General features: G+C 72.2%; 49 protein-coding genes and 1 pseudogene (2 of these 50 running past the window's edge). 32 read left to right on the plus strand and 18 right to left on the minus strand.

Translation table 11 applies throughout. The features are described from left to right. The 3 genes from AB0K00_RS14820 to AB0K00_RS14830 all read left to right on the plus strand — a co-directional run. Nucleotides 1-535, plus strand: the 3' portion of a protein-coding gene (locus AB0K00_RS14820) for a phytase (RefSeq protein WP_363520525.1). Its footprint begins 743 nt before the window's first position; only the last 535 of its 1278 coding nucleotides appear in the window; its start codon lies off the left edge, out of view; its stop codon occupies nt 533-535. Nucleotides 536-636: 101 nt separating this feature from the next. Beyond that, nucleotides 637-3300: a hypothetical protein gene (locus AB0K00_RS14825; protein WP_363520528.1), complete on the plus strand. Its 2664-nt coding sequence runs from the start codon at nt 637-639 to the stop codon at nt 3298-3300. A 30-nt stretch (nt 3301-3330) separates the two neighbouring features. Then, nucleotides 3331-3597 carry a CDGSH iron-sulfur domain-containing protein gene (locus AB0K00_RS14830; RefSeq protein WP_363520530.1) on the plus strand — a complete coding sequence of 89 codons (267 nt, stop codon included), beginning with the start codon at nt 3331-3333 and terminating at the stop codon, nt 3595-3597. On the opposite strand, the gene AB0K00_RS14835 is transcribed toward AB0K00_RS14830, so the two are convergent. Beyond that, entirely contained in the window at nt 3522-4565 is a 1044-nt protein-coding gene (locus tag AB0K00_RS14835; protein ID WP_363520532.1) for an iron-containing redox enzyme family protein, read from the minus strand. The two genes, AB0K00_RS14830 and AB0K00_RS14835, sit on opposite strands and share 76 nt — an antisense overlap. A gap of 61 nt (nt 4566-4626) precedes the next feature. Here AB0K00_RS14835 and AB0K00_RS14840 point away from each other — a divergent pair, with 61 nt between their 5' ends. Genes AB0K00_RS14840 through pth2 form a run of 3 tightly spaced genes read left to right on the plus strand, consistent with a single transcriptional unit; the run spans nt 4627 to nt 7087 of the window. Further along, nucleotides 4627-5583: a class I SAM-dependent methyltransferase gene (locus AB0K00_RS14840; protein WP_363520535.1), complete on the plus strand. Its 957-nt coding sequence runs from the start codon at nt 4627-4629 to the stop codon at nt 5581-5583. Between the two features lie 11 nt (nt 5584-5594). Continuing rightward, nucleotides 5595-6722: a glutamate--cysteine ligase gene (locus tag AB0K00_RS14845; RefSeq protein WP_363520537.1), complete on the plus strand. Its 1128-nt coding sequence runs from the start codon at nt 5595-5597 to the stop codon at nt 6720-6722. Nucleotides 6723-6733: 11 nt separating this feature from the next. Next, complete coding sequence (gene pth2, locus AB0K00_RS14850) at nt 6734-7087, plus strand: peptidyl-tRNA hydrolase Pth2 (protein ID WP_363520540.1); 354 nt, start codon at nt 6734-6736, stop codon at nt 7085-7087. 6 nt (nt 7088-7093) lie between these two features. Here pth2 and AB0K00_RS14855 read toward each other — a convergent pair whose 3' ends face one another. From AB0K00_RS14855 to AB0K00_RS14870, 4 genes are all read right to left on the minus strand, one after another. Beyond that, the gene (locus AB0K00_RS14855) at nt 7094-7924 is read right to left on the minus strand and encodes a carbohydrate ABC transporter permease (RefSeq protein ID WP_363520543.1); all 831 of its coding nucleotides are present in this window, start codon (nt 7922-7924) and stop codon (nt 7094-7096) included. Nucleotide 7925: 1 nt separating this feature from the next. Further along, entirely contained in the window at nt 7926-8933 is a 1008-nt protein-coding gene (locus AB0K00_RS14860; protein ID WP_363520545.1) for a sugar ABC transporter permease, read from the minus strand. A gap of 63 nt (nt 8934-8996) precedes the next feature. Then, nucleotides 8997-10220 carry an extracellular solute-binding protein gene (locus AB0K00_RS14865; RefSeq protein WP_363520547.1) on the minus strand — a complete coding sequence of 408 codons (1224 nt, stop codon included), beginning with the start codon at nt 10218-10220 and terminating at the stop codon, nt 8997-8999. 29 nt (nt 10221-10249) lie between these two features. Then, a complete protein-coding gene (locus AB0K00_RS14870; protein ID WP_363520550.1) occupies nt 10250-11242 on the minus strand; it encodes a LacI family DNA-binding transcriptional regulator in 993 nt (330 codons plus the stop codon). A gap of 120 nt (nt 11243-11362) precedes the next feature. On the opposite strand from AB0K00_RS14870, the gene AB0K00_RS14875 reads away from it, so the two are divergent. Further along, nucleotides 11363-13312 carry a glycogen debranching N-terminal domain-containing protein gene (locus AB0K00_RS14875; protein WP_363520553.1) on the plus strand — a complete coding sequence of 650 codons (1950 nt, stop codon included), beginning with the start codon at nt 11363-11365 and terminating at the stop codon, nt 13310-13312. A gap of 1 nt (nt 13313) precedes the next feature. Here the strand turns inward: AB0K00_RS14875 and AB0K00_RS14880 are convergent, their stop codons facing one another. Then, a complete protein-coding gene (locus AB0K00_RS14880) occupies nt 13314-13637 on the minus strand; it encodes a hypothetical protein (RefSeq protein WP_363520555.1) in 324 nt (107 codons plus the stop codon). A 137-nt stretch (nt 13638-13774) separates the two neighbouring features. On the opposite strand from AB0K00_RS14880, the gene AB0K00_RS14885 reads away from it, so the two are divergent. Together AB0K00_RS14885 and AB0K00_RS14890 are read left to right on the plus strand one after the other, a co-directional pair. Next, complete coding sequence (locus AB0K00_RS14885) at nt 13775-14101, plus strand: metalloregulator ArsR/SmtB family transcription factor (RefSeq protein WP_363520558.1); 327 nt, start codon at nt 13775-13777, stop codon at nt 14099-14101. A gap of 14 nt (nt 14102-14115) precedes the next feature. After that, complete coding sequence (locus tag AB0K00_RS14890) at nt 14116-14751, plus strand: SRPBCC family protein (protein ID WP_363520560.1); 636 nt, start codon at nt 14116-14118, stop codon at nt 14749-14751. Between the two features lie 58 nt (nt 14752-14809). On the opposite strand, the gene AB0K00_RS14895 is transcribed toward AB0K00_RS14890, so the two are convergent. After that, nucleotides 14810-16195 (minus strand): discoidin domain-containing protein, encoded by a 1386-nt coding sequence (locus tag AB0K00_RS14895; protein ID WP_363520562.1) that lies wholly within the window; start codon nt 16193-16195, stop codon nt 14810-14812. Between the two features lie 264 nt (nt 16196-16459). Between AB0K00_RS14895 and AB0K00_RS14900 the strand changes: the two genes are divergently transcribed. After that, nucleotides 16460-16993, plus strand: a complete 534-nt coding sequence (locus AB0K00_RS14900) for a hypothetical protein (protein WP_363520564.1) — start codon at nt 16460-16462, stop codon at nt 16991-16993. Nucleotides 16994-17004: 11 nt separating this feature from the next. On the opposite strand, the gene AB0K00_RS14905 is transcribed toward AB0K00_RS14900, so the two are convergent. Then, nucleotides 17005-17541 carry a hypothetical protein gene (locus AB0K00_RS14905; RefSeq protein WP_363520566.1) on the minus strand — a complete coding sequence of 179 codons (537 nt, stop codon included), beginning with the start codon at nt 17539-17541 and terminating at the stop codon, nt 17005-17007. A gap of 62 nt (nt 17542-17603) precedes the next feature. After that, complete coding sequence (locus tag AB0K00_RS14910; RefSeq protein ID WP_363520569.1) at nt 17604-19055, minus strand: MFS transporter; 1452 nt, start codon at nt 19053-19055, stop codon at nt 17604-17606. A 61-nt stretch (nt 19056-19116) separates the two neighbouring features. Here AB0K00_RS14910 and AB0K00_RS14915 point away from each other — a divergent pair, with 61 nt between their 5' ends. After that, nucleotides 19117-19740 (plus strand): helix-turn-helix domain-containing protein, encoded by a 624-nt coding sequence (locus tag AB0K00_RS14915; RefSeq protein ID WP_363520572.1) that lies wholly within the window; start codon nt 19117-19119, stop codon nt 19738-19740. Nucleotides 19741-19826: 86 nt separating this feature from the next. Further along, nucleotides 19827-20885 (plus strand): annotated as a pseudogene (locus AB0K00_RS14920) (Hsp70 family protein); the annotation flags it as partial. A gap of 599 nt (nt 20886-21484) precedes the next feature. On the opposite strand, the gene AB0K00_RS14925 reads toward AB0K00_RS14920, so the two are convergent. Then, nucleotides 21485-21946: a pentapeptide repeat-containing protein gene (locus AB0K00_RS14925; protein WP_363521031.1), complete on the minus strand. Its 462-nt coding sequence runs from the start codon at nt 21944-21946 to the stop codon at nt 21485-21487. Nucleotides 21947-23306: 1360 nt separating this feature from the next. Continuing rightward, complete coding sequence (locus AB0K00_RS14930; RefSeq protein WP_363520574.1) at nt 23307-27029, minus strand: IPT/TIG domain-containing protein; 3723 nt, start codon at nt 27027-27029, stop codon at nt 23307-23309. Between the two features lie 225 nt (nt 27030-27254). Between AB0K00_RS14930 and AB0K00_RS14935 the strand changes: the two genes are divergently transcribed. From AB0K00_RS14935 to AB0K00_RS14955, 5 genes are all read left to right on the plus strand, one after another. Then, a complete protein-coding gene (locus AB0K00_RS14935) occupies nt 27255-28451 on the plus strand; it encodes a hypothetical protein (RefSeq protein WP_363520576.1) in 1197 nt (398 codons plus the stop codon). 49 nt (nt 28452-28500) lie between these two features. Then, nucleotides 28501-29751: an acyl-CoA thioesterase/bile acid-CoA:amino acid N-acyltransferase family protein gene (locus tag AB0K00_RS14940; RefSeq protein ID WP_363520578.1), complete on the plus strand. Its 1251-nt coding sequence runs from the start codon at nt 28501-28503 to the stop codon at nt 29749-29751. A gap of 126 nt (nt 29752-29877) precedes the next feature. Continuing rightward, complete coding sequence (locus AB0K00_RS14945; RefSeq protein ID WP_363520581.1) at nt 29878-31170, plus strand: sugar ABC transporter substrate-binding protein; 1293 nt, start codon at nt 29878-29880, stop codon at nt 31168-31170. Between the two features lie 2 nt (nt 31171-31172). Beyond that, nucleotides 31173-32033, plus strand: coding sequence for a sugar ABC transporter permease (locus AB0K00_RS14950; RefSeq protein ID WP_363520583.1), 861 nt, complete (start codon nt 31173-31175; stop codon nt 32031-32033). Then, on the plus strand, nt 32030-32842 hold the full coding sequence (locus AB0K00_RS14955) for a carbohydrate ABC transporter permease (protein ID WP_363520586.1): 813 nt from the start codon (nt 32030-32032) through the stop codon (nt 32840-32842). Before AB0K00_RS14950 ends, AB0K00_RS14955 begins: the two co-directional genes overlap by 4 nt. A gap of 16 nt (nt 32843-32858) precedes the next feature. On the opposite strand, the gene AB0K00_RS14960 is transcribed toward AB0K00_RS14955, so the two are convergent. Together AB0K00_RS14960 and AB0K00_RS14965 are read right to left on the minus strand one after the other, a co-directional pair. After that, nucleotides 32859-34088 carry an acyltransferase gene (locus tag AB0K00_RS14960; RefSeq protein ID WP_363520589.1) on the minus strand — a complete coding sequence of 410 codons (1230 nt, stop codon included), beginning with the start codon at nt 34086-34088 and terminating at the stop codon, nt 32859-32861. A gap of 107 nt (nt 34089-34195) precedes the next feature. Further along, complete coding sequence (locus AB0K00_RS14965; RefSeq protein WP_363520592.1) at nt 34196-34753, minus strand: NAD(P)H-dependent oxidoreductase; 558 nt, start codon at nt 34751-34753, stop codon at nt 34196-34198. Between the two features lie 148 nt (nt 34754-34901). Here AB0K00_RS14965 and AB0K00_RS14970 point away from each other — a divergent pair, with 148 nt between their 5' ends. Together AB0K00_RS14970 and AB0K00_RS14975 are read left to right on the plus strand one after the other, a co-directional pair. Next, nucleotides 34902-35285 carry a helix-turn-helix domain-containing protein gene (locus tag AB0K00_RS14970; protein ID WP_363520594.1) on the plus strand — a complete coding sequence of 128 codons (384 nt, stop codon included), beginning with the start codon at nt 34902-34904 and terminating at the stop codon, nt 35283-35285. A gap of 47 nt (nt 35286-35332) precedes the next feature. Further along, nucleotides 35333-35704, plus strand: a complete 372-nt coding sequence (locus tag AB0K00_RS14975; RefSeq protein WP_363520596.1) for a GntR family transcriptional regulator — start codon at nt 35333-35335, stop codon at nt 35702-35704. Here the strand turns inward: AB0K00_RS14975 and AB0K00_RS14980 are convergent. Further along, a complete protein-coding gene (locus AB0K00_RS14980) occupies nt 35675-36700 on the minus strand; it encodes a LacI family DNA-binding transcriptional regulator (protein WP_363520598.1) in 1026 nt (341 codons plus the stop codon). The genes AB0K00_RS14975 and AB0K00_RS14980 overlap by 30 nt on opposite strands. A 215-nt stretch (nt 36701-36915) precedes the next feature. On the opposite strand from AB0K00_RS14980, the gene AB0K00_RS14985 reads away from it, so the two are divergent. The 8 genes from AB0K00_RS14985 to AB0K00_RS15020 all read left to right on the plus strand — a co-directional run bounded on the left by AB0K00_RS14985 (nt 36916) and on the right by AB0K00_RS15020 (nt 50173). Next, on the plus strand, nt 36916-38673 hold the full coding sequence (locus tag AB0K00_RS14985; RefSeq protein ID WP_363520600.1) for a beta-L-arabinofuranosidase domain-containing protein: 1758 nt from the start codon (nt 36916-36918) through the stop codon (nt 38671-38673). Between the two features lie 26 nt (nt 38674-38699). Beyond that, on the plus strand, nt 38700-42008 hold the full coding sequence (locus tag AB0K00_RS14990; protein ID WP_363520602.1) for a discoidin domain-containing protein: 3309 nt from the start codon (nt 38700-38702) through the stop codon (nt 42006-42008). Between the two features lie 30 nt (nt 42009-42038). Next, nucleotides 42039-43043, plus strand: a complete 1005-nt coding sequence (locus AB0K00_RS14995; RefSeq protein ID WP_363520604.1) for a LacI family DNA-binding transcriptional regulator — start codon at nt 42039-42041, stop codon at nt 43041-43043. 34 nt (nt 43044-43077) lie between these two features. Further along, entirely contained in the window at nt 43078-44349 is a 1272-nt protein-coding gene (locus AB0K00_RS15000) for a sugar ABC transporter substrate-binding protein (protein ID WP_363520607.1), read from the plus strand. A gap of 50 nt (nt 44350-44399) precedes the next feature. After that, on the plus strand, nt 44400-45314 hold the full coding sequence (locus AB0K00_RS15005; RefSeq protein WP_363520610.1) for a sugar ABC transporter permease: 915 nt from the start codon (nt 44400-44402) through the stop codon (nt 45312-45314). Nucleotides 45315-45324: 10 nt separating this feature from the next. Further along, nucleotides 45325-46122 (plus strand): carbohydrate ABC transporter permease, encoded by a 798-nt coding sequence (locus AB0K00_RS15010; protein WP_363520613.1) that lies wholly within the window; start codon nt 45325-45327, stop codon nt 46120-46122. A 73-nt stretch (nt 46123-46195) separates the two neighbouring features. Next, on the plus strand, nt 46196-48649 hold the full coding sequence (locus AB0K00_RS15015) for a beta-L-arabinofuranosidase domain-containing protein (RefSeq protein WP_363520616.1): 2454 nt from the start codon (nt 46196-46198) through the stop codon (nt 48647-48649). Between the two features lie 30 nt (nt 48650-48679). Continuing rightward, the gene (locus AB0K00_RS15020) at nt 48680-50173 is read left to right on the plus strand and encodes a family 43 glycosylhydrolase (RefSeq protein WP_363520619.1); all 1494 of its coding nucleotides are present in this window, start codon (nt 48680-48682) and stop codon (nt 50171-50173) included. Nucleotides 50174-50239: 66 nt separating this feature from the next. On the opposite strand, the gene AB0K00_RS15025 is transcribed toward AB0K00_RS15020, so the two are convergent. Then, on the minus strand, nt 50240-50638 hold the full coding sequence (locus tag AB0K00_RS15025; protein WP_363520620.1) for a hypothetical protein: 399 nt from the start codon (nt 50636-50638) through the stop codon (nt 50240-50242). A gap of 161 nt (nt 50639-50799) precedes the next feature. Continuing rightward, the gene (locus AB0K00_RS15030) at nt 50800-51357 is read right to left on the minus strand and encodes a hypothetical protein (protein ID WP_363520622.1); all 558 of its coding nucleotides are present in this window, start codon (nt 51355-51357) and stop codon (nt 50800-50802) included. A gap of 121 nt (nt 51358-51478) precedes the next feature. On the opposite strand from AB0K00_RS15030, the gene AB0K00_RS15035 reads away from it, so the two are divergent. The 4 genes from AB0K00_RS15035 (at nt 51479) to AB0K00_RS15050 (ending at nt 54799) form a co-directional block, all read left to right on the plus strand. Continuing rightward, on the plus strand, nt 51479-51661 hold the full coding sequence (locus AB0K00_RS15035) for a hypothetical protein (RefSeq protein WP_363520624.1): 183 nt from the start codon (nt 51479-51481) through the stop codon (nt 51659-51661). 52 nt (nt 51662-51713) lie between these two features. Continuing rightward, nucleotides 51714-52268: a SigE family RNA polymerase sigma factor gene (locus AB0K00_RS15040; RefSeq protein ID WP_363520625.1), complete on the plus strand. Its 555-nt coding sequence runs from the start codon at nt 51714-51716 to the stop codon at nt 52266-52268. Next, entirely contained in the window at nt 52265-53101 is an 837-nt protein-coding gene (locus AB0K00_RS15045; RefSeq protein WP_363520627.1) for a hypothetical protein, read from the plus strand. Before AB0K00_RS15040 ends, AB0K00_RS15045 begins: the two co-directional genes overlap by 4 nt. 81 nt (nt 53102-53182) lie before the next feature. After that, nucleotides 53183-54799 carry a hypothetical protein gene (locus AB0K00_RS15050; RefSeq protein ID WP_363520630.1) on the plus strand — a complete coding sequence of 539 codons (1617 nt, stop codon included), beginning with the start codon at nt 53183-53185 and terminating at the stop codon, nt 54797-54799. A gap of 52 nt (nt 54800-54851) precedes the next feature. Here AB0K00_RS15050 and AB0K00_RS15055 read toward each other — a convergent pair whose 3' ends face one another. Continuing rightward, a complete protein-coding gene (locus AB0K00_RS15055) occupies nt 54852-55751 on the minus strand; it encodes a nitroreductase (RefSeq protein ID WP_363520632.1) in 900 nt (299 codons plus the stop codon). A gap of 300 nt (nt 55752-56051) precedes the next feature. Here AB0K00_RS15055 and AB0K00_RS15060 point away from each other — a divergent pair, with 300 nt between their 5' ends. Beyond that, a complete protein-coding gene (locus AB0K00_RS15060; protein ID WP_363520633.1) occupies nt 56052-56177 on the plus strand; it encodes a hypothetical protein in 126 nt (41 codons plus the stop codon). A gap of 23 nt (nt 56178-56200) precedes the next feature. Here the strand turns inward: AB0K00_RS15060 and AB0K00_RS15065 are convergent, their stop codons facing one another. Further along, a protein-coding gene (locus AB0K00_RS15065) for a hypothetical protein (protein WP_363520636.1) crosses the window boundary here: on the minus strand, nt 56201-57671 show its end. Its footprint extends 2375 nt past the window's final position; the window shows 1471 of its 3846 coding nt (coding positions 2376-3846); the start codon falls outside the window, past its right edge; its stop codon occupies nt 56201-56203.

Below are 57671 nucleotides of genomic sequence, written 5' to 3' on the forward strand. Positions count from 1 at the left end.
CAGCGTCGTGGACCCGGTGACCCGGGTCGCGTACCTGGCGCAGGAGACCGTCGGCCTGTGGCGGATCCCGGTGTGGGGCGGCCGCTTCCGTGGCGCGCCGCAGTCGGTGGAACGCACCCGCGAGTTCGGCATCCCGGCCCGCTTCGACGAGGCCGAGGACGACTGCGTCGTGGACTACGCCGCCGACCCCGGCTACGGCGGCCGCATCGCCGCGGACGTCGAGGGCCTCACCATCCTGCGCACCGGCACCCTCACCGGCACCCTGCTCGTCTCCAGCCAGGGCGACGACACGTTCTACACCTACGACCGGCCGACGCTGCGCCCGACCGGCCGGTTCGCGGTCGTCGACGGTGCCCGCGCCGACGGCTCCCAGGCGTGCGACGGCGCGGCCGTGACCGCCACCGCGCTGCCCGGCTTCCCGGGTGGGCTGCTCGTCGTGCACGACGGCGAGAACACCCCGGCCAGCGGCGACCGGGAGAACACCAACTTCAAGTTCCTCGACGCCGGCTTCCTGCACCCGGGTCACCGGCAGTAACGGCCCATCGCTGCCCCTCACCGGTCCCGCCGGTGAGGGGCGGTGCGTCCCGCCGCCGCGTGGCAGGATCGTCCACGGAAACCGGGGGAGGGACGAGCGTTTTGACCGACACGGCGACCGCCATCGACACCGAGGTCCTCTTCGAACTGATCGACGGCGGCGACCTCGACGCGCTCGCCGCCGCGCTCGCCGGGCTGGGCGCGAAGGACCGCGCGGCGCTGCTGCCGGCGCTGGACGCGCACCGGCCGGCGTGGGCGGTGCCGGAGCCGGTCGTGGTGCCCGAGCCGGAGATCGACAACGGCGTCATGGTCCTGCGCGCCCACGCGGGTGCCGCACCGATCGGCGGGGCACCGCCGCGGCGCGCCGACGACCTGGACGAGGAGACCGTCCGGCGGCAGGAGCAGATCCGCCGCAACGGCGCCGGCTGGCAGCTGCGGCAGGAGGCCGCCGAGGCCGCCCGCCGGTGCAACGCGCGGCGGCACGCCGCCTACTCCCTGGCCGTCATCGCATGCGTCGGCACCACCGCCGACGTCGTCAAGCGGCTGCACGTGCCGTGGACCTACCCACAGCCGCGGCCGGTGCCCGAATCGGTGCCCGGCCTGCTGCGCATCCGCGGCGCCGGTTGGTGCGCGACCCTGGGCCGGGGCATGCTGCGGCGGGTCAGGTCCCGCACCGCCGCCGACCATTGGCCGTTCACGGAGGCGCTGCTGCGGGCCGTCGGCGCGCCGCCGCCCGGGGAACCCGCGGCCGTCGCCTGCTACGTGGTGACGCCGCGCACCCCGTCGCTCCAGGCCTTCCTCGCCGCGGACCCGTGGTTCGACCGGATGCTGCCGCACATCTTCGACGACGACCAGGTCGCCGCCGCGTTCGCCGGCCGCGGCCTGGTGCTCGACTGGCCCCTCGCCCTGCTGCGACTCACCGAGGCCGGGCGGGTCGAGCGGGACACGCTCATCGCCGGATGCCTGCGCCGGCTGCGGACCGGCGGGCGACCTGGGCTGCTGCGGGCCTATCTCGGCATGCTCAAGCATCTCGCCGCGGGGCCGGCCGAGCTCGCCGCGCACCGGCAGGAGCTGACGGGCCTGCTCGCCGTGCCGCTGCCGACGATCGCCGAGCACGCGCACACGTCGTTGCAGGATCTGCACCGGGCGGCACCCCTCGACCCGGCGACGCTCACCGAGGTCACCGCGGCCATGCTCGGCCGGCCGGAGAAGAAGCTCGTCCGCGCCCACCTCGGCTGGCTGCGGCGGCTGCCGCTCGAGGACCTCATGGACGGGCTCGTTGTCGGGCTGCACCACCCGGCCGCGGACCTCGCGGAGGCCACCCTCGACCTGATCGAGCCGCGGCTGCCGGACCTGCCGGTCCCGGCCCTGGACCGCCTGCGCGACGAGCTGCCGGCCCTGGAAGGCGCGGTCGCGCACCGCCTCGCCGCGCTGCTGGGCGCGGCGGCACCCGCGCCCGCACCCGTCGCGGCGCTGGTTGCCGCGCTGCCGGCGGCGTTCCCGCCGCCGCTGGACCTGGGCGCCCTCGCCGAAGACCTCGCGACCGCGCTGCGCGAGGGCGACGGTGACCCGGTCCGGCACGAGCTCATGCTCGACGGGCTGTTGCGCGCCGCCCGCGACGACCGCACCGCCGCCGCCCGGGTCCTCGCGCCGCTGATGCCGCAGTGGCCCGGCATGTGGCCCGACCTGATCGCCGCGGTCACCGGGTCGACGGCGCCGGCACCGTACGACGACCGGCACGCCCGCCGCTACGACACCACGCTCGGCGTGTTCATCCGGCGCCGGTCCACCGAACTCGCCGCGCGGCTCGCCAAGGACCCGCCGCCGGCGCTGCTGGCGACCCCGGCCACCGTCGCCGGGCACGTCGATCCCGACCGGGTCCTCGGCCTGTTGCGGCTGGCCGAACGCGACGGCTGGCAGCCGGGCCCCGCCGACCTGACCCAGGCGCTGCTGCGGCTGCCCCGCACGGTCGACGCCGCCGTCTACGCGGCCGCCGCGCGGCTCACGTCCCCGGCCGGGCGCCGGTTCGCGGACTGGCTCGCCGGTCCCGCCGAGCCGCGGACCTGGATCGAGGAGGTGCCCCACCTGGCGTACTTCCCGGCCCGGCGGATCGCGATGCTGGACCCGGGCGGGCTGCCGGCCGAGCTCGCCGATCCGGACACCGCCACCGACCGCGTCCGCAACACCTACCACCAGCCGGAACTGGGGCTGTGGCCGATGGTCGCGCCGTCGCACCGGGAGGCGACCGCCGCGCACATCCAGCCGTTCGTCGTCGCCCCGACCGGCCGCCCCGGCACCACGTTCCTCGACGGGCTCGCGACCGCCGACGGCCCGACCGGCCCGGCGATGTCGCTGATCCTCGCGTACACCCTCGCCGCGGACCGGCAGCGCATGCGGCTCGCCGCGACCGATGCGCTCATCGCGCTCGCCGCCCGCCCCGGCTGGGACAGCACCGGCGTCGGCGCGGAGATCGGCGCGCTCGCCGGCACCGACCGGATCGTGCTGCGGCGCACGGTCCAGCCGCTCGCCGACGCCCTCAACGCCGGCGCCCACGACGCCGTCTGGCAGGTGACGACGGCCGCGCTGCCGGGACTGCTCGCCGTCAACCCGCGCTCCGGCCTCGCCGACATCATCGACCTCGCCACGGCCGCCGCCGGTGGGCGCCCGCTCGACCTGCCCGCCCTGGCGGCCCTCGCGACCCGGCCCGGGCGTGCCCTCCTGGTCGAGGCGGCCCGCCGTCTCATGGCCGCCACCGATCGCCGCTGACTGTTTGCCGGGTGGGCCGGAGGGCAACCCATGAGCATGGAAGATCCCTCCGCGTCCGTCACCGTGTGCGAGGACGGACCGCTGCTGCTGCGCGGCCCGTTCACGCTGCTCACGCAGGACGGTGAGGAGATCGACCCGGGCCGCGCCACCGTCGCGCTGTGCCGCTGCGGCCGGTCCGCGATCAAACCGTTCTGCGACGGCACCCACAAGGTGGTCGGCTTTCAGGCGCCCAGCGCGCCGACCGGCGAGCGGCCCCTGTCGGAGGAGTCCGCGGCGCCGGCCCGCAGCGACGACTGACCGGCGTCCCAGCGGTCCAGGACGTGCCCGGCGAAGCGCCCGTCGAGGGCGAGCGCGGACGCCGCCCCGAACAGCACCTGCGCACCCTGCCGCGGCTCCTGCGCGCAGAACCCGCCGCACAGGTCGTGCGCGGCGATCTGCTCGTGCACCGCGTCGGCCTCGACGTGCTCGTCGTAGAAGCGGGTCGCGTCCGGGCTCCCACCGAGGCGGCGCAGGCCGTTGCCGTAGCGGCGGTTCGGCAGCGACGACGTCATCTCGAACACGGCCAGGTGGCCGAGGATCGCGCCGCGCAGCCGGCGGTGCAGCCCGAACAGCGACATGAGGTTGTTCGTGGCCAGGGTGATCGCCGGGACCACGTCGAGGTAGGCGCCGTAGGTGTCGTCCAGGTCCAGCTCCCGCATCGTGGTCCGGAACAGCTCCGCGTGCATGCGTTCGAGGCGGCCGCCACCGTACTCGTCGGCCTGGATCTCCACGAGCGCCGCCTTCGGCCCGCCCGACAGCCGTGGGATCGCCCAGGTGTGCGGGTCGGCCTCCCGCTGGTGGTAGATCGAGCGGTGGATGACGAACTCGCGGAACTGCTCGATGCTCGCCCGGCCGGTCAGGAACCTCGACAGCGACGGGCTGTCGTCCGCCTCGACCAGCGCCGCGAGCGCGTGCGGCACCTCGTGCGGCGCCGGCTGCCCGGGTACGGGTGCCAGCCCGCGCAGCCCGTCCTCGAACCGTTCCTCGGCGGCCTGCCGCAGCGCCAGCAGTGACGGCTGCCACTCCCACCGCTCGTCGACGCCCTCGAACCCTCGGTAGTGCAGCTCGTAGCAGATGTGCAGGCTGAGCTGCAGGTCCTCGTCGGTGCACGGGTCGACGCCGGTGGCCAGCTCCTGCCACGCCTCGGCGGGCAGGTCCCGCGGCGGTCCGGCCAGCGTCGCGGTCAACAGGTCGGAGACGGGTCCTCGCGGATGGGGCATGCGCATGGCCGTTGTGTTCCCCCGCCGGAGCCGGTTAAGCAGGAACTTTGACGGGAACCGGGAGGTCATGACCACAGTCGCCGGCGCACCGGCCTATGCTGACGCAGCTCTGCGGCGTCTCGGCGACGCGCTCAAGGACACCGGGTACCGGTTCACCGCCGTCACACCCGCCACACACGAGCGGGTCAACCACCGCCCGGGCAACGCTCGCGCCCGGTCGCTGCGTGATGTGCTGGGCTGGGGCCGTCCCTTCGGTCCCGGCGTGCTGCCCGACGGGATCATGGCGCTGCTGAACGAGGCGGGTGTCCTGCACCGCGACGGCGACACGTGGCGCAGCCTCGTGCGCTGCTCCACCTATGGCGGGGAGCTGTTCTTCCACTCGGCGTTCCCGACGACCGCGCCGGACGCCGTCTTCTTCGGCCCGGACACGTACCGGACCTGCGACGCCGTGGTCGCGCACCTGCGCACCCGCAGGGGTGCGCGGGTGCGACGGGCGGTGGACGTCGGGTGCGGCAGCGGGGCGGTGTCGGTCACGGTGGCCAGGCACGCCCCGGCCGCCGAGGTCATCGCCGTGGACGTCAATCCCGCCGCGCTGCGGCTCACCGCCGTCAACGCCGGGCTTGCCGGCTGCGGCGAGCGGGTCCGGCCCGTCCGCAGCGACCTGCTGACCGGCGTGGACGGGTCGTTCGACCTGATCGTCTCCAACCCGCCGTTCATGATCGACCCGGACCGGCGGGCGTACCGCGACGGCGGCGAGCACGGCCACGACCTGCCGCTCGCCGTGCTGGACGCGGCCGTGCACCGCCTCGCGCCCGGCGGCTCGCTGGTCCTGTTCAGCGGCACCGGCATCGTCGACGGGCACGACCCGCTGCTCGCCGCGGCCGCCGACCGGCTCGCCGGCACCGACCTGGACTGGACCTACCGGGAGGTCGACCCCGACGTGTACAGCGAGAACCTCGACGACGCGTCCTACGCGCACGCCGAGCGGATCGCCGTCGCCGTCCTGATCGCCATCCGCCGCTGAAGGGCACCCGGATGTCGCTGACCGCGTCCAGCGCCGCTGAGATCGCCGGCCCCATCGCCGGGCAGATCCTGACCGTCGGGGTCGAAGAGGAGTTCCTGCTGCTGGACCCCGCCACCTGGCACAACGCGCCGGTCGCCGGCGCGGCCCGCGCCGCCCTCGCGCCACAGGTGCGGGGACTGACCCGGGTCGAGTTCCGCCACAGCATGATGGAGATGGTCACGCCGGTGTGCGCGTCGCTGCCGCAGTTGCGCCGGCACCTGATCGCGAACCGGTCCGCGGCGGCCGGGGCTGCGCGCACCGCCGGCGCCCGGCTCGTCGCGGTCGCCGCGACCCCTGTCGCCGAGCCGGACCGCACCGTCGAGGACACGCCACGCTTCCACGCGATCTCCCGCCACTACGGCCCGGTCGCCCATGACCCGGCAGTGTGCGGCTGCCACATCCACGTCGGCGTGCCCGACCCGGAGGTTGCCGTGCAGGTCTGCACCCACCTGCGGCCCTGGCTGCCGGTCGTGCAGGCGATGAGCGCCAACTCGGTGTTCCACGCCGGCGCGGACACCCACCATGCCAGCTGGCGCGGCGTCCAGCTGGAGCGTTGGCCGAGCCTCGGACCGTCGCCGTTCCTGACGTCGGTCGCGGACTACGAGCGCACCGTGGCGGAGCTGGTCGCCAGCGGCGTCATGCTCGACGACACGATGGTCCTGTGGTGGGCCCGGCCGTCGCGGCGGTACCCGACCGTCGAGGTGCGCGTCGCCGACGTGGGCCCGACCGCCGGCGACACGGTCCTCGTCGCCGGGCTGGTGCGGGCCCTCGTCGCGACCGTCGTGGCCGACATCGCCGCCGGCCGCCCGGCGGTCCGGCCGCCGGAGCACCTGCTGCGGGCGGCCCACTGGAACGCCGCGCACCAAGGCCTCGGCGGCACCCTGATGGACCTGCACGCGCGGCGCCCGGTGCCGGCCTGGGAGATGGTCGACCTGCTCGCGGAGACCGCCGGAGCCGCCCTGCGCCGGCACGGCGACGACGCCGTCGTCGCACGGGAACTGGCCCGGCTGCGCACGGAGGGCACCGGCGCCGACCGGCAACGCCGGGCCGGTGCGCTGCCCGCTGCGCTGCGCATGCTCGCCGGTCTCACCACCGGTTAGCATCGCTGCTCGTGAACACCGAACCGAAGATGGTCCTCGTCGTGCGCACTGACCTTGGCATGGGCAGGGGCAAGATCGCGGCGCAGGTCGCGCACGCGGCCGTTGCCGCGGTCCTGGAAGGGCCGCACGGCGTGGTGTTCGGCGACTGGCTGCGGGCCGGGCAGCCGAAGGTCGTGCTGAAGGTCGCGGGGGAGGCCGACCTCGCCGACCTGTGCGCCCGGGCCGGCGAGGCGGGCCTGCCGGTGCAGGTGATCCGCGACGCCGGCCGGACGCAGGTCGCCGCGGGCACGGCGACCTGCTGCGCGATCGGCCCCGCCGTCCCAGCGGACGTCGACCCCGTGACCGCCGCGCTGAGCCTGCTGTAGCGGCCGTCAGCCCTTCACGCCGCTGCTGGCGACGCCGCGGACGAAGTACCGCTGGAAAATGACGAACACGATCGCCACCGGGATGATGGTCAGGATGGAACCGGCCATCATCACCGGATAGTCGAAGCTCTGCCCGCCCGCGCCGCCCCGGCCCAGGGTCGACAGGCCGAATGGCAGCGTCCAGTGCGAGGGGCTGGCCCGCACCACGATGAGCGGCATCAGGAACTCGTTCCACACGCCCTGGAACGACAGGATCGTCAGGGTCAGCAGCGCGGGGCGGGCCAGTGGCAGCACGACGTGCCAGTAGGCCTGGAAGATGGAGGCGCCGTCGATGCGGGCGGCCTCCTCCAGCTCGCGGGGCAGCTCCACGAAGAACTGCCGCATCAGGAAGATGCCCATGGCGTCGACCGCGAGCGGCAGGATCATTCCCGTGTAGGAGTTGAGCAGGCTCATCTCCTTGAGCACCAGGAACCGTGGCACGGTCAGTACGATCGGTGGCACGGCCAGGACGGAGATGATCCCGGCGAACACGATGCCCCGGCCGCGGAATTGCAGGCGCGCCAGGGCGTAGCCGGCGAGGGAGTCGATGAAGACCCGGCCGAGCGTCGCGGTGACGGTGACGAGGATCGAGTTGAACGTCCACAGTGGAAAGTCGCTGTGCAGCAGGACGTCGGTCCAGGCCCGCAGGTCGAAGTCGCGCGGCCACGGGGACGTGGAGTGCGCGGCGACCTCGGGGCGGGACTTGAACGACGTCCCCAGCGAAAGGATGAACGGGTAGATGAACACGACGGCGAACACGATGAGCAGCCCGTAGCGCAGGGCCCTTCTGAACGTCACGTCAGCGCTCCTTCCGCAGCACGAAGCGCTGCACGCCGGTGAAGATCAGGATGATGACGAGCACGATGAAGGCGATGGCGGCGGCGCGGCCCATCGCACTGTTCTGGAAGCCTTCGCGGTAGATCAGGTACGCCGGGGTGAGGGTGGACTTCTGCGGGCCGCCCGACGTCATGGCGTAGACCTGGTCGAAGACCTGCCAGGTGCCGATGATGCCGAGGGTCAGCACCAGGAACAGCGTCGGCTTGAGCAGCGGCAGCGTGATGCGGAAGAAGCGCTGCCGGGCCGAGGCGCCGTCGATGGAGGCGGCCTCGTCGAGCTCCTCCGGGACGTTCTGCAGCCCGGCGAGGAACATGAGCATGAAGGTGCCGGTGGTGGTCCAGGTGGCGAGGATCATCACGGAGCTGAGCGCGACGCTGGGGCCGGACAGCCAGTCCCACCACGACAGGTCCATGAACTCGCCGCGCAGCGCGCCCGGCGGGGCGTCGACGCCGACGGCGCGCAGCAGCAGGTGCAGCAGCCCGTCGGAGTCGTCGAGCCAGACCAGGTCGACCTTGCCGGGCAGCACCGCCGACAGCACGGTGTTGACCACGCCGGACGGGCTGAACAGGAAGATGAAGATGAACGCCACCGCGATCGAGCTCGTCACGGACGGGAAGTAGAACGCGGTGCGGAAGAACGTGCGGCCCTTGAGCAGCCGGGCGTTGACGACGAGCGCGAGCAGGAACGCCAGGAACGTCTGCGCCGGGACCACGCCGAGCACGTAGTACAGGTTGTTGCGCAGGCTCTTGGCGAAGTCGCCGCGCACGACGCCGGGGTCGGTCAGCAGGTCCGCGTAGTTGGCGGTGCCGGCCGGTTCGGAGACGCCGAGCGGGGTGAGCCCGCTCCAGTCGCGGAAGCTGACCCAGAGGGCGAGGAGGATCGGCGCGACCATGAACACGCCGAGGCCGATGAGCGCGGGGGACACGAAGAGCCAGCCGGCCAGGCCCTGCCGGCCGTGAATGCGTGACATGCGGGACTCCCAGGGGGAGGGGCCGCCACCGCGGGGGGACGGCGGCGGCCCCGGTCGAGAGGATCAGCCGAGGATGTCGGTCCCGGCTTTCTGCGTGCTGGTGATGACGTCGCCGACCTGCTTGTTGCCCTTGGCGAGGCCCTGGATCCCGTCGTTGAACGTGTCGATCGCGGTGCTGAAACCGGGCACGAACACGGACTTCTTCGCGTAGTCACCGCCGGCGACGAACGCCTTGAGCTCCGGCTTGTCGGCGAGCCACTTGTCCGCGAGGGACTTGCGCGACGGCATGACCGGGAACTCCTTGGTCACGGCGAACTGCTCGTCGGGTGAGGTGAGGAACTTGACGAAGTCGAGCGCGGCGGCCTTGTTCTTCGCCGCCTTGGCCACGCCGTAGCAGACGGAGAACGACATCGTGCCCTTGCCCTTGGGTCCGGCGGGCAGTTCGGCGACGGCGTACTTCGTGTTCGGGAAGTCGTTCTTCATCGCCCCGACGATCCAGTTGCCCTCGATCGTCATGGACGTGGAGGCCTTGCCGAACGCCTCGCCACCCCAGCCGGCGCCGACGGACGCCGGGGTGCCGAACCAGCCGGCCTTGTGGTTGTCGGTCACGTACTGCAGGGCGGTGCGCATCTCGGCGGTGTCCATCGTCATCTTGGTGACGTCGTCGTTCGTCGGCCAGGCGCCGGCCTGCGCCATGAACGCGCCCCACCGGTAGAACTCCGGCGCGATGACCAGCCCGGGGTGGCCGGGCTTGGTCAGTGCCTTGGCCGCCGCGGTCAGCTCGTCCCAGGTCTTCGGCGGCTGCAGGCCGGCGGCGGTGAAGTCGGCGGTGTTGTAGACCAGCTGCAGCGTCGAGAAGTCCTTCGGCGCGCAGTAGTAGGTGCCCTTGTAGGTGAAGGACTGCTTGAGCGTCTCGTAGAAGTCGCCGGGGTTGTCGACCTTGTCGCCGATCGGCTCCAGGACGCCGTTCTTGCCGAAGTCGGGCAGCTTGTTGTCGTTGACGTAGAAGACGTCCGGCGGTTCGCCACCGGCGAGCGCGGTGGTGAGGGCCGTGTCGTATTCGGGCAGCACCTTCAGGTCGACGGTGTTGCGGCCCTGTTTGTTGTAGTCCTCGACGGCCTTGCGCAGCACGGCGTCCTCGGCGGGGGAGGAGGAGAACGCGAACATGGTCAGCTTGGCGCCGGTGGCGTTGCCTTCGGTGCTCGAGCCGCCGCCGTCGTCGCCGCAGGCGGCGGTGAGCAGCAGGGCCGAGAACAGGACAGTGAGCAGGCGGGGTGTTCGTATCATGGCGGTCGCTCCCAGGGGGTCGGAGTAACTCAATGCGGTGCGCTGGACGCCCGGACGATCAGCTCGGGTGCCAGCAATTGCCCGGTCGGCTCGCCCGTGACCGGGCCCAGCAGGGCACGGATCATCGCGTGCCCGACGGCCTCGATCGGCTGCCGGACACTGGACAGGTCGAGCGCGCCCGCGGTCGGGGTGTCGTCGAAGCCGACGACGGCGAGCTGCGCGTGTCGCTGCCGCACGGTGCGCAGCACGCCCGCGGCGAGCGTGTCGGTGGCGGCGACGACGGCGGTGGGTGGGATGGGATGATCGAGCAGGGCCTCCGCGAGCCGCGACCCGGTGGCGAGGGAGTCCTCGCCGCGCAGGTCGAGGTCGCGGGAGCCGTCGAGCAGGCCGTGCTTGTCGAGGGTGGTGTGCCACCCTTCGGCGCGCCGGTCGCCGACCGCCGCGCCTTCGGGGTAGCCGACGAACGCGATGCGCCGGTGACCGTTGGCCACCAGGTGCTCCACCGCCGCGGAGGTGCCGGCGGCGTTGTCGATGTCGACCCACGGGTGCCCCGCGTCGGCGCCGGTCCGTCCGAACGCGGCGAACGGGATGCGGGCCTCCCGCAGGCCGGGGGGTCGCGGGTCGTCGAACTGGATGCCGTAGAGCACCACGCCGTCGATGGCGCCGGCCCGGTGCAGGGCGATGACGTTGGCGACCTCGTCGCTCGCACCGTCGGCGGTGAACAGGAGCAGGTGATGGTCGGCGGCCCGCCCGGCCTCGGCGAGGGCGTGCAGGAACCGGTCGTGGATGCTGCCGAGCGCGTGCGGGTGCATCGGCTCGATCCGGTAGCCGATCATGCGGGAGGTGGCGGCCCGCAGGGACTGCGCGACCCGGTTGGGCCGGTAGCCGAGCTGCGCGATCGCCGCCTCCACCCGGGCCCGCGTCTCCGGCCGCACCCGCTGGGGTGCGTTGAGCACGTTGGACACGGTCTGCCGGGACACGCCGGCGGCCAGTGCCACGTCCTCGACGGTCGGCGGATGCATGCGGTCCTCCCGGATAAAAGTGTTGAACGTTCAAATCAGGTGTTGCGGATTGTCGGTTTGAACGTTCAACATGGATGTCCGGACAGTCTCACTCCACCAACGGCTTGTCAAGAGGACCACATGGCGCAGCCCTATCTGCACGAGCACGTGACGTGTGTCGCCGCACCGGCCACCTGGCTCTCCGGCCCGTCGGGCCAGCTCCGCGGCGGCGCGGACGGCCTCTACGTCGATGATCGCCGGGTGCTGTCCCGGCTGGTCGTCACCGTCGACGGCGCCGAACCGGTCCCGGTCCAGGTCCTGCGGACCGGCGCCGCGTCGGCGCGGTTCACCGCGGTGCTGCCCGGCCTCGGCGACGACGGCCCCGACCCGACGGTCACGCTCGAACGCCACCGGGTCACCGGCCCGCGCGGCGGGACCGAGACGCTCACCCTGGCCAACGTGTCCCACGTGACACTCACCGTCGACGTCGCGGTGGCCGCCGGCACCGACTTCGCCACCATGGGCGCGGTCAAGGACGGCATCCTCGAAGAGTCCACAGTGGACCTGACTGGCGTCCTTGAGGAGGCCGGGATGCGCGTCGCCGTCGAGGCAACCCCGGCGCCGGATGCCGGGCCGCTGCGGTGGCGGGTCACCGTCGAGCCCCGATCGAGCTGGACACTGGAGTTGCGCTTCACCCGTACCGACGCCGCGCCGATCACGCAGGTCCTGGAGGGCAGCCGGCTGCGGGTCACCGCCGACGACCGGCGCCTCGACGGCCTCGTGCGCACCGGCGTGGAGGACCTCGACGCGCTGCGCCACAGCGACGGCGAGGACGTCTACTACGCGGCCGGCAGCCCCTGGTATCTCACCCTGTTCGGCCGCGACTCGCTGTGGGCGGCGCGGCTGGCCCTGCCGCTCGGCACCGACGTCGCCGCCGGGACCCTACGCGCCCTCGCCCGCCGCCAGGGCGTCAACCACGACCCCGACACCGACGAGGAGCCCGGCAAGATCCTGCACGAGGTGCGCCCCGCCGACGCCGCGCACTGGCTCCCGCCGGTCTACTACGGCACCGTCGACGCCACGGCGCTGTTCGTCAGCACCGCCGCCGACGCGTACCGCTGGGGCATGCCGGCCGCGCAGCTCGAAGCGCTGCTGCCCAACGTCGAGCGCGCCCTCGGGTGGCTCGCCCGCCACGACGGCTTCATCGCCTACCAGTCCAACACGAAGGGCCTCGCCAACCACGGCTGGAAGGACTCGGGCGACGGCGTGCAGCACGCCGACGGACGCATCGCGAAGGGTCCGTTGGCGTTGTGTGAGGTCCAGGCGTACGCCTACCGCGCCGCCGTGGACGGCGCCTGGCTGCTCTCGTCCTTCGGCCGTGCGGCCGCCGTTGATTGGCGCGGCTGGGCGGACGGGCTCGCGGCGCGGTTCCGCTCCGCGTTCTGGTGCCCCGGCGGCTACCCTGCGGTCGCGCTCGACGGCGACGGCGAGCAGGTCGACAGCATCACCTCGAACATCGGCCACCTGCTCGGCACGGGCCTGCTCTCGCCGGCGGAGAGCGCGCAGGTCGCCGGGCACGTGGCCGGGCTGCGGTCACCGTTCGGCATCCGGACCATCGCGCCGTCGTCGGCCGGATACAACGTCCTGTCCTACCACCTCGGCTCCGTCTGGCCGCACGACACCGCGATCGCGCTGCTCGGCCTGGTCCGCGACGGGCACCGGCAGGAGGCGTCCGCGGTGATCCGGGCGCTGCTGGACGCGGCCGCACGGTTCGACTTCCGGCTGCCGGAGCTGTTCGCCGGCGACGACGGCCCGACGCCCTATCCCGCCTCCTGCCGGCCGCAGGCCTGGGCCGCGGCGGTCGGCCCGGCGCTGCTGACCGCGCTGCTCGGCCTCGACGTCGACGTGCCGGCCGGCCGGATCACCTTCGAGCCGCTCATGCCGTCACCGGTGGGCGCCTTCCGCGTGAGCGGTTTGAGGGTCGCCGGCGGCGACCTCGACGTGAGCGTCTCCACCGACGGGCGCGTCACTGTCCACAGTGGACCTGACGGTCTCGCCTACCTGATGGCCGACGGCAGCCGCGCCGGGTAGGTCAGGTGCTGGCGGGAGACGCCTCGGGGCTCGCGCTCGCGGAGGATATCGGGCTCGGCACGGGCGCGGCGCCGACGAATGCCGCGTAGGAGAACGTCACCGCGCCGGACGAGAACGCGTCGCCCGTCGGCGTGCCCACCCGGACCCGGAACGTGCCGGCCGTGAACTGGTCGGTGTCGATCTGCGAGGCGATCCTCGGGCCGCTGTTGGGGGAGCTCACGGTGGCGAGCACCGCGGCCGGCGTGCGGCCGAGTCCGTGCGGCACCGTGCAGTAGCCGAGGCTGTCCGTCGTGCAGGACGCCAGGCGCCTGACCGTGCGGACCACATCGACGCACTTCGGTCGGGGTGGTGTGCCCGTGCCAGCGCCGGGAGGGTCGGGTCGGACGAACCCGCGTGGGTGACGCGGACCGATACGCTATTTCAGTCTTGACTTATATAAGACCCGGGTGACATTGTCGGGTCGTGCATGCGTTCGACGTGCTTGGCGACCCGGTGCGGCGCCGGATTCTGGAGCTGCTCGCCGACGGGGAACAGCCCGCCGGCGCGGTCAGCGACGCCGTGCGGGCGGAGTTCGGGATCTCGCAGCCGGCGGTGTCGCAACACCTGAAGGTGCTGCGGGAGTCGGGGTTCGCGACCGTGCGGGCCGACGGCACCCGGCGCCTGTATGCCGTCGACGCCGCGCCGCTGCAAGAGGTCGACGCCTGGCTGGAGCGCTTCCGCGGGTTCTGGGTGCAGCGCCTGGACGCGCTCGGCACCGAGCTCGCCCGTGGCAAGCGCAAACGACTCTGAGGAAGGACTTCGTCGTGATCGACATCGTGAACCAGATCAACGCCATCCACCGGGAGGTCGGCAACCACCCGGTCAGCACCGGCGAGGGCCGTTCGCTGCTGCTGCGCCGCACGTACGACGCTGCCGTCGAGGACGTGTGGGACGCCTGCACGGACCCCGAGCGGCTCGGCCGGTGGCTCGGTCAGGTCGATGGCGACCTGCGCTTGGGCGGCACGTACCAGATCAAGGACAACGCCGGCGGCCGGATCGTGCGCTGCGAGGCGCCGCACCTGCTCGCGGTGACCTGGTCCTTCGGTGGGGGCATGGACACCGAGGTCGAGCTGCGGCTCGCGCCCGGGCCCGACGGCGACACGGTGCTGGAGCTGGAGCACTCCTCGCCCGCCGAGGTCGTCGACGAGCTCCTGCGCACCTACGGGGCCGGCGGCACGATCGGCATCGGCGGCGGCTGGGACCTCAGCCTGCTCGGCCTGGACCGGCACCTGCACGGCGCCGAGCTGGACCCCGCCACCTGGGAGGACGCGCCCGAGGTGAAGGACTTCGCCACCCGCAGCTGCCACGCCTGGGGCGCGGTGGTCCAGCAGGCCTGGGGGATCGGCGACGACGACATCGCGGCGGCGATCGCGTTCGGCGTGCAGCACTACGCCCCTTGATGCTGGGTGGGTGCGCCGGAAGGGCGCCGGGCCGGTCGGCCCGGCGCCCCTGTCCTGCTCAGCTGCCGAACGCCTGGAACTCCCAGAGCGAGTACCCGTACTGGGTGGCCCGCTGGGTGCCGTTCACCCGGATGTACCGGCCGGATCCGGAGACCGTCAGGTTCTGCACGCCTCCGGTGCCGGTGGTGGTGCTGTAGATGTTGGTCCAGTTCGTGCCGTCATTGGAGGTCTGGATCTGGAAGGCCCTGGCGTAGGCGGCCTCCCAGTTCAGCGTGACCCGGTTGATGGTGCGGGTCGCGCCGAGGTCGACGCGCAGCCACTGCGGGTCACTGAAGGCGCTGGACCAGCGGGTGCCGGTGTTGCCGTCGGTGGCGTTCGCGGCCGCGGTGCCCCCGTTCTCCGTGGACGACGCGGTGGTCGGCTTGCCCTGGGTGAGGTTCGTGCCGGTGGGCGGGGTCGTGGTGGTGCCGCCGCCCTTCTTGTTGTAGACGGCCACCCAGTCGATGTTCATCTGGCCGCCGGAGATGGTGCTGGCGTTGGGGCCGCCGCCGAACGCGTCGGGGAAGCCGCCGCCGATCGCCAGGTCGTAGATGATGAAGAACGGGTGGTGTACGGCGTTGTTCCACGTCGTCGCGTCCACCCGGGTCGCGGGCAGCGTGAAGTAGTTCGCGCCGTCCAGGTACCAGCGGATCTCCTCCGGCGACTTGGACCGGTCGATCTCCACCGCATAGGTGTGGTAGCCGGTCTGGCAGCCGGGGCACGGCCGTTCGCCGCTGCCGAGGCCGGTCGACTCGTTGCACGGGCCGCCGGGGTTCGTGCCGCAGTGCAGCGTCCCGAACGTGGAGCTGCGCCCGTTGATGTCTTCGAGGATGTCGACCTCGCCGCTGGTCGGCCACGGGGTCCCGGTGCGCAGCGTCGAGCCGAGCATCCAGAACGCCGGCCAGTATCCGGCCCCGTTGGCGGTCGTGACGTTCGGCTGCTGGATCGAGGACTCCATGCGCACCACTTCGCCGGCGTTCGCGCCGAACGTGGCGGCCTGGGTCTCGATCCGTCCGGACGTCCAACCGGTCCGCGGGGCGGTGCCGGAGTGCAGCGCCCGCAGGACGAGGTGCCCGTTGCCGTCGTGGAAGACGTTGGCGGTGCTGTTCGTCATCGTCTCGATCTCGCCGGTGCCGAAGCTGCTGCCCGGCCCGGTGTCGTACTTCCACACGCCGGTGTTCACGCCGGTGTTGGCGGCCCCGTTGAACTCGTCGCTCCAGGTCAGGGTGAAGCCGGGCGGCGGTGCGGGCGCCGCTGCGGCCGCGGCGAGCGTGCTGCCGGACGAGCCGGCGTACGCCACCGCGGTGATGCCCACCAGGGCCACCGTGGCAGCGGCGGCGATGGCGGCGGACCGGAACCTGATCCGGCTCGGGGGCTGTGGATCTTGCTGATCGGGGGTGTGCATGGTTCTCCTCAGTCGCGAGCGACTGTCCGGCCGCATCGGAGTTGGCGGGGTCCGGCGGGACAGGCGCTGATGAGCATCGACGGGCGGCATGCACGCGAGTCGATGTAGCGGGGCGGAGAGCGCTCTCTCACTCAAGCTACCAAGGCCCGCCCTGGTGCCGTCAAGTGCTGGAGAGGGCGAGGAGAGCGTTTTCCCGGACGGTGGCCGTGCGGCGCGCGGGCCGGGCGGGTACCCGGCGGGGCCGCGCGGCGGCATACTGGCTGCGTGGAGGCGGACCTGGAGTGGTGGGCCAACGGGTCGTTCGCGCTCGGCCCGTTCCCCGTCGTCGTCGAGGACGTGCGGGCCGGTCGGCTGCGCGACGTGACCCACCTCGAGGACCTACGGCAGACGCACGACCTCGATCCGGCGTTCACGCTGCGATTCGACGACGACGCCACGATCGAAGTCATCGTCGGCCGGCCCGACGACGACGGGCGCTTCAGCCTCACCGCGCTGGAGGAGAACGGCACCGGCGAATTCACGGAGACCGGCGACGTCGCACGCACCGCCGCCTGGCTCACGGAGCATGGCTTCGGCAACGCCCAGTCCACGTCGAGCACCGGCGGCAACGGCAGCCGGCTGTTCGTCCGGGACGACGGCTGGGAGGTCCGCTACCAGCGGGTGCTCGGCGTCTGGACGCTGGAGCTGAAGCCGCCGCACGGCGCCTACGTCAGCTTCTCCCGGGTGCGTGCCAGCACGGGCGAACCGTGCTGGCACCAGGAGCTCCCGGAGCTGATCACCACGCTGACGGCGCCGTGACCGGCGGGCGCTCAGACTGACGGGCCCGGCTCCGGGTTGCTCACCTGCGCCGCGAGCCGCGGGCCGGCGTACGTGGCCAGGGCCTGGGTCACCTCGGCGTAGGACTCACGGAGGTCGTCCAGCGCCACCAGGATGATCGACGGCCGGCCGTCGGCCTTGTTCTGGTAGTTCGCCGCGGTGCCCAGGTCGACGCCGGGCGCCGGCACGATGACGAGGCGGTGGGTGCGCGTGTCGTTGCCGGGGTTGACGTGCGGCTCGAGGAAGACCGCGGCGATCGCAGCCCAAGGAACCACCCGGTTGATGCCGGCCACCCGCAGCACGAGCCCGGTCTGGTCGATGGTCACGGGGTCCGGCCGGAGCGCCTGCCGCACGCCCCACAGCGCGCCCAGGATGGGCAGCAGCCCGAAGATCAGCAGAGCGGTCGAGCCCAAGGGGATGAACAGCACGGTCAGTTCGTAGCCGGTCTGCGAGGTGTAGATGACGAACGCGCCGGCAAGGAAGTACAGCCCGAGCATGATGAAGTTGGGCGGGCGGTAGTGCAGGGTCATCGTGTCTCCGTGCATGCGATGTGGATCTCTGAAAACCGCGACAGTTTCGCATACAAGACCCCTCAGGCGGGGACCCGTTCGAGCGCCTGTCCGGCGGTCCGGGCGGCCGGCACGCGCAGCAGCAGCGCGAGGACGAACGCGACGGCCATGACGCCCGCGCCGCACAGAAACACCGTGCCGATGGCGCTGACGAACGCGTCCGGCGCCGTTGGCGCGCCGCTGCCCATGCTCGTGCCGGCCGGCGCCTTCGCCAGGTAGACCCGCAGCAGGACCGTGCCGAAGACCGCGGAGCCCAGAGCGCTGCCGAGGCTCTGCCCGAAGCGGATCGCGGTGGTGGTGACGCCCAGCTGGTGCGCCGGGACCGCCTGCTGCGAGAGCAGGATGAGCTGACCGAGCAGCTGGCCCAGGCCGGCGCCGAACAGGAACAGGGCGACCAGGAGGTACCAGGTCGGCGTCGCGACGTGCACGAAGCTGAGCAGCCCGAGGCCGAGCGCCGCCGTAGCGGTGCCGACGAGGACGGTGCCCTTCACCGGCCAGCCGCGCCCCTGCATGGCGTTCGCCAGCAGGCCCGACAGGCCGATGCCGGCCGCCACCGGGATCAGGTACCGCCCGGCACCGCTCGGCGTGACCCCGCGGACGACCTGCAGGTACACCATCACGTAGACGATCGCAGCCATCATCGCCACGCCCAGCAACGCCTGGATGGGCAGCGCCACGCGCAGGGTCGGGTTGCGGAACAGCGACAGCGGCAGGACCGGTTCGGCGGCCACGGCCTGCCGCCACAGGAACAGGCCGACGAGCGCCGTGCCGCCGATGGCGAGGCCGACGACGGGTGCGGACGCCCAGGCGAACCGGTGCCCGCCCCACTCGGCCACCAGCAGCAGCGCCGACGCCGCCGCGGCGACCAGCGCGGCGCCGAGGTAGTCGATGCGGTGCCGGCGCCCGGGCTGCGGCAGCCGCATCACGGTGCCGGCGACGGCGAGCGCGAAGAGGCCGAGCGGCAGGTTGACGTAGAAGATCCAGCGCCACTGCCCCGAGTCGACCAGCACCCCGCCGATCAGCGGACCGGCGACCATGCCGAGCCCGGCGATGAGGCCGGCCATGCCGCCGCGGCCGGCGCGCTCGCCCGGCTCGCTCAGCTGCGCGATGACGACCATCGTGACGCTCATCAGCCCGCCGCCGCCCAGTCCCTGCAGGCCGCGGAACGCGATGAGCTGGCCCATTGTCTGCGCCGTGCCGCACAGCGCCGAGCCGAGCAGGAAGACGCCGACGGCGGCGATGAAGACCCGTCTGGCGCCGTGGATGTCGCACAGTTTCCCGTACAGCGGCAGCGCTGCCGTGGCGGCGAGGGCGTAGCTGGTGATCAGCCAGGGCAGCAGCTCCAGGCCGTGCTCAGGGTCGAGGTCGCGCACGATCGGCACCGTCGCCGCCGAGACGATGTTCTGGTCCAGGATCGCCAGCACGATCGTCACCAGGCAGGCAAGGACGCTCAGCCGCTTCTGCACAGCAGTCATGGGGCTTATGCTGAATCAAAAGTTATGACGAGTCAATATTTATATCTGGTACGGTTAGCGCATGGTCGACGGTCCGGGCCTCCGGGAGCGCAAGAAGCTGGAGACGCGTCGCGTCCTGTGGCAGGCGGCGGTGCGCCTGTTCGACGAACGCGGCTACGACCAGGTCTCGATCGCCGAGATCGCCGCGGCCGCCAACGTGTCGAAGATGACCGTCTTCAACTACTACGCGACCAAGGAAGACCTCGTGTTCGGCCCGATGGAGGAGCACATCGAGGACTTCGCGCGGGTGATCCTGACCCGGCCGCCCGGCACCGGCGTGGTCGCCGCGCTGCGCGAGCACTTCCTGGAGCTGCTCGCCAACCGCGACCCGGTGTCCGGCCTCAACGAACTGCCGCAGATCCGGGCCCTGCAGCTGCTCATGCTGCGCACCCCGGCGCTGCAGCCCCGCGCGCGGATGTTCTTCCACCGCAGCGAGGAGGCCATCACCGCGGCGCTGCGGCAGGAGACCGACGAACTGACCGCGCGCGTCGCCGCCGGACAGATCATGGCGGTGCGCTCCACCCTGATGCGGACCAACGTGGAGCAGCTGTTCGAGGGCCGCACCACCGACGAGATCTACCCGGACGCGGTCACCGCCACCAACCGCGCCTTCGACCTGCTGGAGCACGGCCTCGCCGGGCTGTGAAGCGGTCGGCGCCCTCGGCCCGTCGCAAGGTATCGGTGACTGTTCGTACGGTGACCGGTGCTGGGCCGGGCATTACGGTGGTCCGCATGCGCGCAGATCGGGTGCGGCTCGGCGTCGACTTCGGCACGTCGAGCACCGTCGCCGTCGTCGGCCAGCCGGATGGTCAGGTCCGGCCCCTGTTGTTCGGTGAGACGCCCATCCTGCCGTCGGCGGTGTGCGTGGACTGGCGGTCGTCTGAGGCCACCTTCCTGGTCGGCCGGGACGCGATCCACGCCGGCCGGGTCCACCCCGACGCCTTCGAACCCAACCCGAAGCTGCGCATCGACGACGGTTCGGTCCTGCTCGGCCCCGCCGAGCTGCCGGTCACCACGCTCATCGGGGCGGTGCTGCACCGGGTCAACACCGAGGCGGAGCGGGTCACCGGCGCCCCGGTCGGCGAGGTCACCCTGACCTACCCGGCGTCGTGGGGGCCCCGGCGGCGCTCCGTGCTGCAGGAGGCCGCCCGGGCGGCCGGCATGGCGGAGCCGGTCATGGTGGCCGAGCCGGTGGCCGCCGCCGCGTACTTCGTCGACACCCTCGGCCACGCCGTGCCCGTCGGCCAGTGCGTGGTGGTGTACGACTTCGGCGCCGGTACGTTCGACGCGTCGGTCGTCGGCCGGACCGCGGACGGGTTCACCGTGCTCGCGGAGGAGGGCCTGCGCGACGCCGGCGGCCTCGACATCGACAACTCCGTCATGGCGTATTTCGGCGCGACCTACGGCGTGTCCAACGGCGAGCTGTGGCGGCGCCTGACCCATCCGGAGACCCCGGCGGACCGGCGGGCCTCCCGGCACCTCTGGGACGACGTCCGCACCGGCAAGGAGATGCTCTCCCGCTCCTCGTCGACGTCGATCTTCCTGCCGCTGGTCGAGGCGGACGCGCTGCTCGGCCGGGAGCAGCTGGAGCACCTCGCCCGGCCGCTGCTGGACCGCACCGTCGCCGCGACGGCCGCCGCGATCCGGGCCGCGCAGGTCGACGCTTCCCGGATCGCCGGGGTGTTCCTGGTCGGCGGTTCGAGCCGGATCCCGCTCGCCGCGACCATGCTGCACCGGGCCCTCGGCATCGCACCGACGATCATCGAGCAGCCTGAGCTGATCGTCGCGGGTGGGAGCCTGATCGCCTCGACGACCGGCGCACCCGCTCGCCCTGCCGCGCCGGCCCCCGTGTCGCCGGCCGCGCCGGTGTCGCCGTCGATGTCGTTCTCCGGGCCGGCCGCAGTGTCGCCAGCCGCGCCGCAGGTGTCGCCCGCCGCGGCCGCGGTGCCGCCGGTTCCGCCTTCGGCGTCGGCGGCGGCGTCGCCGGTCGCGTCTTCGGTGTCGCCGGCTGCGCCGCAGACCTCGCCGGTCGCGGCCGCGGTGTCGCCGGTTGCGCCTTCGGTGTCGGCCGCGGTGTCGGCGGTCGCGGCGGTGCCGGTGCCACCGGTCGCCGGCGTGGCGCCCGCCACCCCGGGGGCGCCGGACGCGTGGGCGGGTCAGGCGCCGGTGTACACGGTGCCGTCCCCGGACGTGCCGTCGACGTTTGAGCAGCCGGTGCCGCCGTCGCCGTGGGAGCAGACGCCCGCCGAGCCGTTCGCCGCCGGCCCGGTGAGCGCCGCGCCGGTCTCCCCGGGCGCCGTCCCCCTCTCGCCGTCCGCCGGGCAGTATGCGGCCACGCAGCTGAGTGCCGCCCCGATGTCGCCTCCAGTGAACGCCGCTCCGATGCCGCCTCAGATGAGCGCCGCTCCTATGTCGCCTCCGGTGAGCGCCTCTCCCATGTCGCCGGTGAGCGCCGCCCCGGTGTCGCCAGGCATGAGCGCCGCTCCCATGTCGGCTCCGGTGAGCGCCGCCCCGGTGTCGCCGGTCGCCGGACAGTTCGCCGCCGCGCCGGTGAGCGCTGCCCCGATGAGCGCCGCGCCGATGAGTGCCGCGCCGATGAACACCGCGCCGGTGAGTGCCGCGCCGGACACCGCGTGGCCACCGACGGCGCCACTGGTTGCCGCGCCGGACACCGGGTGGCCGCCGGCGGCACCGCTCGTCGCCGCACCGCCCGCCGCGTCGGGTGCCCTTCCCGCGGCGCCGGGCTCCGCCGCCGCCGTCCGCGGCATCGGCATCGCCGTGGTGGCCACGGCACTGCTACGGTTCGCGCTCCTGTTCCAGGACAATAGAGCGTCCTCGCTCGTCCTGCACATGGGGTTCGAACCGGTCTTCGACTACCTCGCCCTCGCCGTGCTCGGAGCCCTCGGCGGCTGGCTGATCGCCCGCCCGGCCAAGCCCCGCCCGGTGCTCGCCGTCATCGCCGGGTTCACCCCGTGGGCGATCCTGCCGATCGTCGGCGACCTCGGTCTCATCGCGCGGTACTCCGACTGGACCGACGAGTACCCGATGATGACGCCGATGCTCGCGCTGCAGGTCCTCGCGCTGCTCGCGGTCGTCTGGCTGGTCTGCCAGGCGGCGCTGCGGGCCCGCACCGTGCGAGGGCCGCTGCCGCTCGGGCTCGCCGCCGTCGCCCTCTGGACGTCACTCGCCGCGATGCTGTGGCTGACCTCCGGCTACGTGGATGTGGTCGCGTCGGCCCAGCTGGCGCGGGTCGGGCTGGCACTGGGCGTCGGCACCGTCGTCGTCTACACGACGGCCGGCTCGCGGGACTGGGCCGGCTGGACCGTCGGCGCCTGGATCGGCGGCGCGCTGCTGTGGATGGCGGGCGCCGGCATCGGTGGCCGCTCCGCCGGCATGGAGGTGCTGCCGGCATCGCTCATGGCGGCGCTGCTCGTGGCGGCCGTCGTGCTGCTGGTGGTCCGGCTGCGCGCCGGCCGCGACGCCGAGCGGCCGCATGCCGGGCTGCCGAAGGGACCGGCCGCCGTCGCGCTCGGGGCCGCCGGCATCACCGCGGCCGGGTTCGTGTTCGTCCTGTACGTGCAGCTCGAGCAGTGGTCGTACGTGGTGGACCCGCACTACATCGCCAGGATGTTCCTGACCTTCGCCGTGTTCGCGGTGCTGCTGGGTGGGCTGTTGCTGCTGGTGTCCAGGCGCAGCGCGGGTGCGGCGGCGTACTGCGTCGGCGCGGCCGCCGGGCCGGTCAGTCTGCTCGGCAGCCCGGACCGCGTGGACAACATGCGGTGGCCGCTCATCGTCGGGCTGGTGCTGTTCGGCGTCGCCGCGCTGACGCTCGTGATCGTGCTGGTCCGGTCCGCGCCGACCCGGCTGTCCTGGCCGTGGGTGGTCGTCGCCGCGGGGTGCCTGCTGCTGGTCGTGTGGACCGCGACCGGCGAGCCGTACGTCCGCCTGGACACCACCGACCGGTGGCTGGTCTTCGCGCTGTATGCCGCGATCCCGGCCACGGTGCTCTGGAAGGGCGGCATGGTCACGGCCGGCGCGCTGCTCGGCGTGGCCGCCGGCACGGCCGGTGCCCAGTTCTCCACCGTGTACGACCGGGTCGACGAGGCTTCCGGGCTGCTGCTGGGCGTCGCGGTGCTGGCGACCCTCGGCGCCGGGGTGGTCCTCGCGCGGTCCACCCCGGACCAGGAGCCAGACATCGTCAGGTGAGTGGGCTCAGGCGGCAACGACCTCGTGCCGGCCGTACCGGCGCCGCTGCCGGCCGGCACGCAGGGCACAGATCCCGGCGAGCAGCATGAGCAGGCCGGACACGGCGAGGCGAGCCACGGGTGCGCCGGTCACGGCCAGGTCGGACGTGGCGACGGTGACGCTGAGCTTCATCGCATGCGGGTTGCCGTCGGGGTCGACGCCCTGCGCGGCGAGGGTGTGCGCGCCGGCCGCCAGGGCCGGCGGCACCGTGACCGCCTTGGTGAAGTTGCCGTCCTGGTCGGTGACGACGGTGCCGAGGACGACCGGATCCGAGTAGATGGTGATCGTCGCCGTGGAGTGCGGCGCGAACCCGGTGCCGATGACCACGATCTGCTCGCCCGGTTCGGCGGTCTTGATGGCGCCCTTGTCGGTGGTCAGGGTGAGGTCGGTGTCGGGCGGGGTCGACGGCACCGTCGGCGCCGTCGGGGCGATCGCGGCCTGGCCCGGTCCGGCGGCGGAGTTGCCGGCCGCGGAGGTGGCCACGACCGCCACGGTGTAGCTCTTGCCGGCCTCCGCGCCGAGGACGCAGCCGGTCTCCTGCGCGGTGGCCGTGCAGGTCGCCGGGCCCGGGTTCGCGCTGACGAGGTACCCGGTGACCGGGGTCCCGTGCGTGACCGGTGCCGTCCAGCTCACCGCGATCGACGAGACGCCCGCCGTCGCCACGACGCCGGTCGGTGCGCCCGGTGCGCCCGGGTTGACGGTCAGGGCGGCCGGGTCGCTCACCGCGTCGGCGCCGGAGGAGTTGTGGAACACGGCGCGGTACTGCCTGCCGGCGTCCGCCTCGCCGGGCGTGAAGGTCAGCGAGCTGCTCGTCGCCGCGGGCACGTCGGTCCAGGTGCTGCCGTCGGCGGACGTCTGCCAGCGGACCGTCGGCGTCGGGTTGCCGGAGCCGGCGGCGGTGAAGGTCACCGGGCTGCCGAACGCGACGGTCTGCGCCGTCGGGTGGGCGGTCACGCTCGGCGCGGCCAGGCAGGCGCCCGCCGCCTCCGGTACCAGCTTGTACTTGACGCCGACCGCCGCCGCGGCGACGCTGCCGCTCTGGTATTCGAACCCGTTCACCTCCGTCGCCTGGCCGCCGTAGGCGTAGACGGCGACGTTCACCATGCCGTCCGTGTGGGACGGCGTGGTGATCGTGAACGACGTGTCGGTGTGGCCGCCGTTGAGCGTGCTCATGTCGGCGAAGGTGCCGCCGAACGACACCTGGCCGACGCCGATCAGGTTCGTCCCGGTGATCGTCACGGTGTCGCCGCCGGCGCCGTCGCCGGTCGCGGGCGAGATCGAGGTGATCGTCGGTGTCTCGTCGTAGTGCAGGGTCACGGCATTGGACAGGCCGCCGGGTCCGGTGGCGACGACGTCGACGTCGGCGGCGGCGTGTGCCGGCGACACGAAGGTGAACGAGGTCGCGTTGATTTTGGTGAACGAGGCGTCCGCACCGTCGACGGTGACCTTCGTGATGGTGTCGAGGCGGAGGCCGGTGACGGTGTGGGTGTCCCCGCCAGCGATGTTGACCTGGCTCGGGGACGAGCAGCACAGGACCGGCGGCGCCTTGTACTCATACGTGACGCCGGCGGCCGAGGCCCCGGCCGAGGTCTCCACGACGACGTCGACGGTGCCGGTGCCCGCCGGGTTGACGGCGGTGATCTGGGTGGCGCTGTCCAGGACGTACGACGCGGCGTCGACGCCGTCGAAGGTCACCTTGCTGGCGCCGGTGAAGTCGGTGCCGGTGATGACGACGCTGGTCCCGCCCGCCTCCGGGCCGTTGTCCGGCGACAGCGCGGTGATCACGGGCGCGGGCGGGTCGGCGTAGGTGTAGGAGGACGCCAGGCTGCCGGTGCCGCCGGGCCCGGTCACGGCGACGGCGACGGCGCCGTTGGCATGGGCCGGCGCGACCGCGGTGATCTGCGTGGCGGAGTCGACGGTGTACGAGGTGGCGTTGCCGCCGTCGAAGGTGACGGCGCTGGCGCCGGTGAAGCTGGTGCCGGTGATGACGACGGAGGTGCCGCCGAGGTTCGTGCCGCTGGTCGGCGACAGCGACGTCACCGCCGGCGCGGGGGGCAACTGATACGTGAACGTCGCCGCGACCGAGGTGCCGCCGGCGGTGGTGACCACGACGTCCTTCGCGCCCGCGGTGCGGGCCGGGCTGACCGCGGTGATCTGGGTCGCGGAGTTGACGGTGAACGAGGTGGCGTTCACCGCGTCGAAGGTGACGGCGCTGGCGCCGGTGAACCCGGTGCCGGTGATGGTGACGGAGGTGCCGCCGAGGGTGGTGCCGGTGGTCGGCGACAGCGACGACACCACCGGCGTCGGCACCACGTACGTGTAGCTGACCGCCGTCGAACTGCCGCCCGGGGTGGTGACGACGACGTTCTTCGCGCCCGCGGTCCCGGCCGGGCTGACCGCGGTGATCTGGGTGCTGCTGTCGACCGTGAACGACGTCGCGTTGACGCCGCCGAACGTGACCGCGCTGGCGGCGGTGAGGTCGGTGCCGGTGATGACCACGGACGTGCCGCCGTACGTCGTGCCGGTGGTCGGCGACAGCGACGACACCACCGGCGTCGGCGTGACGTAGGTGAACGACACCGCCGTCGAGCTGCCGCCGGTGGTGGTGACGACGACGTCCCTAGCGCCCGCCGCCCCCGCCGGGCTGACCGCGGTGATCTGGGTCGCGGAGTCGACGGTGTACGAGGTGGCGTTGACGCCGTCGAAGGTGACGGCGCTGGCGCCGGTGAACCCGGTGCCGGTGACGACGACGGAGGTGCCGCCGAGCGTCGTGCCGGTGGTCGGCGACAGCGACGACACCACCGGCGCGGACGGCAGCTGGTAGGTGAACGTGACGGCCACCGACGGGCCCGTCGGGGTGGTGACGACGACGTTCTTCGCGCCCGCCGTGCCGGCCGGGCTGACCGCGGTGATCTGGGTGCTGCTGTCGACCGTGAACGACGTCGCGTTGACGCCGCCGAACGTGACCGCGCTCGCGGCGGTGAGGTTGGTACCGGTGATCACGACCGACGTGCCCCCGAGGGTGCTGCCGCTGCTGGGCGACAGCGACGCGACCACGGGCGCGGGCACGGCGTACGTGAACGGCGTCGCGGTCGACGTGCCGCCCGGGGTGGTGACCACGACGTTCTTCGCGCCCACGGTGCCGGCCGGGCTGACCGCGGTGATCTGGGTCGCGCCGTCCACGGTGTACGAGGTCGCGTTCACGCCGCCGAACGTCACGGCGGACGCGCCGGCCAGGGCGGTGCCGGTGATCGTCACCGAGGTGCCGCCGGCGGTGCTGCCGGTGTTGGGCGACAGCGACGACACGGCCGGCTGCGCCGCGTACGTGAACTGCGGCCCGCCGGTGGACGGGCCGCACAGCGCGGTGGTGACGACGACGTCGACCGCGCCGGCGGCGTGTGCCGGCGCGGTGGCGGTGATCTGGGTGGCGCTGACGACGACGAGCGAGGTGGCGGCGACCCCGCCGAACGTCACCGTGGTCGCGCCGGTGAAGTCGGTGCCGGTGATGGTGACCGGCGTGCCCGTGGTGCCCAGGGTCGGGCTCACCGCGGCCACGACCGGCACCTCGGCGGCCTGCACGAGCCGCGCCGCGCCGGACACCGCCTGCGCCGGCGTCGCGGCCACCGCCGATGACAGGACGAACAGGCCGGCGGCGAACACGCCCGCCCAGACCCGGTACGAAGCGGACATGGTTCCCCCGAAACACCGACTGCAGATATCACCTGCAAGGTAGTCGAGAATGCGTAGATTTTTCCTAAATCCGTGATCTTCGTGGCGGTGGTGCGATGCACGCGTGACACGTGAGCCCCAAGGTGCCGCCGGAGGTTGTCCGCATCGACGGTGAAACACATCTCAGCGCAAAAGCCCCGGAAGGGACCCTTCCCGGGCCGGCCGGTTGGGTACCGTCCGGTCTCGATGATGCAGTGGCTGGCGCGGACGGGCTCGCGGGTGCCGCCACACTGGCGGTACGCCCTGCTGGTGTTCGCCGTCTCCAGGGTCGCGCTGAGCCTGCTCGGCATCCTGGTGCGGCAGGCCCTGGAGGGCGCGGGGGTCGGCCCGCCGTCCGCTGAGGCGCAGATGCTGCAGGACCAGGCCGCGGTCTCGCCGCACGTCTGGTATTCGATGTGGTTCGCCTGGGACGCCTTCCAGTACCGCGACCTCGCCGAGGTGCCGTGGGGCGGCTGGACGCACACCGGGTTCCCGCTGCTGTTCCCCGTGCTGGCCAAGGCCGTCGCGGTCCCGCTCGGCGGCGACACCGAACTCGCCCTGCTGCTGATCAGCGCCGCCGCCTACGTGGTGCTGCTGTCCTACCTGTACCGCTGGACGCTGCTCGTCCTCGGCGACTCGGGTGGCCCCGACGACCACGCGACGGCCCGGCGCGCGTGCCGGTACCTGGCGCTGATGCCGGCCGGCTTCCTCTTCCACGCCCCGCTGACCGAGTCGCTGTTCGTGTGCCTGGCCGTGGCGGCGTTCTACCACGCCGAGCGCCGGCAGTGGCTGCTCGTGGGCGTCATCGGCTACTTCCTGTCGATGAGCCGGTCCGTCGGCTTCCTCGTCGTCGTGCCCCTCGCCATGCTGCTGCTGCGGGAGCGCGGCTACCGGCTCGGCCCCCGCGCGCTGCTGGCCCACCTGCGGGCCGGCTGGCCGCTGCTGCTGGTCCCGGCCGGCTGGCTGACGTTCATGGCATACAGCCGCTGGCGGGTCGGCGACTGGTTCGACTACCAGAACGAGCAGCGGCGCGGCTGGCAGATCGAGCCGCAGAGCCCGCTGCGCACGATCTGGACCGGGCTGTGCGAGGAGGTGGCGCCGATCGACCGCACGCGCCTCTACGTCGCGCTGGTGGTGCTGGCAATCGCCGTCGCCGGCCTGTGGTGGCTGCACCCGGCGTACGCGGTGTACACCGTCCTGCTGGTTCTCGCGTCGATGACCATCGGGCCGGTGGTGTACCGGAGCCTGCTGCGGTACCTGCTGGTCGCCTTCCCCCTCGCCGCGGTGCTGGCGGGCGCGACCGCCGGCCGGGAACGCGACACGGCGTTCACCGCGGTGCTCGCCGGCACGCAGGGAGTGCTGTTCGCGCTGTGGATCGCCTACTGGACCCACACCGTCATCTGACGCCTTCCAGGCCGTCCAGCGTGGAGCGACTGCGCCTATCGTGGACCGCATGGGCGTTCGCCGTTGGCTCGCCGGCGTGACCGCCGTCGTGATCGCGTCCGGCGCCGCCGCGGGGTGCTCGGCGCAGCACTCGACGCACGCCACGATCGACGTGGATGCGCCGGTCGCCCTGGCCGATCAGCCCGTCCACGTGCGGGTGTCGGGCCTGCGCGACGGCGAGGCCGTGACCGTCGATTCGCACGCCACCGACGCCCAGGGCCGGCGCTGGCGCGGGGAGGCGACCTTCGCCGCCGACGGCGAAGGCGTCGTGGACCTCGAGCGTTCCGCGCCCGTGTCGGGTTCCTACGGCGGCGCCGACGGCATGGGCCTGTTCTGGTCGATGCGACCGCCGACCGGCGACCCGGACGAAACCTGGTTCAGCCCCGGGTACCCCGAGGCGGCCGGGGCGTTCGAGGTCCGGCTGACCGTGACCGTGGCCGGCCGGGAGATCGCGGCGCGCACCGTGACGAGGCAGTGGATCGCGACCGGCGGGACCCACCGCACCCTGACGCTCGGCGTCGACGGGGTGGCCGGCGTGCTGTTCCTGCCGCCCCCGGGTGCCGTACGACGCCCCGGCGTGCTGCTGCTCGGCGGCTCCGAGGGCGGCGTCGGCCGGCGGTACGACGCGGCGCTGCTCGCCTCGCACGGCCACCCGGCGCTGGCCCTGGCGTACTTCGGTGCAACCGGCCTGCCCGAAACGCTGCGGGACGTGCCGCTGGAGTATTTCGTGACGGCGGCGCGGCTGCTGCGCACGCAGCCCGGGGCCGATCCCGGTGGGGTGGTGGTCAACGGCTACTCCCGCGGCGCCGAGGCGGCGCTGCTGCTGGCCGAGTCCTACCCGGACCTCGTCCGCGGCGCCGTCCTGTACGCACCCAACGACGCCGTCGCGTCCAGCTTCCCCGGCGGTGGCGACGCGTGGACCATCGGCGGCGTCCCGGTGCCGCGGACCGCCATCCCGGTCGCCCACGTGGCCGGCCCGGTCCTCGCCGTCGCCGGCGGAAAGGACACGGTGTGGGGATCGGCGGCGCAGGCACAGCGGATCATGCGGCGCCTCGACGACGCCCACGTCACGGCCGCGCACCGGGCCATGATCTATCCGGAGGCCGGCCACGGTGTCGGCAGTTTCCCGTACCTCCCAGCGGGCACGGCGCAGCGCTCCCCGGACACCGGTGTCACCAGGACGCTGGGCGGCACCCGCGACGCCGACGCCGCGGCCCGCAGCGACGGCTGGCCGAAGGCCCTCGCCTTCCTGGCCGCCTGAGCCGGCTGCTGCGGATGAACGCTCACATCGGCGGCCGACGGTGGAAGTACCAAGAATTAACGTCCTGACGGTGGTGTTGACAACATCTTTGTGATCGCTAACATTCGCTCGGAGCGGAGGCGGTCAATGGCAGCACGCGGATCCGGGTGGCGCTGGGCGGTGGCGCTCGTCGCCATGCTGACGATGCCCGCCTGCCAGCGCGCCCATGACGGGCCCGCGCCGACGGGCACCGCCGCCGTCGACGACGCGACCGTCCTCACCATGTGGACGCGGTCACTGACGGGGGCGTTCAGCCGGGCGCTGATCGACGAGTACAACCGGACCCACCGCAACAAGGTCAAGCTCACGGTCATGCCGGCGGACTCCTACCAGCAGCGGGTCGGCGCGGCCGCCGGCACCCGCCAGCTGCCGGACCTGCTGGCGATCGACGTCGTCTACGCGCCGAACTACGCCTCGCAGGGTGTGTTCACCGACATCACCGCGCGGGTGGGGACGCTGGGGTTCCGTGAGCATCTCGCGCCGTCGCACATGCGGGCGGTGACCCACGGCGGCCGCACCTACGGCGTGCCGCACGACATCGACCTGGCCGCCCTGTTCTACAACAAGGATCTGTTCATCCGGGCCGGGCTCGACGGTGACAAGCCGCCGGCGAGCCTGCGGGAGCTGCACGAGTTCGCGGCGAAGCTCACCGCGCTCGGCGGCGGCGTGCACGGGTTCAACTTCGGCGGCGCGTGCCCCGACTGCATGTTCGCCACGTCGTGGCCGATGATCTGGGCGTCCGGCTCGAAGGTGCTCACCGACGACGGCACCGCCGCCCTGCTCAACAGCGCCGACGCGGCCCAGGTCTTCGAGCTGTACCGGAAGATGTACGCCGAGGGCCTCACGCCCCGGGCCGCCCGGAACGAGAGCGGGCCGTCGTGGACGCAGGCGTTCAGCGAGGGCCTGGTCGGCATCCAGCCGATGGGTGCCACCGCCCTGCGCAACATCGAGGAGGCGTCGCGGCTGCAGGTCGGCGTCGCCGCCATCCCCGGCCTGGAGGGCGGCGCCTCGTCGTTCCTCGGCGGTGACGTGCTCGGCATCAGCTCCAACAGCCGGCACGCGGACCAGGCGTGGGACTTCATCACGTGGACGCTGTCGGAGCAGGCGCAGGTCGAGGTCGTGGCGAAGAACCGCTACGTCACCGTCCGCAACGACCTCGACGACAACGTCTACGCCCAGCAGGACCCGCGGCTGGTGACGTTCACGCAGATCGCGCGCAAGGGGCAGACGCCGTACGCGGTGGCGTTCGGCAAGACCTTCAACGACCCGAACGGCCCGTGGATCTCCGCCGTCGCCGACGCCATCTTCGGCACCGGCTCCGTGTCCGCCGCCCTGGACCGGCACAACGCGAGCATCACCGCCTCGTTGAGCGGAGGCTGAGTGTGCGGCGCTCCACCGGTTTCCTGTACGCCCTGCCCATGGCGATCCTGGTGGCGGTGCTGTTCGTCGCCCCGCTCGGCCTGATGGTGTGGATGTCGCTCAACGACTGGCCGCTGCTGGGTGATTCGGCCCCGAACGGCGTGGCCAACTACGACGCGCTGCGCGAGCCGCTCTTCGCCCGGGCGATCGTCTTCAGCCTCAAGTACACGGTGATCGCCACGGCGCTGGTGACGCTGATGGCGTTCGGGCTCGCCCTGCTCGTGCAGCGCCCCGGGCCGGCGGTCGCGGTGTTCCGCACCGTGTTCTTCCTGCCCGCCGCGGTCGGCCTGGCCTCGGCGAGCCTGCTGTTCTACGGCATGTTCAACCAGGACTCGTCGCCGCTGAACGTGCTCGCCCGGCTGTCCGGCGGCGACGGCCTCGACTGGCTCGGCGACGGCAACCACGCGCTGTTCTCCACGGCGCTGCTCATCACGTGGAAGTTCGCGGGCTACTACATGGTCATCATCATGGCCGGACTGCAGTCGATCAATCCGCTGCTGTACGAGGCGGCCACCCTCGAAGGCGCCACCCGCTGGCAGATGATGCGCCGCATCACGCTGCCGCTGCTGCGCCCCACCATGACGCTGGTCCTGGTGCTGCTGGTGACGAGCTCGCTGCTCGCGTTCGACCAGTTCTTCATCCTCACCGGCGGCCGGCACGGCACCGCGACGGTCGTCATCGGCATCTACCGCGAGGCGTTCACCTCCCAGGACCTGGGCCGCGCGGCCGCCATCTCCGTGGGCATCCTCGCCGTGCTGTACGTCATCAACGGCGCCCAGGTGCGGTTCCTGCGCGGGTCGAGCACCGACAGGAGACCAACATGAAGCGGTCCCGGACCCGCGCCGCCGGCTTCCACCTCACCTGCGCGGCGCTCGCCGTGCTGTTCCTGACCCCGATGCTGTGGGCGCTGTACAGCTCGCTGCGCGGCCGCACCGGCACCGGCCCGCTCGGGCTGGGCAACTACTGGCGGCTGCTGGACTACGGCAGCGGCCTGCCGGTCTACATGGCCAACACCGCGTTCGTCGCGCTCGTCACCGTCGCGGTGACCGTCGTGGCCACGACGCTCGGCGGCTACGCGGTCGCCAGGTTCTCCTTCCCCGGCAAGAACCTGCTCTTCATGCTCACCCTGACGATCCTGATGGTGCCGCACAGCACGATCCTCATCCCGCTGTACATCATGCTGGACTGGCTCGGCCTGCAGAACTCGCTGCTCGGGCTCGCCCTGGTCCTGGCGATGTTCCAGCTGCCGTTCGGGCTGTTCATGATGCGCAACTCGTTCGAGGCGCTGCCGGTCGAGCTCGACGAGGCCGCCCTCATCGACGGCTGCGGCCCGGCCGGCGTGCTGCGCCACGTCCTGCTGCGCGGCGTCGTGCCGGGCATCGTCACCGTCGCGCTGTTCTCGTTCCTGGCCTCATGGAACGAGTTCGTCGCGCCGCTCATCTTCATCACCGACGACGAGAAGTTCACGCTGCCGGTCGCGCTGTTCAACCTGCAGTCCGGCAGCCTCGGCGCGGTCGACTACGGCACCCTGCTCTCCGGTGTCGTCACCGCCGCCGTCCCCTGCGTCCTGTTGTTCCTGCTGCTGCAGCGGTACTACGTGCGCGGCTTCGTCAAGGGCGCGCTGAAGGGCTGACGGCTGCCGCACGCCGTCAGTCATGGATGCCGAACAGCAGGCGGGTCGGCCGGGTGCGGCGGACCCCGAGCTCGTAGACGGCGAACATGATCGCGAAGGACGACGCGACGATCGTCAGGTACTTGACCGGCGCCGGCACCTGCCACTGCACCACCACGTAGGCCGTCGCCACCACGATCGGCTGGTGGAGCACGTAGAGGGGCAGGGCAGCGGTGCCCAGGTAGGCGTACACCTGGCGGCGCCGGGTGCGCCGGCCGTCCGGGGCGGGTCCGGCGGGTGCCGGCGCCGGTGCCGGCCGGTCGAGGAGGCCGAGGATCGCCACCAGCCAGCACCAGCCGGCCAGCGCGAACAGCACCCGCGCGACGGCCGCGTGGGCCGTCATGTCCACGAACGGATCGCCGCCCGCCGTGTCGAGCGCGACGCCGGCGCCCGCGAAGAGCGCGACACCGGCCACCGCCGCGGGCACGGCGTCTCGGCGCATCGCCGCGCGGAACCGGTCGTCGGCGGCGAGCCCGAATCCGTAGAGGAAGAACAGCAGATACGCCCAGCGGCTCCAGCCCGCGAACGACTCCTCCATGCCCAGGGCGGCGCCGACCACCGCGAGCGGCAACGCCGGCAGGAGCACGACGCCCCGTCGTGCCGTCGCGCCGGCGACGGCGTCGCGGATCCGCGACGCGCGACCGGCCGGCAGCCACGCCGTCAGCGGGGCGAGCAGCAACGAGAACGCCAGCAGCAGCACCACGAACCACAGGTGCCCGCTCTCGAAGAACTCGCCCCGCACGACGAACGGGAAGTCCGACAGGCTCAGGTGGACGTCGAAGAACCGCAGCAGGAACCGTGGATAGGACTCGTCGTAGCCGGGATCCGCGGCTTTCAGGCGCAGCCACGGGGGCAGCGGCAGGATGGTCAGCGTCGCGAACACCAGCGGCACACCGAGCCGCAGCAGCCGTTCGCGGACGAAGCCGCCCGCCCCGCGGCGGCGGATCGAGTGCCACGACCCGAGCCCGGCGATGAGGAACAGCGCGGGCATCGCCCAGACCACGCACAGCCCGGCGATCCAGGTGGTCGCCTCGGTCGTAGTCGCGTTCTTGACGTAGTAGTCGTCGCGCGTGTCGAAGACCAGCGCCGCGTGGAAGAACACCAGACCGAACACGACGACGAGGCGGATCGCGTCCAGCTCCGGCCGCCGGGAGACCTGCCGCGTCCCGGTCTCCGGTATCGGTGCGGACTCCTGCGGTGCCGCCACTTCGCCTCCCCGTGTCGCCGGCAACACCAGGATCGCCAGGGCGCGCCGCGGCGTCAACCGGGTCGGGCCCGGCGGCGGTCCCCCTCGGCCGCCGCCGGGCCGGCGGCTCAGGTGCGCAGCTTCGCCAGGGCGTCGGACCAGGCGACGACCTGGTCCAATGTGGACGTCAGGGCGTCGATCTGGGGCCGGCTCGGGGTGAGCGCGGTGAAGTTCTCGAAGTCGGTGTAGAACGACAGGGCGACCTGCGAGCGGACCGTGGCCAGCTGCAGCTCGGCGGCGATGAGCCGCAGGTGCTCCACCGCCCTGGCGGCGCCGACCACGCCGTAGCCGACGAACCCGGCGGCCTTGTTGTTCCACTCGGCGTAGAGGTAATCGATGGCGTTCTTCAGGACCCCGGTGGTGGAGTGGTTGTACTCCGGGGTGACGAAGACGTAGCCGTCGAAGCCGTCGATGACCCACGACCACGCCCTGGTGTGCTCGTTGGCGTACTGGCCGGCGGAGGCGGCCACGGGCTCGTCGAGGTGCGGCAGCGGGTGGTCGGCGAGGTCGACGATCTCGAACTCGGCGTCGTCACGCCGGGCGGCGGTCTCGTAGACCCAGTCCGCCACGCGCCGGCTGTACCGGCCGGGCCTGACGCTTCCGACGATGATGGCGATCCTGGTCACGTGCTGGACTCCTCACTGGATGCGGCGGGCGGCGGCGCGGCCGCCCGTACCGGTGAGAGCGGTCCTGCAATACGCTGGATTCCCGGTCGGAAATCAGCACTATTAGGTGCGGCACGCACTTTCAGGTGCGTCTTGGAAGGGAGCTGCGATGATGATTCCGGGCACCGTGAGCGAGTCGTCCACATGCCGGGACGACGAGCTGCGTTCGGTGGTCCGCGGTCTGCTGACCACGATCGGTGACAAGTGGACGCTCGTCGTCGTCGCCACGCTCGTCGGCAAGCGGCGGCGGTTCACCGAGATCCAGCGGGAGATCGACGGCATCTCGCACCGGATGCTCACCAAGACGCTGCGGGACCTGGAGCACGACGGCCTGGTGTCCCGCGAGGTCCACGCGGAGGTGCCGCCGCGGGTGGAGTACGCGCTGACCCCGCTCGGGCGCACCCTGCTCGACCCGATCGACGGCCTGGTCCGGTGGGTCGAGGCGCACGGCCGGACCGTCATCGAGCACCGGGCCACCCGCAGTCACGACTGAGGCGACCCGCCGTCGCGGCTGCGGGCGGCACCGACGACGATGGTGCGATGTTCGTCATCGACGCGACCTCGTCCGTGCCGCCGTTCGAGCAGCTCCGGGTCCAGTTCGCGCAGCAGATCCAGGACCGGACGTTGCCGGTCGGACACAAGCTGCCGACGATCCGCGGCCTGGCCACCGAGTTGGGGCTGGCGGTCAACACGGTCGCCCGGACCTACCGGGAGTTGGAGGAGGCGGGGCTGATCGAGACGCGGGGGAGGGCCGGGTCCTTCGTGTCGGCGGCGGGGGAGCACGTGCGGGAGCGGGTGCGGCGGGCCGCCGCCGACTACGCGGGCGTGGTCGCGAGCGTCGGCTTCGACGCCGGTGAGGCGCTACGGATCGCCGAATCCGCCTTAGCGGCCCGCCGGGGCGACGCCGGTTGACTCGCGCACGACGAGGCGGCCGGGCTGACGCACCACGCCTGAGTGCTGGTCGCCGTCGAGGGCGGCGAACAGGTGCCGCACGGCGGTCGCGCCGAGCTGCTCGAGGTTGAGGTCGACGGTGGTCAGCGGCGGGCGGCACTCGGTGGCGAACACCTCCCAGTTGTCGTAGCCGACCACGGCCACGTCGTCGGGGCAGGTGCGGCCCAGGTCGCGCAGCGCCTCGGTGACGCCGGAGGCGATCTGGTCGTTGCCGCAGAAGATCGCGTCGATGTCGGGGTGCGCGGCGAGCAGCCGGGACGTCGCGTGCCGGCCCCAGCGCTGCGACCACTGCCCGAACAGCGGCTCGCCGATCAGTGCGAGCCCCGCCGACGACAGGCCGGAGGCGAAGGCGAGGGCGCGGTCGCGGGCGGCGCGGTAGCCGTGGTCGCCGGTGATGTGGGCGATGCGCTTGCGGCCCAGCGACACGAGGTGCTCGGCGGCCAGGTGGGCGCCGCCGGCGTCGTCGGCCACGACGGACAGGTCGGCCGGGTCGTCGGACTCGCAGTAGGCGTACACCACCGGCACCGGGATGCTGCGGGTCAGTGAGGGGCGCAGGTCGTTGGCGTCGCCGAGGATGATGAACCCGTCGACCTGCCGGGCCAGCAGCGTGCGGATGTAGTGCTGGCGGCGGATCGAGTCGCCGCGGGCGTCGCAGAGCAGCACGCTCATCTGCTCGTTGCCCAGCGCGTTCTCGGCGCCGAGCAGGACCGGGATCGCGAAGCGGGCGGCCGACAGCTCGTCGGTGAGCAGACCGATGGTGCGGGTGTTGCCCGAGATCAGGCCGCGCGCGAGGACGTTGGGCTGGAATGAAAGTTCCTCGGCGGCCTGCTGGACCCGTCGCCGCGTCGCCGGGGCCACCTCGTCGCGGGCATTGAGCGCCTTGGAGGCGGTCGCGACCGAGACACCGGCGAGCTTGGCGACGTCGGTGAGGGTGACCTGCGCGCGTTTCCTGCTCACCGGCGTCCTTCCGTCAAAGACCGAAAACTTTTCGGCGAGCATACACATGCTCGGTTGCGTGTCACAACCGTCACAACCCGACAGGCAGGTCAGACGCTGCCTGGAACGCGTTGGAAATCGACCGTTGACAGCACGATGTGCTGCTGCCATTCTTCCGAAAAGGTTTTCGTGAAGTGGGAAGGCGGTGCCGGGTGACGGTGGGCAGTGGAGGGCCGGTGTTCCCTTCCCGTGGGACGTTGCGGCCCGTCGACCCGCGGCGGGTCCGCATCACCGGTGGGTTCTGGGCGCAGCGGCAGGCGGTGAACGGCAGCGCCACGATCGAGCACTGCCGCACCTGGCTCGACCGGCTCGGCTGGACGGGCAACTTCGCCGCCACGGGCACCGGCACTTCGCGCCGCCGCGGCCGCGAGTTCTCCGACTCCGAGGTGTACAAGCACGTCGAGGCGATGTGCTGGGAGTCGGTGCGCCCCGGCGGCACGAACTACGACGCGCGGCTGGACGAGCTCACCGCGATGATCGCCGGCGCGCAGGCCGCCGACGGCTACCTGCACACCGCGTTCGGGCGGCCCGGCCAGCCGGAGCGCTACAGCGACCTGAACTTCGGCCACGAGCTGTACTGCGCCGGCCACCTGATCCAGGCGGGTGTCGCGGCGGCCCGCACCGGCCGGGCCGACGGCCTCCTCGCGGTGGCCCGCCGGGCCGCCGACCACATCTGCGACACCTTCGCCGATGCGAGGATCTGCGGCCACCCGGAGATCGAGACGGCGCTCGTCGAGCTGTTCCGGGTCACCGGCGAGCAGCGCTACCTGGACCAGGCCGCCCGGTTCGTCGACCGGCGCGGGCACCGCAGCCTGCCCGAGCACGAGTTCGGGTGGCGGTACTTCCAGGACGCGGTGCCGGTGCGCGACGGCGAGGTGTTCCACGGGCACTCGGTCCGTGCGCTGTACCTCGCCGCCGGGGCCGTCGACGTGGCCGTGGAGACCGGCGACGACGCGCTGCTGCGCGCCGTGGCCGGGCAGTTCGACCGGACCCTGGCCCGGCGCACGTACATCACCGGCGGCATGGGCTCCCGGCACCTCGACGAGTCGTTCGGCGACGACTTCGTGCTGCCACCGGACCGCGCCTACTCCGAGACGTGCGCCGGCGTCGCCACCGTCATGCTGGCGCACCGCCTGCTGCTGGCGACCGGCGACCTGCGCTACGGCGACATCGTGGACCGGGTCCTGCACAACGTGATCGCCACCGCGGTCGCCGACGACGGGCAGGCCTTCTTCTACGCCAACACCCTGCACCAGCGCACCCCCACCGAGGCGGTGCCGCCGGACCGGGAGCAGCTGCGCTTCGGCGGCGGGCCGCGCGCGCCGTGGTTCGAGGTCTCCTGCTGCCTCAACAACGTCGCCCGGCTCCTCGCCTCGCTCGGCACCTACCTGGTGACGGAGGACGACGCCGGCGTGCAGGTGCACCACTACGCACCGATGACCGTCGAGGGCGACGGGACGCGACTCACCGTCAGCACCGACTACCCCGAAGGCGGCAGCGTCGTCGTCACCGCCGACAGGGCCGTCACCGTGCGGGTGCCGGCCTGGGCGCACGGCACCGCGCCGGCCCGGGACGGCGACCAGGTGCGCCTCGAACTGCCCATGAAGCCCCGCTGGACGTTCCCCGACCCCCGGGTCGACGCCACCCGCGGCTGCGCGGCGGTCGAGGTCGGCCCGGTCGTCATGTGTGCGGAGTCCGTCGACCAGGAGGACGGCGTCACCCTCGACGACATCCAGGTCGACACGTCCGTCGCGCCCGAGGCCACCGCCGTCAAGGGCCGCCTGATCCGACCGGTCGAGCGCGACTGGCCGTACCAGAGCGGCAACGACACCCCCGAAAGCTCCGAGCCGATCGTGGTCACCCTCGTGCCCTACCACCGCTGGGCGCGGCGCGGACCTTCCACGATGCGGATCTGGTTGCCCACCACCCCCTGACCCCCCACCCGAATGGAGGTGACGCGATGCCACACCCCCGCTGGAAACTCAGGCTGGCACTCGCGTTGACGACCGTCCTGACCGGCTCCATCGGTGCCGCGACCCTGGCCGCCCAACCGGCGTCCGCGGCGCAGACCATCGGCTATCCGACGTTCGGCGGGCCCGCCGTGCCCGCGCCACCGGTCGCCATGACGACCGGCAACACGATGCAGGCCATCTTCGACGCGGAGAGCGGCGGCACCGACTACTGGATGGACCGGCTGCTCGCCCGGCCGGGCAACGACCCGGCCGGCACCTGGCTGATGAGCCGCGGCCGGGGCGTGTTCATGAAGACGCACAGCCCGGCGACGCTCGGCTTCGGCGGCGACGTGGCCTACTGGGAGAGCATCAACGGCCAGGGCGCGTTTACCGTCACCGCCGGCACGGGCACCTGGTCGGAGCAGGTCTCGCAGCGCTGGCAGGCGCCGAGCCACTGGAAGAGCGTGCACACCAACGGATCCCTGCGGATCAACCAGACGAAGTTCATCACCCAGAACAACGTCGCGGTCGACAACCTGGCGATCACCAACACCGGCACCGCGTCGCAGACGATCGCGCTGCGGGTCACCTCGCCCTACGCCACCTCCGGCAGCGGCAACGAGCTGACCGGCCAGGTGAACGTGAAGAACAACCTCACCACCCTGTTCCCGCGGCTGTCCGCGGACGGGTTCACCGCCACCAGCGGCGGGCTCAACCGATCGGTGACGATCGCGGCCGGCGCCACGGTCACGACCAAGGTGCTGCTGGGCTTTATCGCCAACGAGCTCCCCGACTCGCTGACGGAGTACAACGCCTACAAGGGCTACAGCGCGGCGACCGCGTTCTCCACCCACGTGCGGGAGTACAACCGCTGGTGGGCGTTGAACGTGCCGTATCTGGACGTGCCCGAGCCGGCCATCAAGAAGAACATCTACTACCGCTGGTGGCTGATGCGCTTCAACTACCTCGACGTCGACATCCCGGGGCAGGACTTCCAGTTCCCGACATCGGTGGAGGGCGCGCTGGGCTACAACAACGCGATCGTGCTCACCCAGCCGATGCACATCGACGACCTCAAGTACCTGCGCAACGCCGCCTACTCCTACGGTCCCTGGCTGTCCGTCGGGCAGGTCTCCAAGGGCGGCCGTTTCATGGACAACCCCGGCGACCCGGAGAACTGGTCCAACAGCTACACCCAGTACATCGCCGAGGCCGCCTGGCGCAGCTACCAGATCCACGGCGGGCAGCCCGCGATCGCCGGGAACCTCGCCAAGTACGCCGAGGGTGACGTGAAGGGCCAGCTGTCCTTCTACGACCACAACAACAACGGCCTCATCGAATACGACTGGGGCGCGCTCACCGGCAACGACGCCGACGCGGTGTCCTTCCACTGGCGCTCCGGCAACATGGACCGGGCCGAGTCGGCGTATGTCTACAGTGGAGCGCTTGCCGCGGCCCAGGCGTACACGGCGATCGGCAACACCACGAAGGCCGCCGAGATGCAGGCCATCGCCGACCGCATCCGCAACGCCATCGTGTCGACGCTGTGGGACTCGACGAACAAGCTCATCGAGCACCGGCACGTGTCGACCAACACGCTCGTGCCGTGGAAGGAGATCAACAACTACTACCCGTTCTCCGTCGGCGCGATGCCCAACACCGACGAGTACAAGCAGGCGCTGCGGCTGTTCGCCGACCCCGCCGAATACCCGGTGTTCCCGTTCTTCACCGCCAACCAGAAGGACAAGGCCGCCGCCGCCGCGGCCGGCTCACCCGGCAGCAACAACTTCTCCACCATCAACTCCACGGTGCAGTTCCGGCTGTACTCCTCCGTGCTGCGCAACTACCCGAACCAGTGGATGTCTACTGAGGACTACAAGAAGCTGCTGTACTGGAACGCCTGGGCGCAGTACATCGGCGGCAGCACCCAGTGGCCGGACGCCAACGAGTTCTGGGCCGACTGGAACGCCGGGACCAAGAACATCGACTACCGGTCCTGGATCCACCACAACATCCTCGGCAGCAGCAACTGGACCGTCATCGAGGACGTGATGGGGCTGCGGCCGCGCAACGACAACCAGGTCGAACTGAGCCCGCTCAACATCGGCTGGCCGAACTTCGCGGCCAACAACCTGCGCTACCGCAACGCCGACCTCAGCGTCGTGTGGGACGACCCGGCCGACGGCGTCGTCAAGTACAGCGGGATCCCGCAGGGCTACTCCATCTTCGTCAACGGCACCCGGGTGGCGACCGTCGACAAGCTGGTCCGCCTGGTCTGGAACCCCGCCACCGGCGCGGTCACCTTCCCCGCCGGCGGCGGTGCGACCGTGCAGTTCAGCGCGGCCTACGCCGGGCTGCAGGCACCGACCCAGGTGAGCCAGGACAGCGCCCAGCTGGTCGACATGTTCAACAAGGCCGGCGTCGACCTGACCTCGACCCTGCCGAACTACGCGCAGGGCGTGGCCACCACCGCGTCCTACACGGCCAGCGGCACCGCCGGCGCGAACGCGGTCGACGGGTTCCCCATCAACGAACCGCAGTGGGGCACCTACGGCTCGCCGAACGCCACCGACTGGCTGGAGCTCAACCTCGGGCAGGCCCGCACGGTCGACGAGGTGCGGCTGTGGTTCCGCAACGACCGGGCCACCAACCGCTACCGGCAGCCCAGCACGTATCAGGTCCAGTACTACAACGGCAGCGCCTGGGTGAACGTGGCGTCGCAGGTGAAGACGCCGGCCACACCGCGGGCGAACTACAACGTGGCCCGCTTCACCGCGGTCAGCACCACGAGACTGCGGGTGCAGGTCACCCATGCGTCGGGCTTCAAGACCGGCCTGACCGAGGTGAAGGTCTACAACCGCGGCGGGACCGTGCCACCACCGACGGGCGGCGGCAACCTCGCCATCGGCGCGACGCCGACCGCGTCGTACACCTCGGCGTGGGAGAGCGTCGCCGCCCTCAACGACGGCATCGACCCGCCCAGCTCCAACGACACCGTCAACCCGCGCTGGGGCACCTGGCCCAACACAGGTGAGCAGTGGGGCCTGCTGACGTGGGCCGGCGCGCAGACGCTGAACTCGGCCGACGTCTACTTCTTCGACGACAACGGCGGGGTGCGGCTGCCCGCCTCGTGGAAGCTGCAGTACTGGAACGGCACCGCCTATGTCGACGTCGCCGGGGCGTCCGGCTACCCGGTCGGGCTCAACCAGTACAACCACGTGACGTTCACGGCGGTGAGCACCACGAGGCTGCGGGTGCTGCTGCAGAGCGGAACGGCGTCGGTCGGCCTCCTCGAAGTCAAAGCATTCGGTCCGTAGCAGATGCACACCGCACGAAGGCCCCCGGCGATGCGGGATGTCGCCCACCTCGCCGGGGTGTCCCACCAGACCGTGTCCCGGGTGGTCAACGACCACCCGAGCGTCCGGTCGGAGACCCGGGCCAGGGTCCTGGCCGCGATGCGGGCGCTGGACTACCAGCCCAACGTCGCGGCCAGGACCCTCGCCACCAACCGGTCGCAGACCGTCGGCCTGGTCACCTTCGACACCACGCTGTTCGGGCCGTCGTTCATGGTCCACGCCATCGAACGCGCGGCCCGGGAAGCGGGCTACTTCGTCAGCATCGCGAGCGCCAGGGAGCTGAACGTGCCTTCCGTCTCCGAAGCGATCCGCCGGCTGCGGGAACAGGCGGTCGAGGGGATCATCACCCTCGCCCCGGTCGCCGCGGCCTGGACGGCGCTGGGCCGCTCGCTGCTCGACGTGCCGGCGCACGTCCCGATCGTCGGCATGGGCATCGACTCGCACGCCATGCCGGAGGTGCCGATGGTCGCCGTCGACAACGCCGCCGGCGCCGGGCTCGCCACCCGGCACCTGATCGCCCTGGGTCACCGCACCGTGCACCACGTGGCGGGCCCACCCGAGTGGCCGGAGGCCCGCGAGCGGATGTCCGGCTGGCAGGCCGCGCTCACCGACGCCGGCCTGCCGGTGCCGGTCGCGCTGCCCGGCGACTGGAGCGCCCGGTCCGGCTACGCCGCCGGCCGCGCGCTCGCCGCGGACCCGGCGGTCACCGCCGTGTTCTGCGGCAACGACCAGATGGCGATCGGTGTGCTGCGCGCCATGCACGAGGCCGGGCGGGCCGTGCCGGGCGCGGTCAGCGTCGTCGGGTTCGACGACATCCCGGAGGCGCCGTACCTGCAGCCCCCGCTGACCACCGTCCGGCAGGACTTCGCCGAGCTCGGCCGGCGCAGCATGCACCTGCTCGTCACCCAGATCGCGGCGGGCGTGCGGCAGACCGGGCAGCACCGGTCCGCCCCCGACCTCGTCGTGCGTGAAAGCACTTCCGCTCTTGCTTTTTGATAGCGCTCACAAACAATGTGTCAGGAGGAAGACCTTGAAGCGTTTACTGAGCGGCACCGTCGCCGCCACCCTGCTGCTGGCGCTCGGCGCCTGCGGCGGCTCCTCGGATTCGCCGGCGGCGGGCGGTGAGGCCGCGGACAGCGGGGCCACCCTCACCATGTGGACCCGGGCCGCCACCGAGTCCGTGTCGAAGGCCTACGCGGCCGCCTACAACGCCACCCACAAGAACCAGGTCCAGGTCACCGCATACCCGAACGAGGAGTACCCGGCGAAACTCGCCTCCGCCGCTGGTGCCAAGGCCCTGCCGGACCTGTTCGCCTCCGACGTGGTGTTCGCCCCGCAGTACGCCTCGCAGGGCCTGTGGCTGGACATCACCGACAAGTTCAACGCGCTGCCGGTCAAGGACAAGGTCGCCCCCGCGCACGTGCGCAACGGCACCTGGAACAAGAAGAACTACGCGGTGCCGCACACCATCGACATGTCGGTGATGCTCTACAACAAGGACCTGTTCACCAAGGCCGGCCTCGACCCGGAGAAGCCGCCGACGACCCTGACGGAGTTCGCCGCGGCCGCCCGCGCCGTGGACAAGCTCGGCGGGGACATCAACGGCACCTACTTCGGCGGCAACTGCGGCGGCTGCAACGTGTTCACCCTGTGGCCGTCGGTGTGGGCCGCGGGCGGCGACGTGATGAACGCCGAGGGCACCGCCTCGACCATCGACTCGAAGGAGATGGCGGACGTCTTCGCCCTGTACCGCAAGCTGTACGACGAGGGCGTCGCCGCACCCGCGTCCAAGGACGAGGCCGGCCCGACCTGGCTCGGCGCGCTGCAGAGCGGCAAGATCGGCATCGCCCCGGCGCCGTCGGCGTGGCTCGGCATCATCGAGGAGAAGGCCGCCTTCAAGGTCGGCATCGCGCCGATCAGCGGCATCAACGGGGGCGAGTCGACGTTCGTGGGCGGCGACTCGATCGGCATCGGCGCCACCAGCAAGCACGCCGCGCAGGCCTGGGACTTCCTGGCCTGGACCCTCGGCGACGAGGCCCAGGTCGAGGTCGTCGCGAAGGGCAAGGGCGTGCCGACGCGCACCGACCTCGCCTCGAACAAGTACTCCCAGGCGGACCCGCGCGTCGTCACCATCAACAACCTGATGGGCAAGGGCAAGACGCCGTACGCGAAGAACTTCAACGCCACCTACAACGACCCGCAGAGCCCGTGGAACACCGCGTTCCGCGGCGCGCTGTTCGGCGATGCGCAGAAGTCCCTCGGTGACGGCGCCACCGCGCTCACCGCGTCCCTGAAGAAGTAGCTCCCGGGCCCGCCTTTCACCAGAGGCGGGCCCCCGTCCCGGAGAAGATGATGACGTTGCTGGCGCCAGCGCGACCGACGGTCCTGCCGTCGGCGCCGCCGCGAAGGAAACGCAACAAGCAGTGGGTCGGCGCCCTCTACGCCGCGCCGACCGCGTTCGTGGTGGGCATGTTCTTCGTCGTGCCGCTCGGGCTGGTCGTGTGGATGTCCCTGCACCACTGGCCGCTGCTCGGCGCGCCCACCCTGAACGCGCCGGAGAACTACGCCGGGCTCGGCGACGACGAGCTGCTGCGCACCGCCGTGTGGTTCACGCTGAAGTACACGGTGGTCGTCACGGTCCTGCTGTTCGCGCTGTCGTTCGGGCTGGCGCTCATGGTGCAGCACCGCCGGCGCGGGGTCGGGCTGCTGCGCACCGCGTTCTTCCTGCCCGCCGCGGTCGGCTTCGCCAGCGCGTCGCTGCTGTTCCTCGGCCTGCTCAGCGACGAGATCGGCCCGGTCAACAACCTGCTGGTCGGAGACGCCTACGTGTCCTGGACCAGCGGCAGCCCGAACACCGCGCTCGGGTCCGCGGTCGTGCTGGTGCTGTGGCGCTTCGCCGGGTTCAACATGCTCATCCTGCTCACCGGCCTGCAGGCGATCCCGCTCGACGTGTACGAGGCGGCCCGCCTGGACGGGGCGACCCGCTGGCAGATCTTCCGCCGGATCACGGTGCCGCTGATGCGCCCGACCATCGCGCTGGTGCTGACGCTCATGGTGACCGGCTCGCTGCTCGCCTTCGACCAGTTCTGGATCCTCACCCGTGGCGGCCCCGACAACAGCACCACGTCGCTGGTGATGGTCATCTACCGGGAAGCCTTCATCGAGCTGGACCTCGGCTCCGCGGCGGCCATCTCGGTGGTCCTGCTCGGGGTGCTCGTCGTGTTCAACGCCATCCAGCTCGGCGTCCTGCGCCGCCGATCGCAGTAGTGGAGCCGTCGTGAAACTTCGCAACGCGGGCTTCGGCGTCACCGGCGCCGCCCTCGCCGTGCTGTTCCTGTTCCCGCTGCTGTGGAGCGCGTGGGCGTCGGTGCGCACCCCGACCGGCTTCGGCACCGAGAACTACCGCCGGCTGTTCACGTCCGACAACGGCATCCGCGTCGAGCACGTCGTCAACAGCCTCACCGTGTGCGCGCTCACCGTCGGCGGCACGCTGCTGGTCGCGACCCTCGGCGGCTACGCCTTCGGCCGGTTCACCTTCCCCGGCAAGAACGCCCTGTTCCTGCTCACCCTGGCGATCCTGATGGTGCCCTACGCGACCATCCTCATCGCCCTGTACGTGCTGCTGGGCTGGATCGGGCTGCAGGACTCGCTGCTCGGGCTCAGCCTGGTCCTCATCATGTTCCAGCTGCCGTTCTCGATCTTCATGATGCGCAACGCGTTCGAGGCGATCCCGAAGGAGCTGGAGGAGTCCGCGCTCATCGACGGCTGCAACAGCTTCGGCGCGCTGACCCGCGTCATGCTGCACGCGGTGCGGCCCGGGCTGATCACCGTGGGGCTGTTCGCGTTCCTCACCTCGTGGAGCGAGTTCTTCGCCCCGCTCATCCTGCTCAACTCCACGTCCAAGTTCACCGTCATGCTCGCCGTGGTCAACATGCGCACCGCCTCGTTCGGCGCCATCGACTACGCCGCCCTGGAGGCCGGCGTCACCTTCATGGCGGTGCCCTGCCTGCTGCTCTTCCTCGTCCTGCAACGCAGCTACGTCCGGGGCTTCATGTCGGGCGCACTGCGCGGATAGCGCGACTTCGGAAATACGGCGGACCGTCCACGAGGGACGGTCCGCGGACACCCCATACCCTCGGGAGGGACCCATGTCCTCACCACCGGTGACCCGCCGCACTGTCCTGCGGACCACCGCCATCGCCGGCGCCGCTACCGCCGTCGCCCCGCTCCTCGCTCCGACCGCCGCTTTGGGAAGACCGGACACCGGCGTCTCTGCCTACGCGTTCCCGCTCACCGCGGTGCAGCTGCTCAGCAGCCCGTTCAGCGCCGCCGCCGGCCGCATCCACTCCTACCTGCTGTTCCTGGACAACGACCGGCTGCTGCACACGTTCCGCCTCAACGTGGGCCTGTCGTCCTCCGCCACCCCGTGCGGCGGATGGGAGTCGCCGACCACCGAGCTGCGCGGTCACTCCACCGGCCACATCCTGTCCGCCCTCGCCCAGGCCTACGCCAGCACCGGCAACACCGCCTTCAAGACCAAGGGCGACCAGCTCGTCACCGTCCTCGCCCAGTGCCAGTCCCGGGCCGCCACCGCGGGCTACAACACCGGCTACCTCAGCGCCTTCCCGGAGAGCTTCATCGACCGGGTCGAGGCCCGGCAGGCCGTCTGGGCGCCCTACTACACGCTGCACAAGCTCTTCGCCGGCCTGCTCGACATGCACCTGCTGGCCGGCAACGCCCAGGCGCTGACCGTGCTCACCGGCATGGCCGCCTGGGTCAAGTTCCGCAACGACCGGCTGACTCAGGCCCAACGGCAGAACATGCTGGACACCGAGTTCGGCGGGATGAACGAGGTCCTCACCAACCTCTACCAGCTGACCGGCAACGCCGCGCACCTGGCCGCCGCGCAGCAGTTCGACCACGCCGAGATCTTCGACCCCCTGGCCGCGAACACCGACAACCTGAACAACTACCACGCCAACACCCAGATCCCGAAGATCGTCGGCGCGATCCGCGAATACCATGCGACCGGCACCACGCGATACCGCGACATCGCCGTCAACTTCTGGGACATCGTGACGCGGCGGCACACGTACGCGATCGGCGGCAACTCCAACGGCGAATACTTCAAGGCACCGGACCGCATCGCCAGCGAACTGTCCGACACGACCGCGGAGTGCTGCAACTCGCACAACATGCTGAAGCTGACCCGGCAGCTGTTCTTCACCAACCCGTCCAGGGTGGACTACCTCGACTACTACGAGAAGGCGCTCTACAACCACATCCTGGCCTCGCAGGACCCGAACTCCGCGCACGGGTTCCAGTGCTACTACGTGCCGCTGCGCGCGGGCGGGATCAAGACCTACAGCAACGACTACAACAGTTTCGTCTGCTGCCACGGCACCGGCATGGAGAGCAACACCAAGTTCGGCGACAGCATCTACTTCCACGACGGCGCCAGCACCCTGTACGTCAACCTGTTCATCCCGTCGGTGCTGACCTGGTCCGCGCGCGGCGTCACGATCCGGCAGGAGACCGGGTTCCCGGAGGTCGCCTCGACCAAGCTCACGGTGACCGGCTCCGGGGCGTTCACCATGAAGGTGCGGATTCCTTCGTGGGCTTCCGCAGCAACGGTCCGCGTCAACGGCACCGCTCAGGCGGCCCCGGCGCCCGGCACGTTCGCCACGATCAGCCGCACCTGGGCGTCCGGCGACGTGGTCGACGTGACCCTGCCGATGGCGCTGACCCGTGAGGCCACGAACGACAACAGCAGCGTCCAGGCGGTGAAGGTCGGCCCGATCGTCCTCGGCGGCCTCTTCGGTACCAACAATCTCAGCGCCCTGCCGGTGCTGAACCCGTCCTCACTGACCGCGACGGCGACCCCGCTGCAGTACACGGCCGGCGGGGTCACCCTCCAGCCGTTCTACAAGGTCCACGGTCAGCGCTACAGCGTCTACTGGTCGGTGAACAGCACCCCGCCGCTGCCGCTGTTCGTCGCGCACTACCTGTTCGACGGCAACGGCAACGACGCCACCGGCAACGGCCGCACCGCCACGGTCGTCAACGGCACCTACGTCACGGGGCGCACCGGCAGCGCCGTCAACCTCAACGGCACCAACGGTTACGTGGCGCTGCCGTCGGGCATCCTGTCCGGCGCCACGAACTTCTCCGTCGCCCTGTGGGTGCGCGTCGACGTGCTCACGAACTGGGCCCGTGTGTTCGACTTCGGCAGCGGTACCGGCGTCAACATGTTCCTGGTCGCCCGTTCCGGATCCGGCACCGCCCGCTTCGCCATCACCGCCACCGGCGCGGGCGGCGAGCAGCGCATCGACGCGCCCGCCGCGCTGCCCGCCGGGGCGTGGACGCACGTGGCGGTCACCCGCAACGGGAACCTCGGCGTGCTCTACGTCAACGGCGCGGAGGCCGCCCGCAACACCGCGCTGACGCTCACCCCGGCGAACCTCGGCGCCACCACGCAGAACTGGGTCGGCCGCTCCCAGTACGCCGATCCCTACCTCGACGGTGCCGTCGACAGTCTCCGCCTCTACAGCCGCGCGCTGACCGCCGCGGAGGTCGCCGACCTCGCATCCACCGGCACGTGACCCCTTCGGCTTCGGGAAAGGACGGTCCTCATGCAACGCTTCCTGCACAGGTCCGCTGTGCTCGCCTTGCTCATCTCGGTCGGTGTGCCGGTCCTCGAGTCGCCGGCCGCCGCCGCGCCCGTGACCTTCGCCAGCACGATCGTCAACCGCGCCAGCAGCCAGTGCGCCAACGTCCCCAACGGCGCGCCCACCAACGTCCTGCAGCTGGTGCAGGCCACCTGTAACGGTGCGACCAGCCAGAACTTCACGTTCGTGCCGGTGGCGAACACCACCGACACCTACACCGTCAGCACGCTCACCGCGGGCTCCTGCATCGACGTGACCGGCCGGTCCACCGCGGACAATGCGGCGATCATCCAGTACACCTGCAACGGCCAGACCAACCAGCAGTTCCGGCTGCAGGCGGTCACGGTCTCCGGCGTCACCAACACGTTCAACCTCGTCGGCGTCCAGTCGAGCAGGTGCATCGCGGCGGGATCCGCCGGTCTGGTGCAGCTGACGTGCAGCACCGCCTCGGACCGGGTGTGGCGGCTGCCGTCCTTCAACGGCGGCACGCCTCCGACGACGCGCACGTTCACGAACCCGCTCGACCCGCAGGGCCCCGACCCGTGGCTGACCTACTACGACGGCTACTACTACCTGGCCTCGACCACCTGGAACCGCACCATCACGATGCGCAAGAGCCGCACCCTCGGCGGCCTCAAGACCGTGCCGGAGACGGTCATCTTCAACCTGACCCGGCCCAACGGCGCCGGCACCATGTGGGCGCCGGAGTTCCACCTGCTCAACGGCCCCAACGGGCAGCGGTGGTACTTCTACTACACGGCCGGCGTGGAGCCGTACAACCTCGGCACGCAACGCATCCACGTCCTGGAGAGCGCCGGCCTGGACCCGATGGGCCCCTACACGTTCAAGGCCGACCTGCTCGACCCGACCCAGGACAACACGTGGGAGCTCGACCCGAGCATCCTGCAGCTCAACGGGCAGCTCTACCTGCTCGGCACCTTCTACAACGGCTCCCAGCCGATGTTCATCCGGCCGCTGAGCAACCCCTGGACGGCCGGCGGCACCCGCCGCATCCTGTCCACGCCCACCTACAGCTGGGAGACGGTCGGCGGCGCCGTCAACGAGGGCGCCGAGGTCCTCACCCGGGGTGGCAAGACGTTCATCGTCTACTCGGCCAGCCACTGCTCGACCCCGGACTACAAGCTCGGCATGCTCACCTACAACGGCGGCGACCCGCTGCTGTCCTCGTCGTGGGTGAAGTCCCCTCAGCCGGTCTTCCAGCGCTCAAACGCCAACTCGGTCTACGCACCTGGCCACAACGGCTTCTTCAAGTCGCCCGACGGCACCGAGGACTGGATCGTGTACCACGCGAACAGCTCCACCAGCGGCGGCTGCGACATGAACCGCAGCACCCGCGCCCAGAAGTTCACCTGGAACGCCGACGGCACCCCGAACTTCGGCGTCCCCGCCGCCCTCGGCACCCAGCTCGCCGTACCGTCCGGCGAACCGGCCTCCTGATCCTCGGCTGAAGCGTGCAGCCGGAGGGTGCCCTGGTGCCCCTCCGGCTGCACATTTTCGCGCGGGTCAGGTGGGGCGGCGCAGTGACCGCAGGGTGCGCACAGCGCCGGTGGCGGCCAGCGCCCAGACGACCAGCAGCGGCTGGAACGCCAGGCGGACCGCCCGCTTGGCGTCGGTGTCCAGGCCGAAGCCGTCCTTGTGCTCGGCGAACTGGGCGATGTTGCCCGGGAAGACGGCGATGAAGAACGCCGCCGTGACCGCGCCGAGGATGCCGCGGGCCGGTTGCCGCCACACCATGAGCAGCGCCACGCCGAGCGTGAGCTCGACCACGCCGGAGGCCACGACGACGAGGTCGGGGTCGAGCGGCACCCAGGACGGCACCTGCGCCTGGAACTCCGCACGGGCGAGCGTCAGGTGGGCGGTGCCGGCGGCCAGCAGCAGCGCGCCGAGCAGCACCTGCCCCACGGCGGCGGCCACCTTCCGTCGAGCCGAGGTGGCCGTCATGCGGCGCCGCCGGCCGCGCTTCCCGGTCCCGCCGTGCAGCTGTGTGTCACGTGGTCATCCTGCCCGACCCGTTGCCACGGCCGGCGCCCGCCCTTCGCGCCGCCCCCGGGCCGGCACGACGTCTACGCGGGCGGCAGGCGGGTCTGGAGATGCTGGCAGACCTCGGCGCACAGGGCGGTGGTCGACCGGGTGCCGTCGAGGATCAGGCCGGCGCGGCGCCCGGCGGGCGCGATGTGCCGGACGTAGGCGGCGCGGCCGTGCTCCAGGTACCCGCGCAGCACCAGCCCCGCGTCCCGGCCCTCGCCGATCTTCCGCAGCGTCTTGCGGGCGATGCTGACGTCCGGCGGCGTGTCGACGAAGATGGTCCAGCGGGCAGCGGCGCGTACCGCGTCCAGCGTGAGGGCGAAGATGCCCTCCACGATGATCAGGTCGGCGCCCGCGACCGCGGCGACGGCGGCCCGGACGCGACCCAGGTCGATGGCGTCGGGGTCGCTGAAGTCGACGACGCGGCCCGGCCCGTCGTAGCGGGGGAGGCTCGGCGCGACGCCCGGGTCGGTGTGGTAGCAGTCGTCGAGCCGGACGACCGGCACGCGCAGCGCGACGGCGACGGCGTCGGCGAGGGTGCTCTTGCCGGACCCGGCGGCACCGCCGACGGCGAGGATCGGCGGTGACGGAGGCATCCGGCCATGGTCCCAGCCGGGCCGGGCGACCGGATGGCGGGCCGCCACCTGCGCGGATCCGGGCCCACTCACGCGGCGTGGGTCGCGTACGGTCTCCGCCACGACCCTGGGAGGACGAAACATGGCGGACGACGCCCGCAACACACTCGCCGTCTGGCGGACCTTGATGCTGGTGGGGATCATCGGCAACGCCATCGGGCTCATCGGCGACGTGCCGATCCTGACCCTGATCTTTGCGCCGGTGGCGCTTGTGGGGGCCATCGGCTTCCTGGTCGCCAAGCAGAGGGCGAAGGCAAGGTCGTAGCGGGAACCGGGCAACCTGTTGCACGCCTGTCTCCGTGTCTTACCCGATGAAGATGCGAAGGCTGCGGCTCGGCGGGCGGCGTGAACACGACGAGGAGTTCGTCGCGTACTACGCCGCCCGGGCGGGTCACCTGCGAAACACCGCGTACCTGCTGTGCGGCGACTGGCACCTCGCCGAGGACCTGACGCAGACGGCGTTCACGAAGCTGTACCGGGCGTGGACCCGGATCGACCGGCACGACGTGCTCGACCAGTACGCCCGCCGGGTGCTGCTGCGTGCGTTCCTCGACGAGGGCCGCCGGCCGTGGCGGCGGGAGCGGCCCACGCTGCCCGGCGACGAGGCGCTCGACACGGTGGCGCCCGAGCAGCGCGGTGTCGAGGACCGGCAGGTGCTCAAGACGGCGCTGCTGCGCATCCCGAAGGGGCGCCGGGCGGTGCTCGTCCTGCGTTTCTGGGCGGACCTGTCGGTCGAGCAGGTCGCCGAGGTCCTCGGCTGCTCGACCGGCACCGTCAAGAGCCAGACCGCCCGCGGCCTCGACAACCTGCGTGACGTGCTCGGCGACGCCCTCGACGACCTCAAACCCACCATCCCAGGAGGACAACCGTGAACGACGTCAGACACCTGTGCGAGGTCACCCTCGACGTGGACGCGCCCCCGCTGCGGGAGGCGGAGCAGGTCCTCGCGATCGCCTCCCGGGCCGCCGCGCGCCGCGACCGGGTCGTGGCCGCCTCCGTCGGGCTCGCCGGCGTGACCGTGGTCGCGGCGCTGGTGACCCCGGCGCTGCTGCCGGCACGGCCACCGGCGGCGGCCCCGGCGGTGGCCGCACCGGCCCTCACGACGTCCGCGGGCGTGCCCGCTGCGCCGCCGGTACCGGGGGCGAGCGTCCCCGCGACCCACGACCGTGTGGTCTACGACCTGCTGGTCGCGGCGCTGCCGGCTGGCTACGAATGGCGCAGCCGGTATGCGTTCGCCGGCTCGTCGCAGTCGCCGTTCCGGCTCGAGATGCCCGCGCTGGCGGGCCCGGTGCGCATCCACATGACCGCCTTCGTCGTCGTCACTGACGGGCACGGCGAGGGTCAGCTGTGGGCCGCGTTCGTCGGCGACGGCAATCCGGTGCCGGCCGGCGACGGGTGTGCCCAGCCCGGCGTGGGCCGCGACTGCCGTGTCATGGACGTCGGCGGGGTGCCGGTCTCCGTGTGGCGTGAGGACGACGGCGAGGGCGGTGACGTGCTCGTCGCTCGCCGTTACCTGCAGGGCGGGTACCTCATGGTCGTCGCCCGCCGCAATGTCCCCGACTACCGCATCGACACCACCCTGCCGCCCGACGCCGTCGGCGGGCCGCAGTCGCACGATGCGGGTCGACGGCCCGCGCTCGCCGCCGCGTTCATCGACGTGGAGCGGCTCGCCGCGCTGGCCGGGAACCCGGCGATGCTCCCGTGACCGCCTGAGCGTCAGGACCGCTGAGGGCGCCCCACCGGGTGCCCTCACGGCGGTGCGCCGCCGGCCGTCGATCTCCGTCGTGTGTTGCTCGCGCTGCTGCGCGGCCTCACCTACCTGCAGGCGAGCACCGGGCCGGACGCCGGCAACGTGGTGCTCTGGATGCAGCCCGACGGCACCCTCAACCCGAGCCCGACCCCGGTGGAGACACCCGACCCGTCGGACTCCGGCGCCTCCTACTGGCTCGCCCGCACCATCTGGGCGCTCGGCGAGGGCTACGCGGCCTTCCGCGACGCGGACCCCGCGTTCGCCGGGTTCCTCCAGCGGCGCCTCGACCTGGCCGTCGCCGCGCTGCACCGCCAGGTGCTCGTCCGCTACGGGCAGTACCAGGTGGTGGACGGCCTGCGCGTCCCGGCGTGGCTGGTCGTCGACGGCGCCGACGCGAGCGCCGAGGCCGTGCTCGGGCAGAGCGCCTACGTGCGCGCCGGCGGCCCACCCGCCGCCGTGACGGCCCTGCGGCAACTGGCCGCCGGGATCGCCGAGATGGGCCACGGCGACGCCCGCACCTGGCCCTACGGCGCGATCCTGCCGTGGGCGCTGTCCCGCTCGCTGTGGCACGCGTGGGGCGCCCAGATGTCCTCGGCCCTCGCCGAGGCGTCCACGACGCTGCGCGACCCGCGGCTGCTGGCCCCGGCCGTCGCCGACGCCGGCACCTTCACGCCGCGGCTGCTCACCGCGACCGGCCCGGTCAACGGCTGGCTGCCCGCACCGATCGACGACTCCCAGATCGCCTACGGCGCCGACGCCCGCGTCCAGGGGCTGCTCGCCGTCGCCGGCGCGGCCCGCGCCCCGGGTTTCCGGCTGCTCGCCGGCGTCGCCGCGGGCTGGTACTTCGGGCAGAACCCGGCCGGTGCCGTGATGTACGACCCGCGCACCGGCGTCACCTTCGACGGCGTCTCCGCCGACGGGACCGTGAACCGCAACGCCGGCGCCGAGTCCACCATCCACGGCCTGCTGAGCATGCAGGCCCTCGACGCCAACCCGGACGTGGCGGCGGTCGCCCGAGCCGGCGGCCCCGTGCTGCGTCGCGACGGCCAGCGCGTCGTCGAGGCCGAGAGCGGCACCCTGTCCGGCCCCGCGACCGTCGTCGCCGCCGATCCCGCCTGGACCGGCGAGTCGCAGTGGAGCGGCGCCGCGTACGTCCAGCTCGCCGCCGGCGCCCGGCTTTCGTGGACGCTGCCCGCCGCCGACCAGCCCCGTCTCGTGGCCGCGGTGCTCGACCGGGTGCCGGGCGCCGGCGGGATCACGGTGTTCGAGGCGGGCACCGTCCGGTACGGCGGTGGGGGAGCGCAGGGTGTCTCCGCAGCGCCGGGCATGCTGCTGCCGGTCCCGGTGGCGAACGCGGTCCCGGCCCGGGCGGGCCCGCTGACCGCGGTGACGACCAGCGGCAGCGGCCGGCTCGACGCGCTGCTGGTGACGCCACTGGTCTCGACCCTCGCCACGGGCGGCCTGGCCCACGGCGTGACGCTGCTCGCCAGCGCCGCCGACACCGCACGGCGGCTGACGGTCGGCGTACCGGGCGCCGGCAGGGTGGTGGCGAGCAGCTTCGACCGCCAAGGCCGGCCTGTCCACGTCGTCACCGGGCGGGGCGCGGTCACGGTCACCGTCCCGCCGGGCGGCTTCGCGGTCGCGGTGACCTGACCGGCCCGCGCCGGCCGCCCGGTTCCGTCGTCACCGCAGGACTGGCCGCCGGTCAGGCCGCGCGGATGACGTCGATGACCTCGTCGTGCGGGCGGCGCGGCCTCGGCGGGACCGCCGGTGCGCTCTCGTTGACACCGAGCCGGATCGTCAGCTGCCAGCACCCCGCCGGTGTGTCGCAGGTGTTCGGGGTGTCGCTCACCACCGACGACGCCAGCCCGACCGTGGTCGCGGTCAGCAGGACCGCGCTGGCCGCCTCCCCGGTCGTCAGCCAGTCCGCCCGGGTGTTGCCGGCGGTCGTGAACGCCAGATAGGTGGTGTACCTGTCCTCACCCGGGCCGGGGTCGCGGAACGGGCCGGTCCGCGAGATCTTCGGCACGGCCGGGGTCGGCGGTACGCCGTCCCGGCTCTCCGGGATCTGATGCGTCGGCCAGGTGAAGGCCATGACGGCCGCGGCCGAGGTCGGCACCGGCGGCTCCAGCTCGTACATGCCGACCGCGAACGGCTGCGCGGCCCGGCGGAGCAGCGCCATCACGTCCTCCGGCAGCGACGCGACGCCCAGGAACGGGCGCCGGTCGGTGCACCTGGTCCGCAGCGCGTGGTGCAGCCGCATGTCGTCCGCGGTCACCACGTGCGGGCCGGTGAGCGTCAATCTGGCCAGCAGGTCCGGCTCGGCCGGATCGTCGAGCCGGTCGACCGTGAACGCGACCCCGAGGACGGCGAGCACGACGCAGGCGTGGTGGAGCACCGCCCCGCAGCTGATGACCATCAACCGGCCCTGCGGGTCGGTGCCGGTCAGCTGGCGGGAACGGTCCATCCGCAGTTCGAGGGTGTCGGCGCGGATCCGCCACAGCCACGGCTGGGAGTCCTCGATCGACGGGGCGAGGCAGGCGACGCGGGCCGCCTCGTACAACACGTCGCGCGCCGTCAACGGCGCCTGCTGGGCCTGGCTCATGGTCGTCCCTCCGCCGGGGCGGGCACTGCTGACGCAGCGCAGGCGACGGCCGGTCATGACCGCGGGGTCCGGACGGATCGGGAGCGCGGACACGCCCGAGGTCAACTGTACGCCGCCGACGGCACCGTGCGGCCGGCGAGCCGACGCTGACCGCCGCACACCGGCGCCGCGCGGAGCGCACGACGCGGGTACCGTCGGCGGCGTGACGGAGCTGGTCGGCGACGAGCTGGTGGAGCCGTGCGACTGCGGTGGCACCCGCCGCAGCCAGGTCTCCGAGCTGGTGGACGGCGACGACATCGCGTGGGGGATCGCCGGCTGACGGGTGAGGGCGTCACCGGTACGCCCGCCGAGATGCGCCTGCTCGCCGGCCGGCTCGGCGCGGTGGGCGCGACGCTGGCCGTCGAACCGGTGCCGCCCGAGTCCTGAGCGGCTTGCGGCATCGCCCGCGTTCAGGACAGCAGGTCGGTGGCCGCCTCGGTGGCGGCGGTGGCTTCGGCGGACAGGCCGGCGGCTTCGAGCTCGACGGCGAAGGCTCGCAGTCCGCTGGCGACGGCGGCCAGGTCGGCGTCCGGGGTGGCGGCGACCATGCGGCTGGCCTCGATCATGTCGGCTGCGGTGGTGCGGGCCTGGTCGAGCTGGTGGTCGGCGATGTGCCGGCGGGTGAGCAGGTGCAGGGACTGCACGAGGGCACGGCGGTGGGCGAGGAGGGCCGGGGCGGGCGGTTCGAAGGTGCGCAGGACGTCGACGGCGGCCTGGGTGGCGGCCGTTGCTTCGGCGGTGAGGCCCGCGGTCTCCAGCTCGGCGCCGAAGATCAGCAGGCTGCTGGCGACCGCGGCGACGTCGGCGTCCGGGGTGGCGGCGACCAGGCGGCCGGCTTGGATCATCTCCGCCGCGGTGGTGCGGGCCTGGCCGAGCTGGTGGTCGGCGATGTGCCGCCGGGTCAGCAGGTGCAGGGACTGCACGAGGACCCGGCGGTGGGCGAGCAGGGCCGGGGCGGGTGGTTCGAAGGTGCGCAGCACGTCGACGGCGGCCTGGGTGGCGGCGGTGGCCTCGGCGGTGAGGCCGGCGGCCTCGACCTCGCCGCCGAAGACCAGCAGGCTGCTGGCGACGGTGGCCACGTCGGCGTCGGGGGTGCCGGCGACCAGGTGCCCGGTCTGGATCATCTCCGCGGCGATCGCGCGGGCCCGGTCGAGGTGCTGGCCGGCGATGTACTGCCGGGTCAACATGTGCAGCGACTGCGCGAGCAGCTGCCGGTGGGCGAGCAGCGCCTCGGCGGGCGGGTCGAACCCGCGCAGGGTCGCGACGGCCTCGTCCGGGCGGCCCGGCGTCATCGTCAGCAGCCGCCGCGCGAAGTCGGCGACCGCCCGGGCCCGGTCCAGGAACGGCTGCGGCCACGAGTCGGCGTTGTCGATGCGGACCGGGTTCAGCGCTTGGCGGTAGTCGAGGGCGAGCGCCGCCGACGCCGGGTCCTGACCGGGTGCCCGGATCTCCAGGCGTCCTTCGTGCCCTGACGACTGCAGGTACGGTCCGTCGACGAGCGGCAGCGACGTGAACCCGTCGACGAGGACCGGCTGGCCGTCGACCTTGAAGATCCTGGGCACGTACCGGAACTGGTCGGGGCGCATCCAGAACTCGAAGGCCTGGGCCGGCTCGTCGGGGGTGAGGAAGGTGTACTTCGCGTCCCAGTCGAGCTTGGCCGGGAACGTGTTGCGGCGCCTGATCCGGTCGGCGAACACGTCGAACGGCATGGCGGTGGCCTCCATCGCGTACAGCCAGCCGAAGTTGCGCGGCACCGTGCCGTAGTTCACCTTGAGACGTTCCGGGTCGGCCACCGGCGTGCGGTACACGGCGACGTAGAAGCCGAGCCGCCGGTCGCCGAGCGCCGGCGCGTCGAGGTCGAGCAGCAGCCACGGGCCGTCC

The sequence above is a fragment of the Dactylosporangium sp. NPDC049525 genome (assembly GCF_040676755.1).
GTDB lineage: Bacteria > Actinomycetota > Actinomycetes > Mycobacteriales > Micromonosporaceae > Dactylosporangium.

Excerpts from the sequence above, each read along its gene's own strand:
- AB0K00_RS14940 (WP_363520578.1), top strand. The coding sequence starts at position 28,501 with ATGGGCGTTCGCCGTTGGCTCGCCGGCGTGACCGCCGTCGTGATCGCG.
- AB0K00_RS14930 (WP_363520574.1), bottom strand. The coding sequence starts at position 27,029 with ATGTCCGCTTCGTACCGGGTCTGGGCGGGCGTGTTCGCCGCCGGCCTG.
- AB0K00_RS14875 (WP_363520553.1), top strand. The coding sequence starts at position 11,363 with ATGGCGCAGCCCTATCTGCACGAGCACGTGACGTGTGTCGCCGCACCG.
- AB0K00_RS14935 (WP_363520576.1), top strand. The coding sequence starts at position 27,255 with ATGATGCAGTGGCTGGCGCGGACGGGCTCGCGGGTGCCGCCACACTGG.
- AB0K00_RS14835 (WP_363520532.1), bottom strand. The coding sequence starts at position 4,565 with ATGCGCATGCCCCATCCGCGAGGACCCGTCTCCGACCTGTTGACCGCG.
- AB0K00_RS15005 (WP_363520610.1), top strand. The coding sequence starts at position 44,400 with ATGACGTTGCTGGCGCCAGCGCGACCGACGGTCCTGCCGTCGGCGCCG.
- AB0K00_RS15035 (WP_363520624.1), top strand. The coding sequence starts at position 51,479 with ATGGCGGACGACGCCCGCAACACACTCGCCGTCTGGCGGACCTTGATG.
- AB0K00_RS14975 (WP_363520596.1), top strand. The coding sequence starts at position 35,333 with ATGTTCGTCATCGACGCGACCTCGTCCGTGCCGCCGTTCGAGCAGCTC.
- AB0K00_RS15030 (WP_363520622.1), bottom strand. The coding sequence starts at position 51,357 with ATGCCTCCGTCACCGCCGATCCTCGCCGTCGGCGGTGCCGCCGGGTCC.
- AB0K00_RS14910 (WP_363520569.1), bottom strand. The coding sequence starts at position 19,055 with ATGACTGCTGTGCAGAAGCGGCTGAGCGTCCTTGCCTGCCTGGTGACG.
- AB0K00_RS14860 (WP_363520545.1), bottom strand. The coding sequence starts at position 8,933 with ATGTCACGCATTCACGGCCGGCAGGGCCTGGCCGGCTGGCTCTTCGTG.
- AB0K00_RS14915 (WP_363520572.1), top strand. The coding sequence starts at position 19,117 with ATGGTCGACGGTCCGGGCCTCCGGGAGCGCAAGAAGCTGGAGACGCGT.
- AB0K00_RS14895 (WP_363520562.1), bottom strand. The coding sequence starts at position 16,195 with ATGCACACCCCCGATCAGCAAGATCCACAGCCCCCGAGCCGGATCAGG.
- AB0K00_RS14990 (WP_363520602.1), top strand. The coding sequence starts at position 38,700 with ATGCCACACCCCCGCTGGAAACTCAGGCTGGCACTCGCGTTGACGACC.
- AB0K00_RS14905 (WP_363520566.1), bottom strand. The coding sequence starts at position 17,541 with ATGACCCTGCACTACCGCCCGCCCAACTTCATCATGCTCGGGCTGTAC.
- AB0K00_RS14925 (WP_363521031.1), bottom strand. The coding sequence starts at position 21,946 with ATGTGCAGGACGAGCGAGGACGCTCTATTGTCCTGGAACAGGAGCGCG.
- AB0K00_RS14830 (WP_363520530.1), top strand. The coding sequence starts at position 3,331 with ATGAGCATGGAAGATCCCTCCGCGTCCGTCACCGTGTGCGAGGACGGA.
- AB0K00_RS14995 (WP_363520604.1), top strand. The coding sequence starts at position 42,039 with ATGCGGGATGTCGCCCACCTCGCCGGGGTGTCCCACCAGACCGTGTCC.
- AB0K00_RS14865 (WP_363520547.1), bottom strand. The coding sequence starts at position 10,220 with ATGATACGAACACCCCGCCTGCTCACTGTCCTGTTCTCGGCCCTGCTG.
- AB0K00_RS15015 (WP_363520616.1), top strand. The coding sequence starts at position 46,196 with ATGTCCTCACCACCGGTGACCCGCCGCACTGTCCTGCGGACCACCGCC.
- AB0K00_RS15040 (WP_363520625.1), top strand. The coding sequence starts at position 51,714 with ATGCGAAGGCTGCGGCTCGGCGGGCGGCGTGAACACGACGAGGAGTTC.
- AB0K00_RS14845 (WP_363520537.1), top strand. The coding sequence starts at position 5,595 with ATGTCGCTGACCGCGTCCAGCGCCGCTGAGATCGCCGGCCCCATCGCC.
- AB0K00_RS14870 (WP_363520550.1), bottom strand. The coding sequence starts at position 11,242 with ATGCATCCGCCGACCGTCGAGGACGTGGCACTGGCCGCCGGCGTGTCC.
- AB0K00_RS15020 (WP_363520619.1), top strand. The coding sequence starts at position 48,680 with ATGCAACGCTTCCTGCACAGGTCCGCTGTGCTCGCCTTGCTCATCTCG.
- AB0K00_RS15055 (WP_363520632.1), bottom strand. The coding sequence starts at position 55,751 with ATGAGCCAGGCCCAGCAGGCGCCGTTGACGGCGCGCGACGTGTTGTAC.
- AB0K00_RS14970 (WP_363520594.1), top strand. The coding sequence starts at position 34,902 with ATGATGATTCCGGGCACCGTGAGCGAGTCGTCCACATGCCGGGACGAC.
- AB0K00_RS14840 (WP_363520535.1), top strand. The coding sequence starts at position 4,627 with ATGACCACAGTCGCCGGCGCACCGGCCTATGCTGACGCAGCTCTGCGG.
- AB0K00_RS14955 (WP_363520586.1), top strand. The coding sequence starts at position 32,030 with ATGAAGCGGTCCCGGACCCGCGCCGCCGGCTTCCACCTCACCTGCGCG.
- AB0K00_RS14945 (WP_363520581.1), top strand. The coding sequence starts at position 29,878 with ATGGCAGCACGCGGATCCGGGTGGCGCTGGGCGGTGGCGCTCGTCGCC.